General features: G+C 47.1%; 67 protein-coding genes, 1 rRNA gene and 2 other annotated features (1 of these 70 cut by a window edge). All 68 genes read left to right on the forward strand.

Features of this window, described 5'->3' with window-relative positions; all coding sequences use genetic code 11:
- A 5S ribosomal RNA gene (gene rrf, locus AY633_RS15710) occupies positions 1 to 81 on the forward strand; the annotation flags it as partial.
- 115 nt (positions 82 to 196) lie between these two features.
- Positions 197 to 442 (forward strand): hypothetical protein, encoded by a 246-nt coding sequence (locus AY633_RS15715; protein WP_068489138.1) that lies wholly within the window; start codon positions 197 to 199, stop codon positions 440 to 442.
- A 139-nt stretch (positions 443 to 581) separates the two neighbouring features.
- Positions 582 to 1067, forward strand: a complete 486-nt coding sequence (locus AY633_RS15720; RefSeq protein WP_068459627.1) for a CtsR family transcriptional regulator — start codon at positions 582 to 584, stop codon at positions 1065 to 1067.
- Complete coding sequence (locus AY633_RS15725) at positions 1064 to 1597, forward strand: UvrB/UvrC motif-containing protein (protein WP_068489139.1); 534 nt, start codon at positions 1064 to 1066, stop codon at positions 1595 to 1597. The genes AY633_RS15720 and AY633_RS15725 overlap by 4 nt, the downstream gene beginning before the upstream one ends.
- Positions 1587 to 2678: a protein arginine kinase gene (locus tag AY633_RS15730; RefSeq protein WP_068489140.1), complete on the forward strand. Its 1092-nt coding sequence runs from the start codon at positions 1587 to 1589 to the stop codon at positions 2676 to 2678. Before AY633_RS15725 ends, AY633_RS15730 begins: the two co-directional genes overlap by 11 nt.
- Entirely contained in the window at positions 2675 to 5119 is a 2445-nt protein-coding gene (locus AY633_RS15735) for an ATP-dependent Clp protease ATP-binding subunit (protein WP_068489141.1), read from the forward strand. Before AY633_RS15730 ends, AY633_RS15735 begins: the two co-directional genes overlap by 4 nt.
- Positions 5120 to 5178: 59 nt before the next feature.
- Positions 5179 to 6561, forward strand: coding sequence for a DNA repair protein RadA (gene radA / locus AY633_RS15740; protein WP_058382198.1), 1383 nt, complete (start codon positions 5179 to 5181; stop codon positions 6559 to 6561).
- Positions 6562 to 6663: 102 nt separating this feature from the next.
- Positions 6664 to 7764: a PIN/TRAM domain-containing protein gene (locus tag AY633_RS15745; RefSeq protein ID WP_068489142.1), complete on the forward strand. Its 1101-nt coding sequence runs from the start codon at positions 6664 to 6666 to the stop codon at positions 7762 to 7764.
- 12 nt (positions 7765 to 7776) lie between these two features.
- On the forward strand, positions 7777 to 8472 hold the full coding sequence (ispD, locus tag AY633_RS15750) for a 2-C-methyl-D-erythritol 4-phosphate cytidylyltransferase (RefSeq protein WP_068489143.1): 696 nt from the start codon (positions 7777 to 7779) through the stop codon (positions 8470 to 8472).
- Positions 8469 to 8969 carry a 2-C-methyl-D-erythritol 2,4-cyclodiphosphate synthase gene (gene ispF / locus AY633_RS15755; protein WP_058382195.1) on the forward strand — a complete coding sequence of 167 codons (501 nt, stop codon included), beginning with the start codon at positions 8469 to 8471 and terminating at the stop codon, positions 8967 to 8969. The genes ispD and ispF overlap by 4 nt, the downstream gene beginning before the upstream one ends.
- A gap of 42 nt (positions 8970 to 9011) precedes the next feature.
- Entirely contained in the window at positions 9012 to 10475 is a 1464-nt protein-coding gene (gltX, locus tag AY633_RS15760) for a glutamate--tRNA ligase (protein ID WP_068489144.1), read from the forward strand.
- Positions 10476 to 10520: 45 nt separating this feature from the next.
- Positions 10521 to 10733 (forward strand) — a binding site (T-box leader).
- 51 nt (positions 10734 to 10784) lie between these two features.
- The gene (gene cysE / locus AY633_RS15765; protein WP_068489145.1) at positions 10785 to 11459 is read left to right on the forward strand and encodes a serine O-acetyltransferase; all 675 of its coding nucleotides are present in this window, start codon (positions 10785 to 10787) and stop codon (positions 11457 to 11459) included.
- Positions 11456 to 12853 (forward strand): cysteine--tRNA ligase, encoded by a 1398-nt coding sequence (cysS, locus tag AY633_RS15770; RefSeq protein ID WP_068489146.1) that lies wholly within the window; start codon positions 11456 to 11458, stop codon positions 12851 to 12853. The genes cysE and cysS overlap by 4 nt, the downstream gene beginning before the upstream one ends.
- 3 nt (positions 12854 to 12856) lie before the next feature.
- Positions 12857 to 13273 carry a Mini-ribonuclease 3 gene (locus AY633_RS15775; protein ID WP_068489147.1) on the forward strand — a complete coding sequence of 139 codons (417 nt, stop codon included), beginning with the start codon at positions 12857 to 12859 and terminating at the stop codon, positions 13271 to 13273.
- Positions 13270 to 14019: a 23S rRNA (guanosine(2251)-2'-O)-methyltransferase RlmB gene (gene rlmB, locus AY633_RS15780; RefSeq protein WP_068459649.1), complete on the forward strand. Its 750-nt coding sequence runs from the start codon at positions 13270 to 13272 to the stop codon at positions 14017 to 14019. Before AY633_RS15775 ends, rlmB begins: the two co-directional genes overlap by 4 nt.
- 4 nt (positions 14020 to 14023) lie before the next feature.
- The gene (locus tag AY633_RS15785) at positions 14024 to 14533 is read left to right on the forward strand and encodes an NYN domain-containing protein (RefSeq protein ID WP_068489148.1); all 510 of its coding nucleotides are present in this window, start codon (positions 14024 to 14026) and stop codon (positions 14531 to 14533) included.
- Between the two features lie 71 nt (positions 14534 to 14604).
- The gene (gene sigH / locus AY633_RS15790; RefSeq protein WP_068459653.1) at positions 14605 to 15255 is read left to right on the forward strand and encodes an RNA polymerase sporulation sigma factor SigH; all 651 of its coding nucleotides are present in this window, start codon (positions 14605 to 14607) and stop codon (positions 15253 to 15255) included.
- Positions 15256 to 15323: 68 nt separating this feature from the next.
- Positions 15324 to 15470, forward strand: coding sequence for a 50S ribosomal protein L33 (gene rpmG / locus AY633_RS16435; RefSeq protein ID WP_082799265.1), 147 nt, complete (start codon positions 15324 to 15326; stop codon positions 15468 to 15470).
- A 59-nt stretch (positions 15471 to 15529) separates the two neighbouring features.
- Positions 15530 to 15715 (forward strand): preprotein translocase subunit SecE, encoded by a 186-nt coding sequence (gene secE, locus AY633_RS15795; RefSeq protein WP_068459656.1) that lies wholly within the window; start codon positions 15530 to 15532, stop codon positions 15713 to 15715.
- A 96-nt stretch (positions 15716 to 15811) separates the two neighbouring features.
- Positions 15812 to 16345 (forward strand): transcription termination/antitermination protein NusG, encoded by a 534-nt coding sequence (gene nusG / locus AY633_RS15800; protein WP_058382185.1) that lies wholly within the window; start codon positions 15812 to 15814, stop codon positions 16343 to 16345.
- Between the two features lie 173 nt (positions 16346 to 16518).
- On the forward strand, positions 16519 to 16944 hold the full coding sequence (rplK, locus tag AY633_RS15805; protein ID WP_058382184.1) for a 50S ribosomal protein L11: 426 nt from the start codon (positions 16519 to 16521) through the stop codon (positions 16942 to 16944).
- Positions 16945 to 17050: 106 nt separating this feature from the next.
- Positions 17051 to 17749 (forward strand): 50S ribosomal protein L1, encoded by a 699-nt coding sequence (gene rplA / locus AY633_RS15810; RefSeq protein ID WP_068459658.1) that lies wholly within the window; start codon positions 17051 to 17053, stop codon positions 17747 to 17749.
- Positions 17750 to 17791: 42 nt separating this feature from the next.
- Positions 17792 to 17942, forward strand: a sequence feature (ribosomal protein L10 leader region).
- A 35-nt stretch (positions 17943 to 17977) separates the two neighbouring features.
- A complete protein-coding gene (gene rplJ / locus AY633_RS15815) occupies positions 17978 to 18478 on the forward strand; it encodes a 50S ribosomal protein L10 (RefSeq protein WP_068459660.1) in 501 nt (166 codons plus the stop codon).
- A gap of 54 nt (positions 18479 to 18532) precedes the next feature.
- Complete coding sequence (gene rplL, locus AY633_RS15820) at positions 18533 to 18892, forward strand: 50S ribosomal protein L7/L12 (RefSeq protein ID WP_068489149.1); 360 nt, start codon at positions 18533 to 18535, stop codon at positions 18890 to 18892.
- 113 nt (positions 18893 to 19005) lie between these two features.
- On the forward strand, positions 19006 to 19608 hold the full coding sequence (locus tag AY633_RS15825; RefSeq protein ID WP_068459664.1) for a class I SAM-dependent methyltransferase: 603 nt from the start codon (positions 19006 to 19008) through the stop codon (positions 19606 to 19608).
- A 216-nt stretch (positions 19609 to 19824) separates the two neighbouring features.
- Positions 19825 to 23379: a DNA-directed RNA polymerase subunit beta gene (gene rpoB / locus AY633_RS15830; RefSeq protein WP_068459667.1), complete on the forward strand. Its 3555-nt coding sequence runs from the start codon at positions 19825 to 19827 to the stop codon at positions 23377 to 23379.
- 110 nt (positions 23380 to 23489) lie between these two features.
- Positions 23490 to 27095, forward strand: a complete 3606-nt coding sequence (rpoC, locus tag AY633_RS15835; RefSeq protein ID WP_068489150.1) for a DNA-directed RNA polymerase subunit beta' — start codon at positions 23490 to 23492, stop codon at positions 27093 to 27095.
- 304 nt (positions 27096 to 27399) lie between these two features.
- Entirely contained in the window at positions 27400 to 27819 is a 420-nt protein-coding gene (gene rpsL, locus AY633_RS15840) for a 30S ribosomal protein S12 (protein WP_068459672.1), read from the forward strand.
- 44 nt (positions 27820 to 27863) lie between these two features.
- Positions 27864 to 28334 carry a 30S ribosomal protein S7 gene (gene rpsG, locus AY633_RS15845; protein ID WP_068489151.1) on the forward strand — a complete coding sequence of 157 codons (471 nt, stop codon included), beginning with the start codon at positions 27864 to 27866 and terminating at the stop codon, positions 28332 to 28334.
- A gap of 50 nt (positions 28335 to 28384) precedes the next feature.
- Positions 28385 to 30463 carry an elongation factor G gene (fusA, locus tag AY633_RS15850; protein ID WP_068489152.1) on the forward strand — a complete coding sequence of 693 codons (2079 nt, stop codon included), beginning with the start codon at positions 28385 to 28387 and terminating at the stop codon, positions 30461 to 30463.
- Between the two features lie 115 nt (positions 30464 to 30578).
- Positions 30579 to 31766 carry an elongation factor Tu gene (gene tuf, locus AY633_RS15855; protein ID WP_068489153.1) on the forward strand — a complete coding sequence of 396 codons (1188 nt, stop codon included), beginning with the start codon at positions 30579 to 30581 and terminating at the stop codon, positions 31764 to 31766.
- A 404-nt stretch (positions 31767 to 32170) separates the two neighbouring features.
- Positions 32171 to 33073 carry a branched-chain-amino-acid transaminase gene (gene ilvE, locus AY633_RS15860; protein WP_068489154.1) on the forward strand — a complete coding sequence of 301 codons (903 nt, stop codon included), beginning with the start codon at positions 32171 to 32173 and terminating at the stop codon, positions 33071 to 33073.
- A 340-nt stretch (positions 33074 to 33413) separates the two neighbouring features.
- Entirely contained in the window at positions 33414 to 35147 is a 1734-nt protein-coding gene (gene ilvB, locus AY633_RS15865; RefSeq protein WP_068489155.1) for a biosynthetic-type acetolactate synthase large subunit, read from the forward strand.
- Complete coding sequence (ilvN, locus tag AY633_RS15870; RefSeq protein ID WP_058382171.1) at positions 35144 to 35656, forward strand: acetolactate synthase small subunit; 513 nt, start codon at positions 35144 to 35146, stop codon at positions 35654 to 35656. Before ilvB ends, ilvN begins: the two co-directional genes overlap by 4 nt.
- A gap of 34 nt (positions 35657 to 35690) precedes the next feature.
- Positions 35691 to 36719: a ketol-acid reductoisomerase gene (gene ilvC, locus AY633_RS15875; RefSeq protein WP_068489156.1), complete on the forward strand. Its 1029-nt coding sequence runs from the start codon at positions 35691 to 35693 to the stop codon at positions 36717 to 36719.
- Positions 36706 to 38247: a 2-isopropylmalate synthase gene (locus AY633_RS15880; RefSeq protein WP_068489157.1), complete on the forward strand. Its 1542-nt coding sequence runs from the start codon at positions 36706 to 36708 to the stop codon at positions 38245 to 38247. Before ilvC ends, AY633_RS15880 begins: the two co-directional genes overlap by 14 nt.
- 28 nt (positions 38248 to 38275) lie before the next feature.
- On the forward strand, positions 38276 to 39376 hold the full coding sequence (gene leuB / locus AY633_RS15885) for a 3-isopropylmalate dehydrogenase (protein WP_068489158.1): 1101 nt from the start codon (positions 38276 to 38278) through the stop codon (positions 39374 to 39376).
- 19 nt (positions 39377 to 39395) lie between these two features.
- Positions 39396 to 40814 carry a 3-isopropylmalate dehydratase large subunit gene (gene leuC, locus AY633_RS15890; protein WP_068489159.1) on the forward strand — a complete coding sequence of 473 codons (1419 nt, stop codon included), beginning with the start codon at positions 39396 to 39398 and terminating at the stop codon, positions 40812 to 40814.
- A gap of 18 nt (positions 40815 to 40832) precedes the next feature.
- The gene (leuD, locus tag AY633_RS15895) at positions 40833 to 41426 is read left to right on the forward strand and encodes a 3-isopropylmalate dehydratase small subunit (protein ID WP_068489160.1); all 594 of its coding nucleotides are present in this window, start codon (positions 40833 to 40835) and stop codon (positions 41424 to 41426) included.
- A gap of 148 nt (positions 41427 to 41574) precedes the next feature.
- Positions 41575 to 42900, forward strand: coding sequence for a Na+/H+ antiporter family protein (locus AY633_RS15900; protein ID WP_068489162.1), 1326 nt, complete (start codon positions 41575 to 41577; stop codon positions 42898 to 42900).
- Between the two features lie 256 nt (positions 42901 to 43156).
- Positions 43157 to 43465 carry a 30S ribosomal protein S10 gene (gene rpsJ / locus AY633_RS15905; protein WP_068459695.1) on the forward strand — a complete coding sequence of 103 codons (309 nt, stop codon included), beginning with the start codon at positions 43157 to 43159 and terminating at the stop codon, positions 43463 to 43465.
- 49 nt (positions 43466 to 43514) lie between these two features.
- Positions 43515 to 44144 carry a 50S ribosomal protein L3 gene (gene rplC / locus AY633_RS15910; protein ID WP_058382164.1) on the forward strand — a complete coding sequence of 210 codons (630 nt, stop codon included), beginning with the start codon at positions 43515 to 43517 and terminating at the stop codon, positions 44142 to 44144.
- A 28-nt stretch (positions 44145 to 44172) separates the two neighbouring features.
- Complete coding sequence (gene rplD / locus AY633_RS15915) at positions 44173 to 44796, forward strand: 50S ribosomal protein L4 (protein ID WP_068459697.1); 624 nt, start codon at positions 44173 to 44175, stop codon at positions 44794 to 44796.
- A complete protein-coding gene (rplW, locus tag AY633_RS15920; protein ID WP_058382162.1) occupies positions 44796 to 45080 on the forward strand; it encodes a 50S ribosomal protein L23 in 285 nt (94 codons plus the stop codon). Before rplD ends, rplW begins: the two co-directional genes overlap by 1 nt.
- Before the next feature lie 47 nt (positions 45081 to 45127).
- On the forward strand, positions 45128 to 45958 hold the full coding sequence (rplB, locus tag AY633_RS15925; RefSeq protein WP_068459700.1) for a 50S ribosomal protein L2: 831 nt from the start codon (positions 45128 to 45130) through the stop codon (positions 45956 to 45958).
- Between the two features lie 60 nt (positions 45959 to 46018).
- Entirely contained in the window at positions 46019 to 46297 is a 279-nt protein-coding gene (gene rpsS / locus AY633_RS15930; RefSeq protein WP_068459701.1) for a 30S ribosomal protein S19, read from the forward strand.
- Positions 46298 to 46316: 19 nt separating this feature from the next.
- Positions 46317 to 46658, forward strand: coding sequence for a 50S ribosomal protein L22 (rplV, locus tag AY633_RS15935; RefSeq protein WP_058382159.1), 342 nt, complete (start codon positions 46317 to 46319; stop codon positions 46656 to 46658).
- A gap of 3 nt (positions 46659 to 46661) precedes the next feature.
- A complete protein-coding gene (gene rpsC, locus AY633_RS15940; RefSeq protein WP_068459703.1) occupies positions 46662 to 47318 on the forward strand; it encodes a 30S ribosomal protein S3 in 657 nt (218 codons plus the stop codon).
- Position 47319: 1 nt separating this feature from the next.
- Positions 47320 to 47754 (forward strand): 50S ribosomal protein L16, encoded by a 435-nt coding sequence (gene rplP / locus AY633_RS15945; RefSeq protein WP_058382157.1) that lies wholly within the window; start codon positions 47320 to 47322, stop codon positions 47752 to 47754.
- The gene (rpmC, locus tag AY633_RS15950; RefSeq protein WP_058382156.1) at positions 47744 to 47944 is read left to right on the forward strand and encodes a 50S ribosomal protein L29; all 201 of its coding nucleotides are present in this window, start codon (positions 47744 to 47746) and stop codon (positions 47942 to 47944) included. Before rplP ends, rpmC begins: the two co-directional genes overlap by 11 nt.
- A 23-nt stretch (positions 47945 to 47967) precedes the next feature.
- Positions 47968 to 48231, forward strand: coding sequence for a 30S ribosomal protein S17 (rpsQ, locus tag AY633_RS15955; RefSeq protein ID WP_068459705.1), 264 nt, complete (start codon positions 47968 to 47970; stop codon positions 48229 to 48231).
- Between the two features lie 47 nt (positions 48232 to 48278).
- On the forward strand, positions 48279 to 48647 hold the full coding sequence (rplN, locus tag AY633_RS15960) for a 50S ribosomal protein L14 (RefSeq protein WP_033542790.1): 369 nt from the start codon (positions 48279 to 48281) through the stop codon (positions 48645 to 48647).
- Between the two features lie 36 nt (positions 48648 to 48683).
- Positions 48684 to 48995, forward strand: coding sequence for a 50S ribosomal protein L24 (gene rplX / locus AY633_RS15965; protein ID WP_058382154.1), 312 nt, complete (start codon positions 48684 to 48686; stop codon positions 48993 to 48995).
- A 27-nt stretch (positions 48996 to 49022) separates the two neighbouring features.
- Positions 49023 to 49562 carry a 50S ribosomal protein L5 gene (gene rplE / locus AY633_RS15970; RefSeq protein ID WP_058382153.1) on the forward strand — a complete coding sequence of 180 codons (540 nt, stop codon included), beginning with the start codon at positions 49023 to 49025 and terminating at the stop codon, positions 49560 to 49562.
- A 19-nt stretch (positions 49563 to 49581) separates the two neighbouring features.
- Positions 49582 to 49767, forward strand: a complete 186-nt coding sequence (locus AY633_RS15975; RefSeq protein ID WP_068489164.1) for a type Z 30S ribosomal protein S14 — start codon at positions 49582 to 49584, stop codon at positions 49765 to 49767.
- A gap of 29 nt (positions 49768 to 49796) precedes the next feature.
- Positions 49797 to 50195, forward strand: a complete 399-nt coding sequence (gene rpsH, locus AY633_RS15980; RefSeq protein ID WP_068459709.1) for a 30S ribosomal protein S8 — start codon at positions 49797 to 49799, stop codon at positions 50193 to 50195.
- 30 nt (positions 50196 to 50225) lie between these two features.
- Positions 50226 to 50765: a 50S ribosomal protein L6 gene (rplF, locus tag AY633_RS15985; protein WP_068489166.1), complete on the forward strand. Its 540-nt coding sequence runs from the start codon at positions 50226 to 50228 to the stop codon at positions 50763 to 50765.
- A gap of 33 nt (positions 50766 to 50798) precedes the next feature.
- Entirely contained in the window at positions 50799 to 51161 is a 363-nt protein-coding gene (gene rplR, locus AY633_RS15990; protein ID WP_058382150.1) for a 50S ribosomal protein L18, read from the forward strand.
- A gap of 20 nt (positions 51162 to 51181) precedes the next feature.
- Positions 51182 to 51682, forward strand: coding sequence for a 30S ribosomal protein S5 (gene rpsE / locus AY633_RS15995; protein ID WP_058382149.1), 501 nt, complete (start codon positions 51182 to 51184; stop codon positions 51680 to 51682).
- 14 nt (positions 51683 to 51696) lie between these two features.
- Positions 51697 to 51879 carry a 50S ribosomal protein L30 gene (gene rpmD / locus AY633_RS16000; protein WP_068459713.1) on the forward strand — a complete coding sequence of 61 codons (183 nt, stop codon included), beginning with the start codon at positions 51697 to 51699 and terminating at the stop codon, positions 51877 to 51879.
- 33 nt (positions 51880 to 51912) lie between these two features.
- Positions 51913 to 52353 carry a 50S ribosomal protein L15 gene (gene rplO / locus AY633_RS16005; protein ID WP_058382147.1) on the forward strand — a complete coding sequence of 147 codons (441 nt, stop codon included), beginning with the start codon at positions 51913 to 51915 and terminating at the stop codon, positions 52351 to 52353.
- Positions 52353 to 53648 carry a preprotein translocase subunit SecY gene (gene secY / locus AY633_RS16010; protein WP_068489168.1) on the forward strand — a complete coding sequence of 432 codons (1296 nt, stop codon included), beginning with the start codon at positions 52353 to 52355 and terminating at the stop codon, positions 53646 to 53648. The genes rplO and secY overlap by 1 nt, the downstream gene beginning before the upstream one ends.
- Positions 53649 to 53705: 57 nt before the next feature.
- Complete coding sequence (locus AY633_RS16015; protein ID WP_068489170.1) at positions 53706 to 54359, forward strand: adenylate kinase; 654 nt, start codon at positions 53706 to 53708, stop codon at positions 54357 to 54359.
- 402 nt (positions 54360 to 54761) lie between these two features.
- Complete coding sequence (gene infA / locus AY633_RS16020; RefSeq protein ID WP_006828950.1) at positions 54762 to 54980, forward strand: translation initiation factor IF-1; 219 nt, start codon at positions 54762 to 54764, stop codon at positions 54978 to 54980.
- A gap of 37 nt (positions 54981 to 55017) precedes the next feature.
- Positions 55018 to 55131, forward strand: a complete 114-nt coding sequence (rpmJ, locus tag AY633_RS16025; RefSeq protein ID WP_006828951.1) for a 50S ribosomal protein L36 — start codon at positions 55018 to 55020, stop codon at positions 55129 to 55131.
- 24 nt (positions 55132 to 55155) lie between these two features.
- Complete coding sequence (gene rpsM / locus AY633_RS16030) at positions 55156 to 55521, forward strand: 30S ribosomal protein S13 (protein WP_058382144.1); 366 nt, start codon at positions 55156 to 55158, stop codon at positions 55519 to 55521.
- 25 nt (positions 55522 to 55546) lie between these two features.
- The gene (rpsK, locus tag AY633_RS16035) at positions 55547 to 55936 is read left to right on the forward strand and encodes a 30S ribosomal protein S11 (protein WP_058382143.1); all 390 of its coding nucleotides are present in this window, start codon (positions 55547 to 55549) and stop codon (positions 55934 to 55936) included.
- A gap of 127 nt (positions 55937 to 56063) precedes the next feature.
- Positions 56064 to 56965, forward strand: partial view of a DNA-directed RNA polymerase subunit alpha gene (locus tag AY633_RS16040; RefSeq protein WP_058382142.1) — the 5' portion only. Its footprint extends 43 nt past the window's final position; the window shows 902 of its 945 coding nt (coding positions 1-902); its start codon is at positions 56064 to 56066; the stop codon falls past the right edge of the window.

The raw sequence follows: 56965 nt of genomic DNA on the forward strand, positions 1-56965 counted from the left end.
CATCCCGAACACGGAAGTTAAGCTCTTTTGCGCCGATGGTAGTTGGGGGTTTCCCCCTGTGAGAGTAGGACGTCGCTGGGCATCTAATAGAAAGGCCGTTACCGGGAAACCTGGTAACGGCCTTTTTTTATTTTACAATTCAAAAAAAGGGTTGAAAATATCAAATAAAGGGAAAAAAGAAATGAGGTGAAGACTTATGGAAGCTGGTTTTTACGAGGTAAAAAAAGTCGATAAAAGAACGGCATTATTAGTCTCATTAAAAGGTTCTAGTGAACAATATACTTACCCCACCGAATATTTCACTCACAACGTAAATGAGGGGGATGTAGTGGAGGTATGGCAAGAGGGGACGCGTTGGAGAACTAAGTATATTGAAGAAAAAACCCATTCTCTATCCAGCCATACGAAAGACTTCATGAAACGAATGTTGGACCAAGAGTAAAAAGTCTCGGGATAATCAGCCCGAGACTTTTTCTATCTCAAACTAAGTATTTGATATCCGCAAAATGCTTATGTATAATTAAGTCAAATATAGTCAAAGTCAATTATTAGCGCATTTACACGTTAAAGAGGTGAAAGCGATGCGGAATATTTCAGACATAATTGAAGGTTATTTAAAAGAGATTATAGAAATAAGCGGTAAGGATCATATTGAAATTAAAAGAAGTGAGGTAGCTGAAAAATTTCAATGTGTTCCATCTCAGATTAATTATGTAATCAATACTAGATTTACCTCAGATCGTGGGTACTTAGTTGAAAGCAAGCGAGGTGGGGGCGGATATATTCGTATCCGGAAAGTACGTCTTCATAAAAAGTCAGATTTAATTGCTCAAATTATTAGTCGTCTTGAAGCTGGTGCTTCACAAACGATGGCTGAAGATATTGTGTGGAGGCTTTTGGGTGAAGAAGTCATATCTAAACGTGAAGCTAAATTGATTTTGAGTGCCGTTGATCGTTCTACTCTGGGACTGCCTCTTCCTGTACGAGATGAAGTACGAGCACGAATTTTAGTGGCGATGCTGTTTACTATTCAATATGAGTCGAACGGGCAAGGAGTGATCAAGTGATTTGTGAGCAATGTGGAGAACGGCCAGCTACAGTCATCGTGAAAGAAAATCAGCAGGGCCATTTAATTGAAAAACACTTCTGCCATGTCTGTGCAGCGGAAAATCATAATATCAACTTTTCTTTTGACCAGGATCCGATGGCGATTCATAATTTATTAGCTAATTGGTTTCCAAAACAGAAATCTGCTATGAGTCCTGTACGAAAAGAAGTTCCGACTTGCCCTTCATGTGGGTTTACTTTCCAAAAGTTCTTGAGTCTTGGTAAATTTGGCTGTGCAGAGTGTTACAGTACTTTTTCGCTCCAGCTAACTGAGATTTTGAAACGCGTACAAAATGGAAATACAGAACACACGGGCAAAATTCCGGCTTCGTATGGAACGACATTAAAAATTAAAAAAGAAATCGAAGAATTGAGAAAGCAAATGCAGGGTGCGATACAAGAAGAGAATTTTGAGGAAGCTGCAAGTTTACGCGACCAGGTGAAAATCTTGAATGAAAAGCTTGAAGGAGGTGGGGACATTGGCAATTGACCGTTTCCTTCAGCCCCGTGCAAGCAGTTGGATGGCTAATAATGGCGAACATGTGGATATAGCCATGAGTACGAGAATCCGTCTTGCGCGAAATTTAGAAGAGTTTAAATTTCCATATGCATTTTCTGAAGATGAAGCGTTGAAAGTCGATAAAGCCATTTCTTCAGTCCTATTAGATAAAGGAAAAGAATGCGGGTATGATTTTACCCACATCAGTGTCGAAGAGTTAAATGAGCTGCAGCGTGAAGTATTGGTGGAAAAGCATTTAATCAGCCCATATTTAGCGAATAGCCAGCATTCCAGTGCAGTATTATTATCAGATGAAGAAGAGCTCAGCGTCATGATTAATGAAGAGGATCATATGCGAATCCAAAGTTTGCAATCGGGTTTTCATCTACAGGAAGCATACGATATAGCGAATAAAATGGATTCACTTTTAGAAGAACACCTTTCTTATGCTTTTCATGAAAAATTTGGTTATTTGACCAGTTGCCCGACCAATACAGGTACAGGCATGCGCGCTTCTGTTATGCTTCACTTGCCTGCCTTGACTATGTCTCATCAAATCAATCGGATCATCCCGGCTATATCCCGTCTGGGGATGGTTGTAAGAGGGATTTATGGTGAAGGAAGTGAAGCACTTGGGAATGTGTACCAGATTTCTAATCAGGTAACGCTGGGGAAATCGGAGTATGAAATTTTGCAGGATTTGCAAAACATGACCGAGCAGATTATCGAACAGGAAAGAAGAGCAAGAGAAGCGTTAAATGCGAATTCTTCGCTGCTTTTGGAAGATAGGATTTATCGGTCGTTAGGTGTGTTGACTCATGCCCGGCTGTTAAATACAGAAGAGGCAGCCACTTGTTTATCGGATGTTAGGCTTGGCATTGACCTTGATCTGATTACAAATGTTGATATGTCCATATTAAATGAACTGATGGTCTTTATGCAGCCTGCCTTTTTACAGCAGTATGCAGGGCGTCCATTGGAAGCGAAGGAACGGGACCTTGCCCGAGCGGAATTGTTCCGAGAGAGGTTAGCTGATAACGGGATAAATACAAAAGGAGAGGATTTTGCATGATGTTTAACCGATTCACACAACGCGCACAAAAAGTTCTTCAATTAGCCCAAGAAGAGGCAATCCGCATGAAGCACGAATCGATCGGAACTGAGCATATTCTGCTTGGTTTGATCCGAGAAGGTGGCGGAATCGCTGCAAAAGCTCTTGAAGCGATTGAAGTGAATACACAATTGATCGAAGATGGTGTTAAAGAATTAGTGGGAGTCGGAGAAAAAGATGTCGGCCCGATTGTGCACTATACGCCACGGGCTAAAAAAGTAATCGAGCTGTCTGTTGATGAATCTCGTAAGCTTGGCCATTCTTATATCGGAACTGAGCATTTATTGCTTGCGCTTATCCGTGAAGGGGAAGGTGTCGCTGCACGTGTACTCGGCAATGCCGGTGTCAGCTTGAACAAAGCCCGCCAGCAAGTACTGCAGTTGCTTGGCAGCAACGAGCAAGCATCAACTGGCACAAGCCCAAATGCTTCGGCTAACACACCAACTTTGGATGGCCTAGCACGCGATTTGACACAAGTCGCGCGTGAAGGCAGCTTGGATCCGGTGATCGGGCGCAGCGATGAAATTACGCGTGTGATTGAAGTATTGAGCCGCAGAACGAAAAACAATCCGGTATTAATCGGGGAGCCTGGTGTTGGTAAAACAGCCATCGCAGAAGGGCTTGCACAACAGATTGTGAACAACGAAATTCCAGAAACATTGCGTGATAAACGCGTCATGGTACTGGATATGGGAACGGTCGTTGCCGGTACAAAATACCGCGGTGAATTTGAAGACCGCTTGAAAAAAGTGATGGATGAAATTCGCCAAGCGGGAAATGTCATTCTCTTCATTGATGAGCTTCATACCTTAATCGGTGCTGGTGGGGCTGAAGGCGCAATTGATGCTTCGAATATCTTGAAGCCTTCCCTTGCACGTGGCGAGTTGCAGTGCATTGGTGCGACCACGCTTGATGAATACCGCAAATACATCGAAAAAGATGCAGCGCTTGAGCGTCGCTTCCAGCCTATCCAAGTGGATGAGCCATCGGTTGAGGAATCCATTGAAATCATCAAAGGGTTGCGTGACCGTTATGAGGCGCATCACCGTGTGAAAATTACCGATGAAGCGATTGTTGCGGCAGCTAAAATGTCTGACCGTTATATTTCCGACCGCTTCTTGCCGGATAAAGCGATTGATTTGATCGATGAGGCCGGTTCAAAAGTGCGTTTGCGTTCGTATACGACTCCACCTGATTTGAAAGAGCTTGAAGCCCGTCTCGAAGCTGCGCGTTCTGAAAAGAATGAAGCGGTACAGAGCCAGGAGTTTGAAAAAGCGGCTTCTCTTCGCGATGCCGAGCAGAAACTGAAAGATGAGCTCGATCAGACGAAGAAAGAATGGAAAGAAAAACAAGGCAAAGAAGAGTCTGAAGTGACAGTCGAAGATATCGCAAAAGTTGTCTCTATGTGGACAGGCGTGCCGGTATCGAGATTAGCACAGACAGAATCCGATAAATTGCTGAATCTAGAGCAGATTCTCCATAGCCGTGTCATCGGCCAAGATGAAGCAGTGACGTCGATTTCGAAAGCGATCCGCCGTGCGCGTGCCGGGTTGAAAGATCCAAAACGCCCGATCGGCTCATTCATTTTCCTAGGGCCTACGGGTGTCGGGAAAACGGAACTTGCGAAAGCTTTGGCCGAGTCAATGTTCGGAGATGAAGATGCCATGATCCGCATCGATATGTCCGAATACATGGAACGCCATACGACTTCACGCCTTGTGGGTTCACCTCCGGGTTACGTTGGATATGAAGAAGGCGGCCAATTGACGGAGAAAGTCCGCAGAAAGCCGTATTCAGTAGTCTTGCTAGACGAAATTGAGAAAGCCCACCCTGAAGTCTTCAATATCCTGTTGCAAGTGCTTGAAGATGGCCATTTGACCGATTCGAAAGGACGCCGCGTTGATTTCCGCAATACGGTGATCATTATGACATCGAACGTCGGTGCACAAGAACTGAAATACAATAAATATGTTGGTTTCAACTTGGAAGATTCGAAAACGGATTATAAAGACATGAAGGGCAAGATGCTTGCGGAACTGAAGAAAGCGTTCCGTCCGGAATTCTTGAACCGTGTCGATGATATGATTGTCTTCCATTCACTTGAAAAGAACGACTTGCGCAAAATTGTCGAGCTGATGACGCAGCAATTGACGACCCGTTTGAAAGAACAGGACATCGATTTGGAGCTGACAGAAGCAGCGCTTGATAAAATTGCTAAAGAGGGGTATGATCCGGAATACGGAGCACGTCCTTTGCGCCGCTCACTTCAAAAATATGTCGAAGACCGCTTGTCTGAAGAGTTGCTGAAAGGTACAGCGATTGCCGGGCAAAAAATTATCTTCGATGTAAAAGACGAAGAGTTTTTCGTCCGTACGAATGAAGAGGCCGTAAAGAAATCGTAACGATATCCCGCCCGCCGGATACGTCTCCGGCGGGCTTTTTCTATATATAGGAGGTAATTATGGCGAAGAAGAAAATAAAGTTCATCTGCCAATCCTGCGGTTATGAGTCTGCAAAATGGATGGGGAAATGCCCAGGCTGTGCAGCATGGAATACAATGACGGAAGAAACGGAAGTCGCAGCACCAAAAGGCACGAGAGGCGCATTCCAGCACAGCGCGCCACAAATTGCCCAAAAAGCGACACCGATCAATTCGATTGAAACAAAAGAAGAGCCGCGAACAAAAACGGAGATGGAAGAGCTCAACCGTGTACTTGGCGGTGGAATCGTTTCCGGGTCGCTCGTGCTAATTGGCGGCGATCCAGGGATCGGGAAGTCCACTTTACTCTTGCAAGTGTCCGCATTGCTTGCGAAAGCGGGCAAGAAAGTGCTGTATATTTCAGGTGAGGAATCCATCCGTCAGACGAAGATGCGGGCAGAGAGGTTAGATGCGGTGTCTGGAGATTTATTGATTTTTGCGGAAACCAATTTGGAGCTGATTCATCATACGATTGAAGAAGTAGAGCCAGATTTTGTGATTGTCGATTCGATTCAGACAGTCTATCATCCGGAAGTGACGTCTGCGCCAGGTAGTGTGACGCAAGTGCGCGAGAGTACAGCGGAGTTGATGAGGGTGGCGAAAACCAAAAACATCGCGATTTTCCTTGTCGGCCACGTGACGAAAGAAGGCCAAATTGCGGGACCGCGTATTTTGGAACACATGGTGGATACGGTGTTGTATTTTGAAGGAGAACGTCATCACACGTACCGGATCTTGCGCAGCGTCAAAAACCGTTTTGGCTCGACGAACGAAATCGCGATTTTTGAAATGCTGCAAGGCGGGTTAAAGGAAGTGTTGAACCCATCCGAGCTATTTCTACAGGAACGTTCGAGCGGAACGGCAGGATCGACAGTGGTCGCTTCGATGGAAGGGACAAGGCCAATCCTGGTGGAGATTCAGGCATTGGTTACACCATCAAGCTTTAATTACCCGAAACGGATGGCGACAGGAATTGATCAGAACCGGGTGTCGTTATTGATGGCGGTGCTGGAGAAGCGCGTCGGGTTGATGTTGCAGTCACAAGATGCATATATCAAAGTAGCAGGCGGCGTCAAACTGGATGAGCCAGCGATCGATTTAGCAGTGCTCGCGAGCATTGTTTCGAGTTTCCGGGATATTGCGCCGAAAGTAGATGATTGCATTATCGGTGAAGTCGGATTGACTGGCGAAGTGCGGCGGGTATCGCGCATCGAGCAACGCGTGCAGGAAGCGGCGAAACTTGGGTTTAAACGCGCTATTATTCCAAAATCAAATATGGGTGGCTGGGATTTTCCGGAAGGAATACGCGTCGTAGGTGTGGAAACTATAAACGAGGCGCTGAAGGAATTATTCCCACAACAATGAGGGGCAGCAATGCCTCTTTTTTTCTATTCCTGGCAGCGTAGGGCTATACAGAGAGTTTCACATGTAAAACGTGTATAATATCAGGAGAAGGAGGTGCAATGGATGCTTCGAAAAATTATTCAGCTGTTGTTTTTATTAATCGGCGCTACGGTTGGAATTTTGTTTTTGCCATATGCTTTTGAACTTATTTCTATCTCTAATAATTTTTGGATTAACAACCCGTATGTAGCTGCAATTATCGGTGCTGCGATTTTTTATGTATTGTCATTGCTGTTCGTCGATTCGATTGTCCATTTTATGAAATGGATGGAAGGCAAATTGCTCCACGCCCCGACGGCGGATCTATTGTTTGGAACGATTGGGTTGATTATCGGCTTGGTAGTCGCTTTTTTGGTCGGCTTCGCTTTGAATACGATTGATGTGCCGTTAATCGCTACAATTGCGCCCATCATTTTATCGGTGGTTTTAGGTTATTTAGGCTTTCAGGTCGGCTTTCAAAAAAGGGACGAGTTGATGGGGATGCTCACGCCTTCCAAATTGCCAAGTGTGAAAAAGGCGGAAGACGATACAGTGGAACAATCCGTCTATAAATTGCTCGACACGAGTGTTATCATCGACGGCCGCATTGCGGATATTTCTGAGACCGGATTTATGGAAGGGACGTTTGTCGTTCCGCAATTCGTGATCGCTGAGCTTCAGCACATTGCCGATTCATCGGATACATTGAAGCGTACGCGCGGCAGGCGAGGGCTTGATATTTTGAAACGCCTGCAAACAGAGCGCGTCGGTGCGATCATGATCACGGAAGAGGATTTTGGCGACGCGGCTGAAGTCGATATGAAATTGATGCGCGCAGCCCAGAAAATGGGCGGGAAAGTCGTGACGAACGATTTTAATTTAAACAAAGTGTGCGAACTGCATAATGTGCCGGTGTTGAATATTAATGACCTCGCTAACGCGGTAAAGCCGGTGGTCATTCCGGGTGAGGAAATGCATGTGGTTGTCATTAAAGACGGCAAAGAGCAAAACCAAGGCGTCGCGTACTTGGATGATGGCACGATGATTGTCATCGAAGAAGGCAAAGGCCATATCGGCGAGGCGATCGACGTCGTAGTAACAAGTGTGCTTCAGACTTCTGCCGGGCGAATGATTTTTGCCAAACCTAAGGGACTTGCCGTAAAGAAAAATGGATCAAAAAAATAAAGGATGTCTATCATGAAATATACAGTCGTACTGCCTGCTGCCGGCAGCGGAAAAAGAATGAAAGCTGAACGCAATAAATTATTGCTCGAGCTTTCGGGTAAGCCGATCTTCATCTATACATTGGAAGTGTTCGATAAAGACCCTCACTGCGAAGGCATGTGGCTTGCGGTCAAAGAAGAGGAACGTCAGCTGATTGAGGATTATGTGAAGCGCTTTGGCATCCGGAAAGTTAAAGGATATGCAACCGGGGGAGCCGAGCGCCAAGACAGCGTGCGTGCGGGCCTTGAGTTGGCCGGGCAATCCGAAATCGTGCTTGTGCATGATGCAGCACGCCCGTTTATTAGCCCAGTGGTCATTAGCGAATTGGTGGAGCGGGCAAGTGAATCGGGTGCGGCGATTGCCGGCGTGCCGGTAAAAGACACCATTAAGAAAGTGCGCGAGGCCGTCATCACAGAAACGGTGGACCGTGCCGCGTTATGGATGATCCAGACGCCACAAGCGTTCCGTTATGAGTTGTTGTTGGAAGCAGCGCACTTGGCACAAGCCGATGGGTTCCTCGGGACTGATGAGGCAATGCTTGTCGAACGTATGGGGCATCCGGTGCAAGTTGTAGAAAGTACGTATGACAACGTCAAGATGACGACACCCGATGATTTGATTTATGGAAAAGCGATTCTTGCGAGTCGATTACAGGAGGAACAGTCATGATACGAATTGGACAAGGATACGATGTGCATCAATTGGCAGAAGGGCGCCCGTTTATTCTAGGTGGCGTGGAAATTGAACACGACCGGGGGCTTCTCGGCCATTCGGATGCAGATGTGTTATTGCACACCATTACGGACGCCGCACTCGGCGCAATCGGAGGCGGGGATATCGGCAAACATTTCCCGGATACCGATCCGGAGTTTAAAGATGCCGATTCCAAGAAATTGCTGACACATATTTGGGAATACGTAAAAGAACAAGGCTATGAGCTTGGCAATGTCGATTGCACCGTCATTGCGCAAAAACCGAAACTTGCGCCATATATCGAGCAAATGCGAGCGTCGATTGCCGAGCTATTGGAAGCTGATATTTCACAAGTGAACGTCAAAGCGACGACGTCTGAACATCTTGGATTTACAGGTCGCGAAGAAGGCATCGCTGCGCTTGCGGTTATTTTGTTGAACCAACGCCCGCTTTCGCTGGACGTTCCGGAGTGATAAAATAACTAAAGAATTAAGGGAATTTTAGGAGGAAATCAAATGACACAAGAAACACGCGTACGCTATGCACCAAGCCCGACCGGACACTTACATATCGGCGGAGCCCGCACAGCGCTATTTAACTATTTATATGCACGCCACATGGATGGCAAATTCATCGTTCGCATCGAAGACACGGATACTGCACGCAATATCGAAACGGGCATCATGTCCCAAATCGATAATTTGAAATGGCTCGGCATCGAGCACGATGAGTCGATCGATATCGGTGGCGAGTACGGCCCGTATCGCCAGATGGAGCGTTTGGACATCTACAAAAAATACGCGGATGAGCTATTGGCAAAAGGCGATATTTACAAATGTTTCTGTACACCGGATACACTGGAGAAAGAACGCGAAGCCCAGCGCGCCTCTGGAGTAGCAGCTCCTCAGTATAGCGGAACTTGCCGCAATTTGACGGCAGAAGAAGTCGCGGCAAAAGAAGCGGCTGGCGAGACGTATTCGCTTCGCATGAAAGTGCCAGCTGACGTTACGTATAAATTCGATGACATGGTGCGTGGCGAAATTTCATTTGAATCTAAAGATGTTGGCGACTGGGTCGTTGTGAAAACAAACGGCATCCCGACATATAACTTCGCAGTGGTCATCGATGACCACTTGATGAAGATCACTCACGTGTTCCGTGGCGAAGAGCATTTGTCGAATACGCCGAAACAGCAAATGGTTTACGATTCGTTTGACTGGGATCATCCAACTTACGGACACATGACGTTGATCGTCAATGAAGACCGTAAGAAGCTATCGAAACGTGACGAGTCGATCATCCAGTTCATTTCCCAGTACAGAGACCTTGGCTATATTCCAGAAGCGCTGTTTAACTTCTTTGCGCTGCTTGGCTGGTCCCCTGAAGGTGAGGAAGAGATCTTCTCGAAAGACGAATTGATCCGCATTTTCGATACCGAGCGTTTATCGAAATCGCCATCGATGTTCGATAAGCAAAAATTGACGTGGATGAACAACCAATACATTAAGCAAATGTCGCTTGAGGAAGTCGTTGGCTTGGCATTGCCGCATCTGCAAAAGGCTGGGAAATTGCCACAAGAATTGTCCGAAGAGCAAGCGGAGTGGGCGGAGAAATTGATCGCTTTGTACCATGAGCAATTGAGCTTCGGCGCAGAAATCGTCGAGTTGTCCGATTTGTTCTTCACTGATGATCTTCATTACGGCGAAGCCGAAAAAGAAGTCTTGAGCGGCGAACAGGTGCCGGAAGTCATGGCTGCTTTCAAAGAGCAATTGGCATCTTTAGAAGCATTCGAGCCGGCTGAAATCAAATCCGCGATCAAAGCGGTGCAAAAAGCGACCGGTCATAAAGGGAAAAACCTCTTCATGCCGATCCGCGTCGTAACGACAGGGCAGACACATGGTCCGGAATTGCCGGATGCGATTTCGCTTCTTGGCAAGGAAAAAGCGATTGCACGTGTCGGCCAATACGCCGGGGCATAAAGTTTTGACTTATGCGCATAAGCGTGTACAATGAATTTACCAATTATCAAAACGTTGACGGGAAGAAGTAAGGAAGACATGCTCCAAAGAGAGGGTCATCACCGGCTGTAAGTGACCCGGGCCGCTGTGTTTCTGAAATGCCTCCCCGAGTGCTGAGTCGAATCAAGTAGACCAGACGTTTGCCTGCGTTAAAGGCTTCGAGAGAAAAGGGCAACCCCTTTTAATCAGAGTGGAACCGCGCGGGAAAGCGTCTCTGTCAAGCAATTGACAGGGGCGCTTTTTATATTGGAACAGAAAGGAGCAAGCCGCATGTGGAAGTTATTGAAAGAAGATATTGATGTTATTTTTGAACAGGATCCCGCTGCCCGCAGTTACATTGAAGTGATGTTGACGTATGCCGGGCTGCACGCCATCTGGGCCCACCGGCTGGCGCATTTCTTCTTCAAGAAGAAACTATTTTTCATCGCGCGGGCGATTTCCCAGGTCAGCCGCTTTTTCACCGGTATTGAAATCCACCCGGGCGCTGTTATCGGCCGTCGGTTGTTTATCGACCATGGCATGGGTGTGGTTGTCGGGGAAACCTGTGAAATTGGCAACGATGTGACACTGTACCAAGGCGTCACACTCGGTGGAACTGGCAAAGAGCGCGGCAAACGCCACCCGACACTCGCAGATAACGTACTCGTCGCGACAGGTGCTAAAGTGCTTGGGTCGATTACGGTCGGCGAAAACTCCAAAGTTGGAGCGGGCTCGGTCGTCTTAAAAGACGTGCCTGCGAATTCCACGGTCGTCGGCATTCCAGGAAAAGTCGTCATTCAGGACGGTGTTAAAGTGAAAAATCGTGACTTGAATCATCAGAATATGCCGGATCCTGTAATGGACAAATGCGATGGCATGGAAATGAAAATTGCTGCTTTGCAGCGTGAAGTGGAACAATTGAAACAGCAAAATAATCAGCAGCAGGAAGAAGGGAAGATGTTATGACTATCCAAATTTTTAATTCATTGACGCGCCAAAAAGAAGTATTTGTGCCGCTCGAAGAAGGCAAAGTGAAAATGTATGTGTGCGGACCGACCGTCTACAACTACATCCACATCGGCAACGCACGCCCGGTCATCGTGTATGACACAGTGCGCCGCCACTTGGAATACCGCGGCTTCGATGTAAAATACGTATCAAACTTCACCGATGTCGACGATAAATTGATCAAAGCCGCAAATGAACTGGGCGAGGAAGTGCCAGAAATTGCAGAACGCTTCATCACTGCCTATTTTGATAACACGAAAGCGCTCGGCTGCGCAGAAGCGGATGTTCACCCACGCGTGACGGGCCATATGCCGCAAATCGTCGATTTCATCGAAGCACTTATCGAAAAAGGCTATGCCTATGAATCACAAGGCGATGTCTATTACCATACGCGGAAATTCGATGGCTATGGGAAGCTGTCCCATCAATCGGTAGATGAGCTGAAGATCGGGGCGCGCATTGAAGCAGGGGATAAAAAACAAGATGCACTTGATTTTGTTTTGTGGAAAGCGGCCAAACCCGGTGAGATTTCTTGGGAAAGTCCATGGGGCAAAGGGCGCCCTGGCTGGCATATCGAATGCTCGGTCATGGCAAGAGAGCACCTCGGCGACACGATTGATATCCATGCTGGCGGACAAGATTTGACGTTCCCACACCACGAAAACGAAATCGCCCAGTCAGAAGCTTATACGGGCAAGCCATTTGCGCGTTATTGGATGCATAACGGGTATATTAATATTGAAAACGAAAAAATGTCTAAGTCACTGAACAACTTTGTATTAGTCAATGACATCTTGAAAGAACTCGATCCGCAAGTGCTGCGGTTGTTTATGTTGTCGGTTCATTACCGCCATCCGATCAATTATTCAAGAAGTTTGGTGGAAGATGCCGAAGTGGGAATGGAACGAATCCGTACGGCCTATAACAATTTGAAGCATCGTTTGGAGAATTCGGCAGGCCTTGGCGACCATAACGACATTTGGTTGGCAAAAATCGAAACGATCAAGCAGGAATTCATCGAGACGATGGACGACGATTTCAATACGGCAAATGCCATTTCGAAATTATTTGACTTGGCGAAACTGGCGAATACCTACCTGCTCGAGAAACAGACAGCGGAAGCGGTTTTGAAAACCTTCCTAGAAGTATTTGATGAATTGGCGGGAGTGCTCGGCTTGCCATTTGCGCAAGCGGAATTACTGGATGCGGAAATCGAAGCCTTGCTAGAAGAACGCATCGAAGCACGCAAAAACCGCGATTTCGCACGCTCAGACGAAATTCGCGATCAATTGAAAGAACAAAACATCATCCTAGAAGATACAGCGCAAGGCACGCGTTGGAAGAGAGGCTAAGGCATGGTGTTGAGAAAGCAAGATGTCGACCAATTGAATGCCCTAGCGCTCGCTTATATGGGCGATGCGGTGTATGAGACGGCCGTTCGCGCCCACTTGCTCCACGCGGGACGCGTCAAGCCGAACATTCTCCACCGGTCATCGACTGCATTCGTCTCGGCAAAGTCGCAGGCACTCATTTTGAAACGTTTTGTCGATGAAGGGATCTTGACTGAAACAGAGCTTGCCATTATGCGGCGGGGCCGCAATGCCAAATCCGGTTCGGTGCCGAAAAACACCGACGTCCAGACCTATAATTTCAGCACCGCTTTTGAAGCGGTGCTCGGCTGGTTGTATTTAAAAGAAGAACAGGAACGGCTGGATGAACTGATCAATTATGCAATCATCATTGCCGAAGAGCCGAGAGGAGTGATCAAATGACAGAAGAAACACCTGAAATCATCGGAGGCAAAAATCCGGTGCTAGAAGCATTGCGCGCGAAGCGTGACATCAATAAAATCTGGATCGCAGAAGGGGTCCAGAAAAAAGGCATCGCTGAGCTCCTGCAATTGGCAAAAGAGCAAAAGGTATTGGTGCAGTTTGTCCCGAAAAAGAAAATCGACGGGCTGACCGATACGAATCATCAAGGAATCGCGGCAGCTGTCGCGGCTTATCGCTATGCAGAACTGGAAGAGTTGTTCGCTAAAGCTGAGGACAAGCAAGAAGATCCGTTTTTCCTGATCCTCGATGAATTGGAAGACCCCCATAATCTGGGTTCGATTATGCGAACAGCGGATGCGGTTGGGGTTCATGGCTTGATCATTCCACAACGCCGTGCAGTCGGTTTGACCGGCGTCGTCGCAAAATCGTCCACAGGAGCGATTGAACACGTGCCGGTTGTGCGCGTCAATAATCTATCGCAGACGGTCGACGAATTGAAAAAGCGCGGCGTATGGATCGCGGGAACGGATGCTAAAGAATCAGCAGACTACCGGCGCATGGATGCGACCTTGCCGCTTGCTGTCATTATCGGTAGCGAGGGCAAAGGCATGAGCCGCATCCTGCGCGACAAATGCGACTTCCTTTATCAATTGCCGATGGTTGGCCATGTGACCTCTTTGAATGCTTCGGTGGCGGCGAGCCTGTTGATGTATGAAGTCTATCGCAATCGCCATCCACTCGGGTGATGCGATGAATATTCTGCTGGTGGATGGCTATAATATCATTGGCGATTGGGCGGAGCTGCAGGCGCTGAAGAATGAACGATTGGCCGATGCGCGCGACCGCCTCATTGAACGGATGGCTGAGTACCAAGGCTTTAAGGGCTGGCGCGTCATTGTCGTGTTTGATGCCCACTTGGTACCGGGAATCGAAGCGAAAAATCTTCGGAGCGAAGTGGAAGTTATCTTCACACGATCGAGCGAAACGGCGGATGAGCGGATTGAGAAACTGGCGATCAGCCTAAATAGCCGGCGTGACCAAATTTATGTTGCCACTTCTGATTCGACCGAGCAATGGGTCATTTTTGCAAAAGGTGCCTTGCGCATTTCTGCACGCGAACTGGAAATCGAAATGGAAGAAATCGATAAACGCATTGCCAAAAAAATTCGGGAAATTCAAGAGCAGCGCGGCATCTCGAAGATTCCACTTGAAGGCGAAGTGGCAGAAATTTTTGAAAAATGGCGCCGTGGCCTCAAATGAGTTGTTGACGCTCAATTTTTTCTTCCTGTATACTGGAAATATCGAGGCTCACCCAATCGGAGGGATCACCCGTGGAAAAATTTGAGCAAGTTCGCAACCGTAACTTTACTGAATTGGCAGATGAAGAACTTGTCGGTCTGGTCCACAACGGCAACACGGAAGCCTTGGATTTTCTGATTACCAAGTTCCGTCCGTTTGTGCGGATGAAAGCGCGTTCGTATTTTCTGATCGGCGCAGATAAAGAAGACATTATCCAAGAAGGAATGATTGGCTTGTATAAAGCCATCCGTGATTTCAAGAGCGATAAATTGTCTTCCTTCCGCGCATTTGCCGAACTGTGCATCATCCGCCAGATTATCACGGCGATCAAAACAGCGACCCGCCAGAAACATATTCCGTTGAATTCCTACGTCTCTCTCGACAAGCCGATTTATGACGAAGAGTCAGACCGGACCTTGATGGATGTCCTTGCCGGAAGCGGTGCGGACGATCCGGAAGAGCTGATGATCCATAACGAGGAATTCCGCTATATGGAAGGCAAAATGGATGAAGTGCTGAGCGAGTTGGAGCGCGAAGTGTTAACGCTTTATCTCGATGGACAGTCTTACCAGGAAATCTCTGAAAAGCTCGAACGGCATGTGAAATCGATTGATAATGCCTTGCAGCGAGTCAAGCGAAAATTAGAACGGCATCTGCAGGCCAGTGAAAGCCGGACCTCGTAGTACTATTGACAGCAAGTTTTTATGATGATACTCTTGAAAAAGCTGTAAAATAGAGCAAGGTGATAAAAATGGCTAAAAAAATCGTGTTGAGCTGCTCGAAATGTGCTTCCCGAAATTATTCGGTACCTGCGAAAGCGGATTCAAGCACACGTTTGGAACTCAAAAAATTCTGTGCTCATTGCAACGAGCACACCGTGCATAAACAAACGAAATAATCTTGCTGTGAATGCCGGACGATATAGAGTGATTTTGAAATTCGGAGGTTTTTACGATAATGGGTAACATTGGCGATTTCTTTAAAAATGTCATTTCGGAAATGAGAAAAGTCAGCTGGCCAAAACGCAAGGAATTGACGCGCTACACAATCGTCGTCTTGTCCACGGTCATCTTCATGGCTCTTTTCTTCGCATTGATCGATACCGGCATATCGGAATTATTCCGTTGGTTCCTGGCCCTGTAACACAGTCATAAGAATAACGAAAAATAGCCCGTCATTCCATGGAACGGGTTTTTTCATTTGTAAAAAAGGAGGGATGGACGCTTAGTCCGCTCGAATATGGAGAAAAATTGGTATGTAGTCCATACGTATTCCGGTTACGAAAACAAGGTAAAAGCAAACCTGGAAAAGCGCGTAGAAACAATGGGAATGGAAGATTTGATTTTCCGCGTCATCATCCCTGAAGAACAGGAAACAGATTTCAAAGACGGTAAAAAACGCACTGTGATGCGCAAAACCTTCCCCGGTTATGTGCTCGTTGAATTGGTCATGACCGATGAATCTTGGTATGTTGTCCGCAATACGCCGGGAGTCACTGGCTTTATCGGCTCATCAGGCGGAGGCGCGAAACCGACGCCGCTCTTAGAAGAGGAAGTAGATTTCATCCTCAAGCAAATGGGTATGACCGAGCGCAAAGTAGATATCGACTTTGCCGTAGCGGATACTGTCGAAGTCATGGAAGGGCCATTCGCCAACTTCCAAGGGAAGGTCGAAGAAATCGACGATACGAAAGGCAAAGTCAAAGTGTCGATCGACATCTTCGGACGCGAAACAAAAATGGAGCTCGATTTCGAGCAGGTCCAAAAAGTATAACAAGCCCCCTTGCTATTTTTTTGCAATGGTGGTATCATTTCATAGGTCAGACTGCCAAAGGGCAGCATCTGTACTAACCAATTAATTCTATCAACGAAAATCAAGTTGACGGACAGATATGAGTGGGAGGGGCAACCCTATTACCACATCACGGACTTAAGGAGGTGTGTTTCGTGGCTAAAAAAGTAGTTAAAGTCGTAAAATTGCAGATTCCTGCAGCAAAAGCTAACCCAGCGCCGCCAGTAGGACCAGCACTAGGTCAAGCAGGCGTCAACATCATGGGCTTCTGTAAAGAATTTAACGCGCGTACTGCTGAACAAGCAGGACTTATTATTCCGGTTGAGATTTCGGTATTTGAAGACCGTTCATTTACTTTCATTACGAAAACTCCGCCAGCTGCAGTTCTATTGAAGAAAGCAGCAGGTATTGAATCAGGTTCAGGTGAACCAAACCGCAATAAAGTAGCGACTGTGAAACGCGACCAAGTTCGCGAAATCGCAGAAACTAAAATGCCAGATCTAAATGCCGCTTCAGTTGAAGCTGCTATGTTGATGGTTGAAGGTACTGCTCGCAGCATGGGCATTACAATCGAAGACTAATTTCAAGAAGTTGTTTTTGGATGGGTTGCGCAGTTCAACGCGAACAGCGCAGCCCTTAATCGTGGGAGGTTCAATCCGTTAGACCACAACAAGGAGGACGTTTAAAATGGCTAAAACAGGCAAAAAGCTGCAAGAAGCAGCAAAACTGATCGACCGTTCTAAGCTCTACGAAGCAAAAGAAGCGATTGAACTTGCTAAAAAAGCAAGCACAGTCAACTTTGATGCTACTGTAGAAGTCGCTTTCCGCCTAGGAATCGACACGCGTAAAAATGACCAGCAAATCCGTGGGGCAGTCGTGCTTCCAAACGGTACTGGTAAAACTCAGAGCGTTTTGGTTTTCGCTAAAGGCGACAAACTTAAAGAAGCTCAAGAAGCAGGCGCTGACTATGTTGGCGATGCTGAGTACATCCAAAAAATCCAACAAGGCTGGTTCGAATTCGACGTTATCGTCGCTACTCCGGACATGATGGGCGAAGTTGGTAAACTTGGACGCGTTCTTGGACCAAAAGGCTTGATGCCAAACCCGAAAACAGGCACAGTTACATTTGATGTAGCGAAAGCTGTTCAGGAAATCAAGGCTGGTAAAGTGGAATACCGCGCAGAAAAATCTGGTATCATTCACGCACCAATCGGCAAAGTGTCTTTCGAAGACGACAAACTTGCTGAAAACTTGCAAGCAATCTATGACGTGATCTTGAAAGCTAAGCCATCTGCTGCTAAAGGCACGTACATGAAATCCCTAAACGTAACGACTACAATGGGACCTGCTGTTAAAGTAGACCCTGCAAAAGTAGTAGTTAAATAAAATATTGACATTCTTTCGCAACTTCGCTATAATGGCGAAGTTGTGAAATAACCATTTGTACCGCAGACAGTAGGGGCGGCTTGCCGCTTAATGAATCCCTGCCGAGGACATGATGAATTCAGATTCCATCTTAATTGATGCTGATTTTATGCCTCTGCGTCTGTACTGGACCAGAGGCTTTTCTTATGGACGAACGGTATGAATGACAAATCTATAGGAGGTGCCCACATGAGCAAAGCAATTGAAACGAAAAAAGTTGTTGTGCAAACAATCGCTGACAAATTCGACGCTGCTGCATCAGTTGTCGTTGTTGACTACCGCGGTTTGAATGTTGCCCAACTTACAGAACTTCGTAAACAGCTTCGTGAGGAAGGCATCGAGTTTAAAGTTTACAAAAACTCTATGACTCGCCGCGCGACAGAAGTTCACGGCCTAGAAGCGATCAACGAACACTTCACAGGACCGAACGCTATCGCATTCTCAAACGAAGATGTAGTTGCTCCGGCGCGAATCATCAACGAATTCGCAAAAGGCAACGAAGCACTAGAAATTAAAGCGGGTATCATTGAAGGCAATGTTGCATCTGCAGATGAAATGAAAGCTCTTGCTGAACTTCCATCACGCGATGGCCTATTGTCTATGCTACTCAGCGTACTACAAGCTCCAGTCCGCAACTTCGCTGCTACTACTAAAGCTGTTGCAGACCAAAAAGAAGAACAGGGCGCATAATCTTTTAGCATCCTGAGCACGACAAAAAATCACCTATCATAGGAGGAAATTATAATGACACAAGAACAAATTCTAGACGCAATCAAAGAAATGACAATTCTTCAACTAAACGACCTAGTTAAAGCAATCGAAGACGAGTTCGGCGTAACTGCTGCTGCTCCAGTTGCTGCAGCTGCTGCTGGTGGCGCTGCTGAAGAAGAGCAAACTGAGTTCGACGTAATCCTTAACTCTGCTGGCGACCAAAAAATCAAAGTCATCAAAGTTGTTCGCGAAGTTACAGGTCTTGGCCTGAAAGAAGCGAAAGGTCTTGTTGACGAAGCTCCTAAAGCTCTTAAAGAAGGCGCTTCTAAAGAAGAAGCTGAAGAAATCAAAGCTAAACTTGAAGAAGTTGGCGCATCTGTAGAATTCAAATAATATCACTGCTCTATAAGAAAGAAAGCTCGTCAGTATTTACCGACGGGCTTTTTCTTCTTTTTAAATCCAATCCAAGGGAAACTTGAGATTGTATGATGGAAGGAGGGCTCCGTATGTCCCAACATTATTATTCCAAAAATCCTCAAACTAAGAGCAAACCCCAAGAGTGGACCTACACATTGCGGGGCGAGACGTTCCGGTTTCAAACGGATTCAGGCGTTTTCAGTAAAAATGAGATCGACTTCGGTTCAAGGCTATTGATTGAGGCCTTTGATGAACCAGCTATAGAGGGTCCCATTCTTGATGTCGGGTGCGGCTATGGACCGATCGGAATGGCTATCGCCAACGCATTTCCACAAAGACATGTGCATATGGTAGACATTAATGCTAGAGCCATTGAACTCGCACAAAAAAACACCGTATTAAACGGTGTTGAAAATGTTTCAGTCTATGAAAGTGACGGCTTGTCTAGTGTTGAACAGCAGGGCTTCGGTGCTATTTTAACCAATCCGCCGATACGTGCGGGAAAAGAGACGATTTTTCGGTTTTACGAAGAAGCCTACACGAAACTCGCAGCTGCTGGATCGCTGTGGGTGGTCATACAGAAAAAGCAGGGAGCCGCTTCGACTCAGGAGAAATTGCAGGAGTTGTTCGGTGACGTTCGAGTCGCTGATAAGAAGAAGGGGTACTTTATTTTCGAGGCCAGAAAAGTTTGACTTGACAAAACGCCTGTGATATTATAATAAAATGCAAAAAATATTATTTTGAGGTCGTTTGCCCTTTTTCGGGCAGAGCATGGCGGCCAGTTTTAACATGTGTAAACCGAAAATGAGCTCATATGCGGTCTCGTTTTCTTTTTGTCTTTTCGATATCATACACTATTTTACAGATATCGCAAAGTCCTATAATCGTTTTATTGAGGGGTGAATAAGTTGACAGGTCAACTAGTTCAGTACGGTCAGCATCGTCAACGCAGAAGTTTTTCGAGAATCAGTGAAGTTCTAGATCTCCCGAATCTGATTGAGATCCAATCGTCATCTTACGAATGGTTCTTAGAAGAGGGGCTACGTGAAATGTTCCGCGACATTTCACCAATCGAAGATTTCACAGGAAACCTTTCCTTGGAATTCGTCGACTACAGCTTAGCAGATCCTAAGTACCCGGTGGATGAATCGAAAGAACGGGACGTCACTTACGCTGCACCACTACGCGTAAAAGTGCGTCTTCACAACAAAGAAACGGATGAAGTGAAAGAACAAGATGTCTTCATGGGTGATTTCCCATTGATGACAGAAACTGGTACTTTCGTCATCAACGGCGCAGAACGCGTCATCGTTTCACAATTAGTCCGCTCGCCAAGTGTCTATTTCCATGACAAGACTGACAAAAATGGCAAACGAGGTTTTGGTGCTACTGTTATTCCAAACCGTGGTGCATGGCTTGAGTATGAAACCGACGCAAAAGATGTCGTCTATGTACGCATCGATCGCACACGTAAATTGCCAGTAACGGTTCTATTGCGTGCGCTAGGCTTTGGTTCCGATCAGGAAATCATTGAATTACTCGGAGATAACGAGTATTTGCAGAACACTTTGGAAAAAGATAACACCGAAAACACGGAAAAAGCGCTTCTTGAAATTTACGAGCGTCTTCGCCCGGGAGAGCCGCCGACAGTAGAGAGCGCTAAGAGCTTACTTTACTCGCGTTTCTTCGACCCAAAACGCTATGACTTGGCAAATGTCGGCCGTTACAAGATGAACAAAAAGCTTCATATTAAAAACCGCTTGTTCAATCAGACGATTGCAGAAACACTCGTCGATCCTGAAACGGGCGAGATTTTAGTAGAAGCTGGCACTGTTATCGACCGCCGCGTTCTTGACCGCCTGATCCCTAATTTGGAGAACGGCGTTGGGTTCCATACCGTTTCCCAAGCAGGAGGCGTGCTAGAAGACGACGTCACCCTACAGTCCATTAAAATTTATGCGCCGAATGACGATGAGCAAAAAGAAATCACCGTCATCAGCAATGCATATATCGAAGATAAAATTAAAAACGTAACACCTGCAGATATCATTTCGTCTATCAGCTATTTCTTCAACTTGCTGCATGGCGTCGGCAATACAGATGATATTGACCACTTGGGTAACCGTCGTCTGCGCTCAGTCGGCGAACTTCTGCAGAACCAATTCCGTATCGGTTTGTCCCGTATGGAACGTGTGGTACGCGAACGTATGTCGATCAATGATACCCAATCGATCGTACCGCAGCAATTGATCAATATCCGTCCGGTTATTGCATCGATTAAAGAGTTCTTCGGCAGTTCTCAATTGTCTCAGTTCATGGACCAAACGAATCCGCTTGCAGAGTTGACGCACAAACGCCGTCTATCTGCACTTGGACCCGGTGGTTTGACGCGTGAGCGCGCTGGCTTTGAAGTCCGTGACGTTCACTACTCCCACTATGGCCGTATGTGCCCGATCGAAACGCCTGAGGGCCCGAACATTGGCTTGATCAATACGCTTTCGACATTTGCGAAAGTGAATAAATTCGGCTTTATCGAAACACCTTATCGCCGCGTCGACCCGGAGACGAATAAAGTCACCGACCAAATCGATTACTTAACGGCTGATGAAGAAGATAACTATGTAGTCGCTCAGGCGAATTCCCGTTTGAATGATGACGGCTCGTTTGTAGAAGAAGAAGTCGTTGCACGCTTCCGCGGTGAAAACACTGTGTATAGCCGTTCGAGCATCGATTACATGGACGTCTCTCCTAAGCAAGTCGTGTCCGTTGCAACTGCATGTATTCCTTTCCTTGAAAACGATGACTCCAACCGAGCATTGATGGGAGCGAACATGCAGCGTCAAGCTGTGCCTCTATTAAATCCAGAAGCACCGTTTGTCGGAACAGGCATGGAGCATTTGGCTGCGCGTGATTCAGGCGCTGCTGTTATTGCTAAGCATGGCGGAATTGTTGAATTCGTTGAAGCGAAAGAGATTCGTGTTCGCCGCATCGAAAACGTAGAAGGCAATGAAGTCAAAGGCGACGTGGATACGTACCGTCTGCAAAAATTCATTCGTTCTAACCAAGGGACCAGCTACAACCAGCGTCCGATTGTCAAAGTCGGCGACCGCGTCGAAAAACGCGATATCTTAGCTGATGGACCTTCAATGGAGCGCGGTGAAATGGCGCTTGGCCGTAACGTGCTTGTCGGCTTCATGACTTGGGATGGCTTTAACTATGAGGATGCGATCATCATGAGTGAGCGCCTTGTTAAAGATGATGTCTATACATCTGTTCATATCGAAGAATACGAATCAGACTCTCGTGATACAAAGCTCGGGCCTGAAGAAATCACGCGTGATATTCCTAACGTCGGTGAAGATGCATTGCGCAACTTAGACGACCGCGGCATTATCCGTGTCGGTGCTGAAGTAAAAGACGGTGATATCCTCGTGGGTAAAGTAACGCCAAAAGGGGTTACGGAATTGACTGCAGAAGAACGTCTGCTTCATGCAATCTTCGGTGAAAAAGCACGTGAAGTACGTGATACGTCCTTGCGTGTGCCTCACGGTGCAGGCGGAATCGTACTTGATGTGAAGATCTTCAATCGTGAAGACGGAGATGAATTGCCACCGGGTGTTAACCAATTGGTCCGTGCTTATATTGTCCAAAAACGGAAAATCTCCGTTGGGGATAAGATGGCCGGACGCCATGGTAACAAAGGTGTTATCTCCCGCATTTTGCCTGAAGAAGATATGCCGTTCATGCCTGATGGCACACCAATCGACATCATGTTGAACCCGCTTGGTGTACCGTCCCGTATGAATATCGGACAGGTACTTGAGCTTCACCTGGGTATGGCTTCCCGTTCTCTAGGCCTTCACATGGCATCATCCGTATTTGATGGCGCTAATGAAGAAGATGTTTGGGAGACGATGGAAGAAGCTGGAATGCCGCGCGACGGTAAAACCATCCTTTATGATGGCCGTTCAGGTGAACCATTTGACAACCGTGTTTCTGTCGGAATCATGTATATGATCAAACTGGCACACATGGTTGACGATAAACTCCATGCACGTTCTACTGGCCCTTACTCGCTTGTAACGCAACAGCCACTTGGCGGTAAAGCACAGTTTGGCGGTCAGCGTTTCGGGGAGATGGAAGTTTGGGCACTAGAAGCATATGGTGCCGCTCATACACTCCAAGAAATCTTGACTGTTAAATCGGATGATGTTGTCGGCCGTGTGAAAACGTACGAAGCGATTGTCAAAGGTGAAAGTGTTCCAGAACCGAGCGTTCCGGAATCATTCAAAGTATTGATCAAAGAGCTTCAAAGCTTGGGCATGGACGTTAAAATGCTCACAATCGACGACGAAGAAATCGAATTGCGCGATTTGGATGAAGAAGACGATCTTCAGCCGGCGGATTCGCTGAATATCTTGCCGATTGCGGACGAAGAATCACCAGTAGGCACGATTGAATAAAGTATATATAGAAGAAACCGCCCAGCATTTTGCCGGGCGGAAACTTATCGATTCAGCCATAAACGAGGAAGAGCCGTACAGAAACTCGAGACAAAAGGGAGGTAGGCTCCTTGATAGATGTAAATAATTTTGAGTATATGAAAATCGGATTAGCATCACCCGATAAAATTCGCTCATGGTCCTATGGGGAAGTCAAAAAGCCAGAAACAATCAACTACCGTACGTTAAAGCCTGAAAAAGATGGTTTGTTCTGTGAACGTATTTTCGGTCCTACTAAAGACTGGGAATGCCATTGCGGAAAATACAAACGCGTCCGTTATAAAGGTGTCGTCTGTGACCGCTGTGGCGTCGAAGTAACCCGCTCAAAAGTGCGCCGTGAGCGCATGGGCCATATCGAGCTTGCAGCACCGGTTTCCCATATTTGGTATTTCAAAGGAATCCCAAGCCGTATGGGCCTTATCTTAGATATGTCCCCGCGTTCTTTGGAAGAAGTGATCTACTTTGCTTCTTACGTAGTCATTGATCCAGCGGATACGCCGCTCGAGAAAAAACAATTGCTTTCCGAAAAAGAATATCGTGCATATCGCGATAAATTCGGCAAGAAATTCCAAGCAGCGATGGGTGCTGAAGCAATCAAACGCCTGCTTCAGGAAATCGACTTGGAACGTGAAACAGATGCGTTGAAAGAAGAACTTAAATCTGCTCAAGGCCAGCGCCGTACGCGTGCGATCAAACGCCTTGAAGTAGTAGAATCTTTCCGTAACTCTGGAAACAACCCGGATTGGATGATCTTGGATGTACTTCCTGTCATCCCGCCAGAATTGCGTCCGATGGTCCAACTTGACGGTGGCCGTTTTGCGACTTCCGACTTGAACGACCTTTACCGCCGTGTCATTAACCGCAACAACCGCCTCAAGCGTTTGCTTGACCTTGGTGCACCAAGCATCATCGTCCAAAACGAAAAACGCATGCTTCAAGAAGCTGTTGATGCATTGATCGACAACGGTCGTCGCGGCCGTCCAGTTACAGGTCCTGGTAACCGTCCGTTGAAATCTCTTTCTCATATGTTGAAAGGGAAACAAGGACGTTTCCGTCAAAACTTGCTCGGAAAACGTGTCGATTATTCTGGACGTTCTGTAATCGTTGTAGGACCAAACTTGAAGATGTATCAATGCGGATTGCCTAAAGGCATGGCAATTGAACTCTTTAAGCCGTTCGTTATGAAAGAATTGGTGGAACGCGGACTCGCGCACAACATCAAGAGCGCGAAACGCAAAATCGAACGTCTCCATTCGGAAGTTTGGGACGTGCTGGAAGATGTCATCAAGGAGCATCCGGTTCTCTTGAACCGCGCACCGACACTTCACAGACTTGGGATCCAAGCATTTGAACCGACACTTGTTGAAGGTAAGGCTATTCGCCTTCACCCACTCGTATGTACGGCTTATAACGCCGACTTTGATGGTGACCAAATGGCTGTTCACGTACCGCTGTCGTCTGAAGCGCAAGCGGAAGCTCGTCTTCTCATGCTCGCAGCACAGAACATCTTGAACCCGAAAGATGGAAAACCGGTCGTTACACCTTCTCAGGATATGGTTCTTGGGAACTACTACCTAACGCTCGAGCGCAAAGGCGCGACAGGCGAAGGAGCAACGTTCTCTGGACCTGAAGAAGTATTGATTGCTTATCAAACGGGTCACGTTCACTTGCATACGCGTATTGCGATTCAAGCTGGATCAGTGAGCAACCCAACATTTACGGAAGAACAAAATAAAATGCTTCTTCTGACGACAGTCGGAAAAGTGATTTTCAACGAAATTCTTCCGAAATCGTTCCCTTATATCAACGAACCAACGGATTACAACCTGCAAGTGGAAACGCCAGCGAAATACTTCGTCCCAACGACGACAGATGTTCGTAAGCATATTCAGGAATCAGAGCTTGTAACACCGTTTAAGAAGAAAATTCTTGGGGAAATCATCGCAGAAGTGTTCAAGCGTTTCCATATTACGGAAACTTCACGGATGCTTGACCGCATGAAGAGCCTTGGATTTAAATATTCTACACAAGCCGGCATCACGGTTGGTGTGGCGGATATCGTCGTTTTGCCTGATAAAGGTGAAATTCTAGTAGAAGCCCAAAGCAATGTAGATAAAGTGATGAAGCAATTCCGCCGTGGTTTGATCACGGAAGAAGAGCGCTACACACGCGTTATCTCTTATTGGAGCACTGCGAAAGATATCATTCAGGAAAAACTGATGGCATCCCTTGATACGCTGAACCCGATTTACATGATGAGTGACTCTGGAGCGCGTGGTAACGCGTCCAACTTCACGCAGCTTGCGGGTATGCGCGGACTCATGGCCAACCCGGCCGGCCGCATTATCGAACTTCCAATCAAATCTTCCTTCCGTGAAGGTTTGACAGTACTCGAATACTTCATCTCGACTCACGGTGCACGTAAAGGTCTTGCCGATACAGCACTGAAAACAGCTGACTCCGGTTACTTGACTCGTCGTCTCGTGGACGTTGCACAAGATGCAATCGTACGCGAAAATGATTGCGGAACGGACCGTGGCTTGCTTGTAGGAGCGCTTATGGAAGGTACGGAAGTTATCGAAGAGCTAGAAGAACGGATCGTTGGCCGTCATGCTAAGAAGACGGTACGTCATCCAGAAACAAAAGCAGTGATTGTAGAGAGAGACGCACTCATCACACAAGATTTGGCTCGCCTCGTAATCGAAGCCGGCATCAAAGAAGTGACGATCCGCTCTGCCTTCACGTGTAATACTAAACACGGCATTTGCAAAAAGTGCTATGGTACAAACCTTGCAACAGGCGACGAAGTGGAAGTTGGCGAAGCAGTCGGAATCATCGCTGCCCAGTCTATCGGAGAGCCGGGTACACAGCTTACGATGCGTACATTCCACACAGGCGGTGTAGCAGGAGACGATATCACACAAGGTCTGCCGCGTATCCAAGAAATCTTCGAATCCAGAAATCCAAAAGGGCAAGCGGTTATCTCTGAAATCACGGGTACGATTACCGAGGTTGATGAAATTCGCGAAGGCCAGAAGGAAATCACGATTCAAGGCGATGTGGAAACACGCAAATACTTGGCACCTTACAATGCCCGTTTGAAAGTTCAAGTAGATGATACAATCCAGCGCGGTGAAGTGCTGACAGACGGTTCTATTGATCCGAAGCAATTGCTTCAGGTTAAAGAAGTCCAATCTGTTCAATTGTATCTATTGAAAGAAGTTCAAAAAGTTTACCGCATGCAAGGGGTAGAAATCGGCGATAAACACGTTGAAGTTATGGTCCGTCAAATGTTCCGTAAAGTCCGCGTCATTGAAGCCGGAGATACCGACTTGCTGCCAGGTTCTCTTCTTGATATTCACCAGTTCACAGAAGCAAATGAAAAAGCAGTGCTTGCTGGCAATATGCCAGCAACTAGCCGACCTGTCATTCTCGGGATCACGAAAGCTTCCCTAGAAACAGAATCGTTCTTGTCTGCTGCGTCCTTCCAAGAGACGACTCGTGTCCTTACCGATGCGGCGATTAAGGGAAAACGCGATGAGCTTCTCGGATTGAAAGAGAATGTCATTATCGGGAAATTGGTTCCTGCGGGGACTGGTATGCAACGTTACCGTCAGATCGAAATCGAGCAAAGCGAAAAAGCCCAGCAAGAAGAGATCGTCGGAAGCGAATCATAAGCTAGTAAAACTATTCCTAGAGAGCAATGCGCTCTCTGGGATTTTTTTTGATTTTTGGTTGACAGTAACGCATAGTGAATGATAGTATATTAAGGGTTGATGATTATCGATCTTTGCATGTCAGGAACATGATCGTCAGGTACGAAGCAAAAACAGTAAAAGCGTTCAGCTTTGCTGGATGTAGCCGCCATGGCATTACTGGATACCGGTTTTTGTGTGAAATCACAAAGACTTTGTTTTTTACCCAAAAATGAACCACCTGGATATGTGGTATTAGAACACCTTTTGAGAGGAGGAAAAATCGATGCCTACAATTAACCAATTGGTTAACAAGCCTCGTAAACCAAAAAGCACTAAATCAGACTCACCAGCGTTGAACAAGGGGTATAACAGCTTCAAGAAAGCACAGACTAACTTGAGCGCTCCACAAAAACGCGGCGTCTGCACACGTGTTGGAACGATGACACCGAAAAAACCAAACTCCGCATTGCGTAAATATGCGCGTGTACGTTTGACAAACCAAATTGAGGTCAATGCATACATCGGCGGCGAAGGTCACAACCTTCAAGAGCACAGTGTTGTTCTTATCCGCGGAGGTCGCGTAAAAGACCTTCCGGGTGTACGTTACCACGTTGTACGCGGAGCACTTGATACTGCTGGAGTAAACGGCCGTATGCAAGGACGCTCTAAATACGGAACAAAACGCCCTAAAGCTAAAAAATAACAACAATGAATTAACGAAAGTTTTCGTTGAAAGGAGGAACATACATGCCTCGTAAAGGTCCTGTAGCTAAACGTGACGTGTTGCCAGATCCGATTTATAGTTCGAAATTGGTAACTCGTTTGATTAACAAAATGATGGTTGACGGAAAAAGAGGTACTTCACAAAAGATCCTCTACGGTGCGTTCGAACTAATTAAAGAACGCAGCGGGAAAGATCCAATCGAAGTATTCGAACAAGCTTTGGAAAACATCATGCCAGTTCTTGAAGTTCGCGCTCGCCGTGTTGGTGGAGCTAACTATCAAGTACCAGTTGAAGTTCGTCCAGAACGCCGTACGACTCTTGGACTTCGCTACCTAGTGAACTACTCACGTCTACGTGGGGAAAAAACTATGGAAGAGCGTCTAGCCAACGAAATCCTAGATGCTGCCAACAACACTGGTGCTTCCGTCAAAAAACGTGAAGATATCCACAAAATGGCAGAAGCCAACAAAGCATTTGCTCATTACCGCTGGTAAATTCTTGCGAAACTTAAAATCTTATTTCGAGACGGAAGGAGAAAGACCATATGCCTAGAGAGTTCTCCTTAGACCATACACGTAATATCGGAATCATGGCTCACATCGATGCCGGTAAAACGACTACTACGGAGCGTATTTTGTATTACACAGGCCGTATCCACAAAATCGGCGAAACGCACGAAGGTGCTTCACAAATGGACTGGATGGAGCAGGAGCAAGAGCGTGGAATCACGATCACATCTGCTGCGACAACAGCTTCATGGGAAGGCCACCGTGTTAACATCATCGATACTCCAGGACACGTAGACTTTACAGTTGAAGTTGAACGTTCACTGCGCGTACTTGATGGTGCTGTAACGGTTCTTGATGCCCAATCAGGCGTTGAGCCGCAAACAGAAACAGTATGGCGTCAAGCGACAACATACGGAGTACCGCGTCTTGTATTCATCAACAAAATGGATAAAATCGGCGCAGACTTCTTGTATTCAGTAGGCACTCTTCACGATCGCCTGCAAGCTAACGCACACCCAATTCAATTGCCAATCGGCGCAGAAGACGAGTTCTCAGGGATCATTGACCTTGTAAACATGAACGCGCGCTTCTATGCGAACGATTTGGGAACTGAAATCACTGAAGGCGAAATTCCTGAAGAGTACAAGGAGCTTGCTGACGAGTGGCACACGAAACTACTCGAAGGCGTTGCTGAGCTTGATGAAGACTTGATGGAAAAATACCTTGGTGGCGAAGAAATTACTGTCGATGAACTTAAAGCTGCAATCCGTAAAGGAACGCTTGACGTTGAGTTCTATCCAGTAGTTTGCGGAACTGCTTTCAAAAACAAAGGGGTTCAATTGATGCTTGATGCAGTAATTGATTACCTCCCATCACCACTAGATGTACCGCCAATGACAGCACTTCGTCCGGATTCAGACGAAGAAGTATTGCGTAAAGCATCTGAAGACGAGCCTTTCTCTGCTCTGGCATTTAAAGTAATGACAGACCCATATGTAGGGAAATTGACGTTCTTCCGTGTTTACTCTGGTACGTTGAAATCTGGTTCGTACGTACAAAACTCTTCAAAAGGCAAGCGTGAGCGCGTAGGACGTATCCTGCAAATGCACGCTAACTCCCGCGAAGAAATCGCTGAAGTATATTGCGGGGATATCGCTGCTGCGATCGGCCTAAAAGATACTTCTACAGGCGATACATTGTGCGACGAAAAAGATCAAGTAATCCTTGAGCGCATGGTCTTCCCGGAACCGGTTATCTCACTTTCAGTAGAGCCGAAATCCAAAGCGGACCAAGACAAGATGGGCCAAGCCCTTGCGAAATTGCAAGAAGAAGACCCAACTTTCCGTGCGCACACAGACCAGGAAACTGGTCAAACAATCATCGCGGGTATGGGTGAGCTTCACCTTGATATCCTAGTTGACCGTATGAGACGCGAATTCAACGTTGACGCAAACGTCGGAGCTCCTCAGGTATCTTACCGTGAGACATTCCGCCAGTCTGCGAAAGTTGAAGGGAAGTTCGTACGTCAATCCGGTGGTCGCGGTCAGTTCGGACACGTTTGGATCGAGTTCTCTCCAAACGAAGAAGGCGCTGGCTTTGAGTTCGAAAATGGAATTGTCGGTGGTGTTGTTCCACGTGAATACATCCCAGCAGTTGAAGCGGGTCTTCGTGACTCACTTGATAACGGTGTAGTTGCCGGTTATCCATTGGTCGACATTAAAGCACGTTTGTTCGACGGATCTTACCACGATGTTGACTCCAACGAGATGGCATTTAAAGTAGCTGCTTCTATGGCACTGAAAAACGCTGTATCGAAAGTTAACCCGGTAATCCTTGAGCCGATCATGAAAGTTGAAGTTGTAATCCCTGAGGAATACCTCGGTGATATCATGGGTGACGTTACGTCACGCCGTGGACGCGTAGAAGGTATGGACGCTCGCGGAAACGCACAAGTTGTCCGTGCAATGGTTCCACTTTCTGAAATGTTCGGTTACGCAACAAACTTGCGTTCAAACACGCAAGGACGCGGTGTGTTCTCGATGCACTTTGACCACTACGAAGAAGTGCCGAAATCTATCGCTGAAGACATTATCAAAAAAAATAAAGGCCAATAATTGAATTTTGGCCTTTAATCAAGTATAAATAGTTTGTATGCTCAAACTGCTGTTTTCGGCAGCTTGAGCCATCAAACTACTACTATTAACTTACATTCTGAGGAGGATTTTTCTAATGGGTAAAGCTAAATTTGACCGTTCTAAAACACACGCTAACATTGGTACAATCGGACACGTTGACCATGGTAAAACAACTTTGACTGCAGCAATCGCTACAGTTCTTGCAAGAGCATCAGGCGGGGAAGCTCGTTCTTACGACCAAATCGATAACGCACCTGAAGAAAAAGAGCGCGGTATCACAATCAACACTTCTCACGTTGAGTACGAAACTGAAACACGCCACTATGCACACGTTGACTGCCCAGGTCACGCTGACTATGTTAAAAACATGATCACTGGCGCTGCACAAATGGACGGCGGGATCCTAGTAGTATCTGCTGCTGACGGCCCAATGCCACAAACTCGTGAGCACATCTTGCTTTCACGTCAAGTAGGCGTACCTTACCTTGTAGTATTCATGAACAAATGCGACATGGTAGACGACGAAGAGCTTCTTGAACTAGTTGAAATGGAAGTTCGCGACCTATTGTCTGAATATGACTTCCCTGGCGATGACATCCCAGTCATCAAAGGTTCTGCTCTTAAAGCTCTTGAAGGAGAGTCTGAGTGGGAAGAAAAAATTCTTGAGTTGATGGCTGCTGTTGATGAGTACATCCCAACTCCAGAACGCGACACTGACAAGCCATTCATGATGCCAGTTGAGGACGTATTCTCAATCACTGGCCGTGGTACAGTTGCAACTGGCCGTGTTGAGCGTGGACAAATCAAAGTTGGCGACAACGTTGACATCATCGGTATCAACGAAGAAGCTAAATCTACAACTGTTACAGGCGTAGAAATGTTCCGCAAATTGCTTGACTATGCTGAAGCTGGCGACAACATTGGCGCACTTCTTCGCGGTGTTTCCCGTGACGATATCCAACGTGGACAAGTTCTTGCTAAACCAGGCTCAATCACTCCACATACAACTTTCAAAGCGGAAGTTTATGTTCTTTCAAAAGAAGAGGGTGGACGTCACACTCCATTCTTCACAAACTACCGTCCGCAGTTCTACTTCCGTACAACTGACGTAACTGGCGTTTGTAACCTTCCTGAAGGAGTAGAAATGGTTATGCCTGGCGACAACATCGAAATGGATGTTGAGCTTATCTCACCAATCGCTCTTGAAGAAGGTACTAAGTTCTCTATCCGTGAGGGTGGACGTACTGTAGGCGCTGGCGTTGTAGCTTCTATCCAGAAGTAATTCGCTATTGCCGAAATCCCCTAACTCGTAATGAGTTAGGGGATTTTTTTGCGTTCATTTCCAAATGAAGAGTGAACATTTCGTGACATCAGAACTGTGGAGATCTCACTTTGTTGCTACCGGAATTCTGCTACATAGACAGGAAACGGGAGAAAGTTGTTTATTTTCATACGCAATATATCGCATTCCTATAAAATATTCAAACTTTTTTAAAAACATTTCAAACCGCGCGGTGACAACAATGTAAACGGATACAAAAGATTTCAATCTTTAGAATTAGTAGAAAAATCGCATTTTGTTTGTTGACACCCTGTAGAATAGGCGATATGATAGCAACAATTTAACAGAGCAAAGCATTCGGAACGCAAATCCCCTAAAAAATTTCGGAGAAAGAAGTGGACATCATGACTGAACAAGTAATCTATATGAATGGTGAATTTGTAAAAAAAGAAGATGCCAAGATTTCAGTTTATGATCATGGCTTTCTATATGGCGATGGAGTCTTCGAAGGCATTCGTTCTTACAACGGAAATGTCTTTAGGTTAGAAGAGCATCTAGAACGCCTTTACGATTCGGCTAAATCAGTGATGCTTGAAATTCCGCACACTTTCGACGAAATGACTCAGTTGGTCGTAGAAACGCTCCGGCAGAATAAATTGAAGGATGCGTATATCCGCTTAGTCGTCTCACGCGGAGTCGGGAATTTAGGGCTTGACCCATTCAGCTGTGCAGAGCCGAACGTCATCGTCATCGCAGAGCCGCTTTCTTTATTCCCGAAAGCTTTGTACGACAGCGGCATTGAAATCGTCTCGGTCGCTTCAAGAAGAAGCCGCTCAGACGTCCTTAGCCCGAAAGTCAAATCGCTGAACTATATGAACAACATCCTGGTGAAGATCGAAGCAAGCCTTGCTGGTGTCTCTGAAGCACTCATGCTGAACGATCAGGGCTATGTAGCTGAAGGATCGGCCGACAACATCTTCATCGTCCGCAAAAACAAATTGCTGACGCCTCCCGGTTATGTAGGGGCGCTCGAAGGCATTACCCGCAACGCCATCATGGAAGTGGCGGCGGAAAAGGGCTACCAAATGGAAGAGGGCGTCTTCACAAGGCACGATGTTTATGTGGCAGATGAAGTATTCCTGACAGGGACAGCAGCAGAAGTCATTGCTGTCATCAAAGTGGACGGGCGCGTAATTGGTGACGGAAAACCAGGGCCAGTCACTAACGACCTTCTCGAAGCATTCCGTGAGCTGGTCCAGCAAGACGGCGTTAAAGTGTATAACGAAGAACATCTAAACGTAGTATAAGTTCATATGATCAATTCAATGACGAGGTTAAAGCAAATGGAACACAGCATTCACAGAGAGCCGGGGCGGTGGAAGCCGGTAATGCTACCAGATGCGACATCCCCTCTGAGTGGAATGCTGAAAGGCCAAGGCCCTTTAGGTGTTCCCGGTGACTGCAAGCGACGGGTTATCGTTATCAGCGGATAAGAAATTATCCAAGAGGCTGCAAATCGCAGTGAAATAGGGTGGTACCATGAAGCTTTTTCATCCCTATGCAAAGAAGATGTCTTCTTTGCGTAGGGATGGAAAAGCTTTTTCATTTTGGTACTTCCAAAGGCTTAAGTAAAAGGAGGCGGAAAGATTGGGAGTAAACGTAAAAGTCAGAGAAGAACTCAAACAGGAATTGGCCGGCAGCGGGGCGGATGTATTAATTCAATCATTGAAACAGCAAGGTGTTGAGATCATTTTTGGCTACCCAGGAGGTGCGGTTTTGCCAATCTACGATGCATTGCATCGAAACCCCATCCGCCACATACTAGCAAGACATGAACAAGGTGCTATCCATGCAGCGGAAGGCTACGCTAGAGTGTCCGGGAAAACAGGAGTGGTCATTGCTACCTCTGGACCAGGGGCGACAAACCTTGTCACCGGCATAGCGGATGCCATGCTCGATTCCTTGCCGCTTGTCATCTTCACTGGACAAGTTGCTACTTCAGTCATCGGGACCGATGCTTTCCAGGAAGCGGATATTGTCAGCATTACTCAGCCAATCACCAAACATAATTACCAAGTAAAGAAAACGGAAGATTTGCCGCGTATCATTAAGGAGGCATTTTTCATCGCATCGACAGGACGCCCGGGACCGGTCCTTGTCGACATCCCAAAAGACGTCGCCACTACTTTATTCGCAGGAAAAGAAGAACAGGCAGATGCAGATGTCTACTTGCCAGGGTACCAACCGACGATTTCGCCGAATTACTTGCAGATCCAAAAAGCTGTGCAATTGCTGTCTAAGGCGACAAAGCCGGTGATCCTTGCCGGTGCCGGAGTACTAGCTGCGAAAGCTTCTGAAGAGCTTCACACCTTTGCAGAACAGCATCAAATTCCGATCGTCAATACGCTCCTCGGACTCGGGACAGTCGGTGGCGATCATGAATTGTTCCTAGGAATGGGTGGAATGCACGGAACTTATGCTGCGAATACAGCCATTTGTGAATGCGACGTGCTAATGAACATCGGGGCCCGCTTCGACGACAGGCTCACCGGCAATTTGGCATCATTCGCGCCGAATGCAGAAGTCATTCACGTCGATATCGACCCGGCGGAAATCGGGAAAAATGTCCCGACGGCCATCCCGATCGTATCGGATGCCAAAGCCGCTTTAGTGGAACTATTGAAAAGTAATTTCGAAAGCCCGAATACAACAGAATGGCGAAACAAGCTTCATGCTTACAAAGAAGCTTATCCGCTTCAGTATCACCAGAAAGAGCGCGTTGGCATCATGCCTCAGCAAGCCGTCGAATTAATCCACCGGTTGACAGGGGGAGATGCGATCGTTACGACGGATGTCGGCCAACACCAAATGTGGACGGCTCAGTATTACCGCTTCAACAACCCGCATAACTGGGTGACATCCGGCGGGCTTGGGACGATGGGCTTTGGCTTTCCCGCAGCGATTGGGGCGAAGTTCGCAAGGCCGGAAGAAACGGTTGTAGCGGTAGTCGGCGATGCCGGATTCCAAATGACTTTGCAGGAATTGTCGCTATTGCAGGAATACCGGTTGCCGGTAAAAATCGTCATCTTGAACAACCAAAGTCTTGGCATGGTTCGCCAGTGGCAAGAAACCTTCTACGAAGAACGTTATTCCCAATCGATGATGCCAGTACAGCCAGATTTTGTGAAACTGGCAGCCGCTTATGATATTGACGGCTATAAAGTCGAAACGATGGAAGAAGCGGAAGCAGTATTTAAAGAAGCGTTTGAATCGGATGGCCCAGCGCTCATCGATTGCCGGGTAATCCAGCTCGAATGCGTCTATCCGATGGTGGCGCCAGGCAAAGGGCTCAACGAAATGATCGGGGTGAAAGGCGAATGAAGCGAGTAATCACAACAACGGTCATCAATCAAAGCGGTGTTTTGAACCGGGTCACCGGATTGTTGATGAAGCGTCAATTTAATATTGAAAGCATTTCGGTCGGACATACCGAGCAAGCAGGCATTTCCAAAATGACTTTTGTCGTCAACGTTGAGGATAAAGGCAAGCTCGAGCAATTGCTCAAGCAGCTGCAAAAGCAGATTGATGTGCTAAAAGTCAATGACATTACCGATAAGGCGATGGTCATGAGGGAACTCGCGCTGATCAAGGTGGTCGCACCACCCGCAGCGCGCAGCGAAATTTACAGCATTGTCGAACCCTTCCGTGCGACGGTGGTCGATATGAGTAAAAACGTCACCACGTTCCAAGTGACAGGCGACCCTGAAAAAATTGAAGCCTTCATCGATTTGATGAAGCCATACGGCATCAAAGAATTAACAAGAACCGGGGTATCCGCTTTCGTCAGAGAAACACAAAAAGCCCATACACCGCAATTGAACATCCTTTAAACCAAAACCCCAAAACTCGAGGAGGAAATTAAAAATGGCAAAAATGTATTATAACCAAGACGTAAACGACCAGGCTCTAAAAGGACAGACAATCGCGGTGATCGGTTACGGTTCACAAGGGCACGCACACGCGCAAAACTTAAATGATTCAGGTTTTAAAGTGGTAGTTGGCGTTAGACCCGGCAAATCATTCGACCAGGCAAAAGCAGACGGCCTGGAAGTAGCGACAGTCGCAGAAGCCGCACAGGCAGGCGACGTCATCATGGTGCTTGTTCCGGATGAACGCCAAACACAAATCTACGAAGAGTCGATCAAGCCGCATCTAACGGCTGGAAAGTCACTCGTCTTTGCACATGGCTTCAATGTTCATTTCAACCAAATCGTGCCACCAAAAGATGTGGACGTCTTCCTGGTCGCTCCTAAAGGCCCGGGGCATCTTGTCCGCAGAACATTCGAAGCAGGAGCGGGCGTACCGGCATTGTTCGCCGTACACCAAGATGTATCTGGCCATGCGAAAGATACGGCTCTGGCGTACGCGAAAGGCGTCGGCGCTGCTCGTGCAGGGATTCTGGAGACAACGTTTAAAGAAGAAACGGAAACCGACCTATTCGGTGAACAAGCGGTCCTTTGCGGCGGGGTGACTTCACTCGTCAAAGCCGGATTCGAGACATTGGTGGAAGCAGGCTATCAGCCGGAACTGGCATACTTTGAATGCTTGCATGAACTGAAGTTGATTGTTGACCTAATGTACGAAGGAGGCATGTCCGGCATGCGCTACTCGATCTCCGACACAGCGCAATGGGGTGACTTCGTATCCGGCCCACGTATTGTCGATGCCGATACAAAAGCCCGCATGAAAGACGTGCTAACGGATATCCAAACCGGTAAATTCGCCAAAGGCTGGTTGCTGGAGAATCAATTGAACCGTCCGGAATTCACGGCGATCGAAAACGCCGAAGCGGACCATCAAATCGAACAAGTCGGACGCGAATTGCGCGCCATGATGCCATTCGTCAATGAAAACAAAAAACCAAAAGAGGTGGCTACGAATGTCTCAAATTGATATTTTCGATACAACACTACGGGACGGAGAACAGTCGGCCGGGATCAACTTGAATACAGCTGAGAAAATCGAAATCGCCCGCCAGCTCGAACGTCTAGGGGTGACGATTATCGAATCGGGGTTCCCGGCTTCATCGCCAGGAGACTTCGACGCAGTGCAGCGGATCGCAGGTACCGTGAAGAACTCGATCGTAACGGGACTGTCCCGCTCCATGAAAGCGGATATCGACCGGACATGGGATGCCTTGAAGGGTGCGGAACAACCGCATATCCACATCTTCTTGGCGACCTCTCCTATCCATATGGAACATAAATTGATGAAAACACCGGAGCAGGTCGTCGACATTGCTGTTGAATCTGTCCGGTATGCGAAAAAGTTCTTCCCGCTTGTCCAGTGGTCGGCGGAAGATGCTTCAAGGTCCGACCCTGAATTCTTGGCACACATCATCAAGAAAGTCATCGAAGCAGGCGCGACGACAGTCAATTTGCCGGATACAGTCGGCTATGCGACACCGGAAGAGTACGGGGCGATGTTCCGTTATATGACGGAAAACGTGCCGGGCATTGAGAACGTTAAGTTGTCGGCACACTGCCATAACGATTTGGGGATGGCAACGGCGAATACGCTCGCAGCAATCGAAAACGGCGCGACACAAGTCGAAGGCACGATTAACGGCATCGGCGAACGGGCAGGCAATGTCGCATTGGAAGAAATTGCGGTAGCGCTCCATATCCGCAAGCAATTTTACAATATCGAAACCGGCATTAATTTGAATGAAATCAAGCGCTCGAGCCAATTGGTCAGCCAATTGACCGGCAGCATCATCCAACCGAATAAAGCGGTTGTCGGAAAGAATGCTTTTGCGCATGAATCAGGCATCCACCAGGACGGCATGCTGAAAAACCCGTTAACGTATGAAATCATCACACCGGAATTGATTGGCGATGCGGCAACCGAACTAGTGCTAGGGAAACATTCCGGCAGGCACGCATTCCGCGACCGTGCGGTGAAGATGGGCTTTGAATTGCCTGACGCTAAATTGAACGAAGCGTTCATCGAATTCAAGAAACTCGCCGACCGCAAAAAACAGATCACCGAAGACGATTTGTTCGTGCTATTGACCGACCAGCAAATCCACGATAGCGAAACGCCGGTCTACGAGCTTGAAAGCGTGCAGGTACAGTACGGCACAGCGAATATCCCGACAGCGACCGCATCAGCGATCGGCCCAGACGGCAATCAAATCCACGAAGCGGCCACTGGTTCAGGGTCGGTCGAAGCGATATTCAACACACTTGAACGTATTGTCGACGGCAAAGTGCATATCCTGGACTACCGCGTGACATCGATCGGCAAAGGCCGTGATGCTCTCGGGGAAGCAGTCATCAATATGAGCTATGACGGCGAGACCGTTACAGGGCGCGATGTCGCACAAGACGTACTAGAAGCAACCGCAAAAGCTTATTTCAACGCAGTGAACCGCCAGCTCGTGAAACAGGGAAATAAAACAAAAATCCAAGCAGTATAAAAAGCAAACCCACAGAGGAGGAATTACTATGGAAAAGACAATCGCAGTATTGCCAGGAGATGGCATCGGACCAGAAGTAACAGAGGCGGCAGTAAAGGTGCTAAAATCCATTGCGATGCGCTACGGCCACACATTCCATTGGAAATTCGCAGCCATCGGGGGAGCGGCAGTCGATCAATTCGGCAGCCCGCTACCGAAAGAAACCGTTGAAGCGTGCGAAGCGAGCGATGCGATCCTCCTCGGTGCGGTAGGCGGCCCGAAATGGGACCAAAACCCCGCAGAACAACGCCCGGAAAAGGGGCTATTGAGTATCCGCAAACACTTCGATTTGTTTGCCAACGTCCGCCCTGTCAAGGCGGTACCGGCACTTCTCGGATCTTCCCCATTAAAAGAAGACATCGCGCGTGAAGTGGACATGGTCATCGTCCGTGAATTGACTGGCGGCTTGTATTTCGGTGAACCAAAACGCCATAACGAAAATTCCGCGGTCGATACACTTGTCTACACGCGGGCGGAAATCGAACGCATCGTCGACCAAGCATTTGAAATGGCCCGTTCGCGCCGCGGCAAATTGGCTTCCGTCGACAAAGCGAATGTCCTTGAGTCCAGCAAGCTTTGGAGAAAAGTCGTTGAAGAACGAAAGGCAGGCTATCCGGATGTGGAAGTTGAACACATGTTAGTCGATTCGGCGGCCATGAAATTAATCACCAATCCACGAGCGTTCGACGTTGTCGTGACGGAGAATATGTTCGGCGATATCTTGAGCGACGAAGCATCGGTCATCACCGGTTCACTCGGCATGCTGCCGTCTGCGAGCATCCGTTCAGACGGCTTCGGCTTGTACGAACCCGTACACGGCTCGGCACCGGACATCGCCGGACAAAACAAAGCAAACCCGTCAGCAGCGATTTTGTCGGCAGCGATGATGGTGCGCCAATCATTCGGCATGGATTCAGAAGCATCGGCAATTGAAGATGCGGTCATGAGCGTATTGGAAGATGGCTACTGCACTGGCGATTTGTCGGCTTGCGGCAATAAAGTCATCTCGACGGAACGCTTCGTAGAGAAAGTCATCGAGGAATTGGAACGGGAATTCGTGTCGGAACACATCATGTTTTCCTACGTGTAAATGGAAGGGGCACTCTGCAATGGCAAAAACGATTATTGAAAAAATCTGGGAACAGCATATTGTATTCGAAGAACCGGGAAAACCCGACTTGTTGTATATCGATCTTCATCTCCTGCATGAAGTCACCTCGCCACAGGCATTTGAAGGCTTGCGCTTGAATGGCCGGAAAGTGCGGCGCCCGGATCTGTGCTTTGCGACGATGGATCATAACGTGCCGACGCGCAACCGCTCGGTCATCAAGGACCCGATTTCCCGCAAGCAAATCAAGACGCTTCAGGAAAACTGCGATGAGTTCGGCGTGCCGCTGGCGGGGATCAATCACCCCGACCAAGGCATCGTCCACGTCATCGGCCCGGAACTCGGCCTCACGCAGCCCGGCAAGACGATTGTCTGCGGCGATAGCCATACCTCTACCCACGGCGCATTCGGCGCTTTGGCTTTTGGCATCGGGACGAGTGAAGTGGAACATGTCTTGTCGACACAGACGCTTTGGCAGTCCAAGCCGAAAACGATGGAAATCCGCATCGACGGGGAACTGGGCTTTGGCGTATCGGCCAAGGACATCATCCTTGCGATCATTTCAACTTATGGTGTCGACATGGGGACGGGGCATATCATTGAATATACCGGGGAAGCGATCCGCAACTTATCGATGGAAGAACGCATGACCATCTGCAATATGTCCATCGAAGCGGGTGCACGCGCCGGCCTTGTAAGCCCAGACGAAACAACGGTCGAATATTTGCGCGGCAGAAGAAATGTCCCGGAAGGCGAAGCGTTCGAGCGCGAAGCGAAACGTTGGCTGGCGCTTGCGACAGACGAAGGCGCAAGCTATGACGTGTCGCATACTATTCATGCGGACGACATCTCCCCGTTTGTCACATGGGGAACCAACCCATCGATGGGCTCAGGCATCGCTGAACGCGTGCCGACAGCGGCGGATTACGATAAGCAGGAAGACCGTGACGCGTTGCGCCAGGCGCTTGCTTATATGCAATTGGAAGAAGGCGCTCCGCTGTCATCGATCGCTATCCAGCACGTCTTTATCGGATCGTGTACGAATGCGCGCCTTAGTGATTTGCGGGCAGCGGGTGAAATCGTTAAAGGCAGAACCGTGCATCCGGCGGTCACGGCGATTGTCGTACCGGGCTCTGAGACCGTTAAGCGCGCTGCCGAAGCGGAAGGGCTTGATGCAGTGTTTTTGCAGGCGGGCTTTGAGTGGCGTGAAACGGGCTGCAGCATGTGCCTAGCGATGAACGAGGATGCCGTGCCGGCAGGAGAGCGCTGTGCCTCCACATCGAACCGCAATTTTGAAGGGCGACAAGGCGCCGGTTCCATGACGCATTTGGTATCCCCTGTGATGGCAGCGGCCGCTGCGATTGAAGGTCATTTAACGGATGTCCGTAATTATATGAAAGAACCTGTGCCGCAGGCTTAATGGAAGGAGGAATTGAATTTGAAACCTATCAATGAAATTTCGAGTGTCTTAACGCCGCTCGACCGCAAAAACGTCGATACCGACCAGATCATTTCAAAGGAATTCCTTAAGCGTATCGAGCGCACAGGATTCGGGAAATACCTGTTCTACCATTGGCGTTTCCACCCAGACGGCACACCGAACGAAGAGTTTGTCTTAAACGATCCCCGTTTCCAACAATCCGAAATACTGGTGGCTCAGGAAAACTTCGGTTGTGGCTCCTCCCGTGAACACGCACCGTGGGCGATTTTGGATTACGGTTTCCGGGTAGTTATTGCCCCGAGCTATGCGGATATCTTCTATAATAACTGCGTCAAAAACGGCATCTTGCCGATTCGCCTGCAAGAAGCGGAAGTGACCGCCTTGCTGGAAAAAGGCAAACAAGCGCCATACCGCCTGGATGTGGACTTGAGGCAGCAGACCGTCACGGCAGAAGACGGCGCAAGTTATTCCTTCGATATCGACCCGTATTGGAAAGAGATGCTGTTGAACGGCTGGGATGAGATTTCCTTGACGATCCAGTACGATTCCTATATTCAGGCGTACGAAGAAAAAATGCAGCAAGCCCAATAAAAGTATCGCCGCTCTTTGCCCTTTCTAAGGCAGGGAGCGGTTTTTTTAATGCCATTGAAAGCCATTTCGCTGTGTTGACATCATTGTAGAGATTTGTTACTTTAGTAGAGGACTTTAACGCTTTAGCAAACTAAAGGAGAAATGAACAATGAATGCAGTTATTATCGCTGTGTTAGTAATGCTGGTTCTGAGCTTGCTTCGGGTCAATGTGGTGTTTGCCTTATTGATCGGCGCACTGGCTGGAGGACTTAGTGGAGGGCTTAGCTTCACTGACACGCTGACATCTTATACAGACGGACTTGGGGCGGGAGCGACCATTGCACTCAGCTACGCCATGCTCGGTGGATTCGCCGTCGCGATTTCACGTACCGGCATTCCGGAGCTGCTCGTTGCGGGCGTATTGAAACTGGTCAATAAAGACGGGGAGGCAACACGCCAGAATTTGGCGAAAGCGCTCATCATCTTTGCGCTGTTTGCGATGGCCATCTTCTCGCAAAACTTGATCCCGATTCACATCGCCTTTATCCCGCTTCTTGTGCCGCCGATTCTGCACATCTTGAACGAACTGCGCATCGACCGCCGGCTCATCGCTTCGGTGCTGACCTTTGGTTTGACAGCGCCGTATATTTTATTGCCGTATGGCTTCGGCTTGATCTTCCACGAGATCCTTGCCACCCAGATGGAACTGGCGGGCATGCCGATTGATATGGCGGATATTCCAAAAGCGATGGCACTGCCAGTCGCAGGATTATTCCTTGGTTTAGTGGTCGCGGTGTTTATCTCTTACCGCAAGCCACGGGAATATCGTGAAGCAGCAACTACTACTATAGAAGAAACTCCAGCCCGTACTGCTTCCACCAAGGACGTAATCGTGACGGTCGTCGCTTTAATCGCTGCGCTATTCGCACAGATTCAGAGCGATTCGATGATCATCGGCGCACTCGCTGGCATTCTCATCCTCTACGTCTTCGGGGCGATGAAATGGAAAGAGGCAGATGACGTTCTGACGGCAGGCATGCGCATGATGGCGTTTATCGGCTTTGTCATGATCTCGGCGAATGGTTTCGCTTCGGTCATTCAAGCGACCGGCGCGATCGATACATTGGTCGAGAATGCAGCGGCCATCTTCGGAGACAATAAAGGGCTAGCGGCACTTGCTATGCTGATTGTCGGTTTGTTCGTCACGATGGGCATCGGTTCCTCGTTTTCGACCATTCCGATCATCGCAGCGATCTTCGTGCCACTCAGTGTCGAGTTCGGATTCTCGACGCTGGCCATCATCGCTTTGATCGGCACAGCAGGGGCACTCGGGGACGCCGGGTCGCCTGCATCTGACTCAACGCTTGGGCCGACCGCCGGACTCAATGTCGATGGGCAGCATAATCATATCTGGGATACAGTCGTTCCGACGTTCCTCCACTACAATATCCCGCTCGTATTATTCGGTTGGATAGCGGTTATGTTGCTCGGTTGAGTCCGAAAGATTTCGACTATTACCGTATTGGTTGAAACTGAAAAGAATCCTGCTATACTAGTTAAAGCGAATGAAAAAGAATTTCGTGCAAAGACTTGCGGAATTCTTTTTTATTTTGTATAATGGTGAATGTTGGTCTTTGACTGCGTAGAAGCGAGAGGTTACCGACACACCCGGCCGCTTTGCCATGGCGAGTGTGAGGAAAATTTTCGTGGAGAAGTCTATCCCAAAAATAGGCGAAAAGGGAGGGAAAATAATGGCAAAACAAAAAATTCGTATCCGTTTAAAAGCATATGATCATAGAATCTTGGATCAGTCTGCTGAAAAGATTGTTGAAACTGCTAAACGTTCAGGTGCTAGCGTATCAGGTCCGATACCGTTGCCGACTGAGAAGTCTGTTTACACAATCTTGCGAGCTGTCCACAAATACAAAGATGCTCGCGAACAATTCGAAATGCGCACACACAAACGTCTGATTGATATCGTTAACCCGACACCACAGACAGTTGACGCGCTAATGAAACTGGATCTACCATCCGGCGTTGATATTGAAATCAAACTATAATTGGTAAACGAAAATAATAAACATAAAATTTTGCAGGAGGTGTGACGACATGACCAAAGGAATCTTAGGTAGAAAAATCGGTATGACGCAAGTTTTTGCTGAGAACGGTGATTTGATCCCTGTAACTGTAATCGAAGCTGCTCCAAACGTAGTGCTTCAGAAAAAAACAGTTGAAGTGGATGGCTACGAATCGGTACAACTTGGTTTTGATGACAAGCGCGAGAAGCTTTCGAACAAACCAGAGAAAGGCCACGTAGCAAAAGCAAACACTGCTCCTAAGCGCTTCATTCGCGAACTTCGCAATGTAAACTTAGCTGATTACGAGATTGGTCAGGAAGTCAAAGTAGATGTATTCGCAGAAGGCGATGTAGTAGATGTAACAGGAACTACGAAAGGTAAAGGTTTCCAAGGTGTTATTAAACGCCACGGACAATCACGCGGACCAATGACTCACGGTTCACGTTACCACCGTCGTCCTGGTTCAATGGGGCCTGTTGCTCCGAACCGCGTATTCAAACAGAAGAAATTGCCTGGTCAAATGGGCGGCAACACGGTCACTATCCAAAACCTTCACATCGTGAAAGTGGATGCTGAGCGCAACTTGCTTCTTATTAAAGGGAATGTTCCTGGCGCACGTAAATCATTAATCCGTGTTAAGTCGGCTATCAAAGCTAACTAATCACATTTAAGGGAAGGAGGAAACAAGAATGCCTAAAGTAGCGTTACTAAACCAAACTGGTTCACAAGTTGGCGATATCGAATTGAACGATCTTGTCTTCGGCATTGAACCAAATGAATCTGTACTTTTCGATGCAGTCGTTGCACAACGTGCTTCATTGCGTCAAGGTAACCATAAAGTTAAAAACCGTTCTGAAGTAGCTGGTGGCGGAAGAAAGCCATGGAAGCAAAAAGGAACTGGACGTGCTCGTCAAGGTTCGATCCGTTCACCACAATGGCGCGGAGGCGGTGTCGTATTCGGCCCAACACCACGCAGCTATAGCTACAAACTTCCGAAAAAAGTCCGTCGCTTGGCTCTTCGTTCTGCATTGTCTTCGGCTCTAGCAAACGAAAACCTGATGGTACTTGAAGGATTGGCTTTCGACGCACCGAAAACTAAGGAATTCACGAAACTCGTGACTGACTTGTCTGTCGGCAAGAAAGCATTATTCGTAACAGCTGACCTTGATGAGAACGTGGCACTATCTGCACGCAACATCAAAGGCATGACAGTTGTACCGGCAAACGGTATCAACGTATTGGACTTGCTTGGCCATGACAAAGTTGTCATGACTAAAGGAGCCGTAGAGAAAATCGAGGAGGTGCTAGGTTAATGGAAGCACGTGACATTCTAAAGCGTCCAGTCATTACCGAGCGTTCTTCTGAGGTAATGGCGGAGAAGAAGTACACTTTTGAAGTGGACGTTCGCGCTAACAAAACTCAAGTTAAACATGCAGTTCAAGAAGTCTTCGGCGTTCAAGTTGAGAAAGTCAACATCATGAACTACAAAGGCAAATTCAAACGCATGGGCAAACACGCAGGCTATACAAACAAACGCCGCAAAGCGATTGTAAAATTGACTGCTGATTCAAAAGACATCGAACTATTCGAAATGTAATTGTATAAGTTCTGAACAAGAACTAATCAAAGAAGGAGGGAAACAACGTGGGGATTAGAAAATACAAACCTACCACTAACGGTCGTCGTAACATGACGAGTTCGGATTTCGCTGAAATCACAACGAACAAGCCTGAAAAGTCGCTTTTGCAACCAACAAAGCGTAAAGGCGGCCGTAATAACCAAGGTAAAATCACTGTACGCCACCACGGGGGCGGACATAAGCGCCAATACCGCGTGATTGATTTCAAACGTAACAAAGACGGCATTCCAGGTCGCGTTGCTACGATCGAATACGATCCGAACCGCTCTGCGAATATCGCACTTATCCATTACGCTGACGGAGAAAAACGTTACATCCTTGCACCAAAAGGTGTTCAGGTTGATACGCAAATCATGTCAGGACCGGAAGCAGACATCAAAGCAGGTAACGCTTTGCCATTGATCAACATCCCAATGGGTTCTACTATCCACAACATCGAGTTGAAACCAGGCGGAGGCGGCCAATTGGTACGTTCTGCAGGAGCTTCAGCACAAGTACTTGGTAAAGAAGGAAAATACGTAACAGTTCGCTTGCAATCAGGCGAAGTTCGCATGATCCTTGCTACTTGCCGCGCAACAATCGGCGCTGTCGGAAACGAACAGCACGAATTGATCAACATCGGTAAAGCAGGACGTAACCGCTGGAAGGGCAATCGCCCAACAGTCCGCGGATCTGTTATGAACCCGAACGATCACCCACACGGTGGTGGTGAAGGACGTTCGCCAATCGGACGTAAATCTCCAATGTCTCCATGGGGCAAACCAACTCTTGGATACAAAACACGTAAGAAAACGAACAAATCCGATAAATTCATCGTGCGTCGCCGCAAAAAATAATTTGATTTCGCTGCGGTTCACCAAAAGAACCGTGGTGCAATCACGAAGGGAGGATCCCAAATGGGTCGCAGCTTGAAAAAAGGACCTTTTGTAGACGATCATCTTATGAAGAAAGTCGAAGCGCAAAAGGAATCTGAGAAAAAACAAGTGATCAAAACTTGGTCTCGCCGTTCTACAATTTTCCCGACATTCATCGGGCAAACAATTGCAGTATACGATGGCCACAAACACATCCCTGTATACGTGACTGAAGATATGGTAGGCCATAAACTTGGTGAATTTGCTCCAACACGCAAATACGCAAGCCATGGTGCAGACGATAAGAAAACAAGACGTTAATTGAGAGGAGGATTTCCCCATGCAAGCAAAAGCTGTTGCTAGAACAGTACGTATTGCTCCTCGTAAAGTCCGTTTAGTAGTAGATTTAATCCGAGGCAAGCAAATCGGTGAAGCGGTCGCGATTTTGAACCACACTCCTAAAGCAGCATCCATTGTTGTTGAGAAGTTGTTGAAATCTGCAGCTGCTAACGCTGAACACAATTACGAAATGAACATCGAGAACCTTGTCATCAGCGAAGTATTCGTTGACGAAGGGCCGACTTTGAAGCGTTTCCGTCCACGTGCAATGGGACGCGCGAGCGCGATCAACAAACGCACAAGCCACATCACACTAGTGGTATCTGAGAAGAAGGAGGGATAATTCGTGGGACAAAAAATTCATCCAATTGGAATGCGAATCGGAATCATCCGTGATTGGGAGTCAAAATGGTACGCTGAAAAAGACTACGCGACACTCCTTCACGAAGATTTGAAGATCCGTGAATATATCGAAACACGTTTGAAAGAAGCTTCAGTTTCGAAAATCGAAATCGAACGCGCTGCAAACCGTGTGAACGTTACAATCCACACTGCTAAGCCAGGTATGGTAATCGGTAAAGGTGGCTCTGAAGTAGAAGTACTTCGTACGCAACTGAACTCGATGACTGGCAAGCGTGTACACATCAACATCGTAGAAATCAAACGAGCTGACCTTGATGCGAAATTGGTCGCTGAAGGAATCGCACGTCAACTAGAAAACCGTGCATCTTTCCGTCGTGCTCAAAAACAAACGATCCAACGTACAATGCGTTCAGGCGCTAAAGGGATCAAAACTCAAGTATCTGGACGTCTAGGCGGAGCTGACATTGCCCGTGCTGAGTCCTACAGCGAAGGAACTGTTCCGCTCCATACATTGCGCGCAGACATCGACTACGCACACGCTGAAGCAGACACTACTTATGGTAAGCTTGGCGTAAAAGTATGGATCTATCGCGGTGAAGTCCTTCCAACCAAGAAGAAATCTGAGGAAGGAGGCAAATAATATGTTATTGCCAAAACGCGTAAAATATCGTCGTGAACACCGTGGCAAGATGCGCGGAGAAGCGAAAGGCGGCAAAGAAGTCGCATTCGGCGAATATGGCCTGCAGGCTCTTGAGTCTTCATGGATCACTAACCGCCAAATCGAATCTGCCCGTATCGCTATGACTCGTTACATGAAACGTGGCGGTAAAGTGTGGATCAAGATTTTCCCTCACAAGCCATACACGAAAAAGCCTCTTGAAGTACGGATGGGTTCCGGTAAAGGTTCACCTGAAGGCTGGGTAGCGGTAGTAAAAACCGGTAAAATTATGTTCGAAATCGCTGGAGTATCTGAAGAAGTTGCACGCGAAGCATTGCGTCTTGCCTCTCACAAATTGCCAGTGAAAACGAAATTCGTAAAACGCGAAGAAATTGGTGGTGAATCGAATGAAAGCTAATGAAATCCGTGACCTAACCACTGCTGAAATCGAACAAAAAGTGAAATCACTGAAAGAAGAGCTTTTCAACCTTCGCTTCCAATTGGCTACTGGTCAATTAGAAAACACTGCTCGCATCCGCGAAGTACGTAAAGCGATTGCCCGTATGAAAACTGTGATTCATGAAAGAGAACTCAGTGGCAACAACTGATAATTCGAGAGGAGGTTGCAAGTATGTCTGAGCGTAACCAACGCAAAGTATACACAGGCCGCGTCGTGTCTGACAAAATGGATAAAACCGTTACAGTAATGGTTGAAACTCAAAAAAAGCACGCGCTTTATGGCAAACGTGTAAAATACTCTAAGAAATTCAAGACTCATGATGAGAACAACGAAGCGAAAATGGGCGACATCGTTCGCATCATGGAAACTCGTCCACTATCAGCTACAAAACGTTTCCGTTTAGTGGAAGTCGTCGAAAAAGCTGTCATCATCTAATTTAAATAAGTTCGGAATCCTAAAAGTTCCGGAGGGAGGTTACCTAAGTGATCCAACAGGAAAGTCGTTTAAAAGTTGCAGACAACTCGGGTGCTCGTGAAGTACTTACGATTAAAGTGCTTGGTGGTTCTGGTCGCAAGACAGCAAACATCGGTGACGTAATCGTTTGTACCGTGAAAAAAGCAACACCAGGTGGCGTTGTTAAGAAGGGTGAAGTCGTTAAGGCTGTCATCGTTCGCACGAAAAGCGGAGCTCGCCGTAAAGACGGTACTTACATCAAATTTGATGAAAATGCATGTGTGATTATCCGCGACGATAAAGGTCCACGCGGAACACGTATCTTCGGACCAGTTGCACGTGAACTTCGTGACAACAACTTCATGAAGATCGTTTCACTTGCTCCTGAAGTTTTATAAAACATCCAACGTGCGATACCAAGGAGGTGCGACAGAATGCATGTAAAAAAAGGCGATACAGTTAAGGTCATCTCTGGGAAAGACAAAGGCAAAACAGGAGTTGTTTTGACTGCTCTACCTAAGAAAGACCGTGTGCTCGTTGAAGGTGTTAACATCGTCAAAAAGCATACAAAACCGAACCAGGCAAGCCCGCAAGGCGGAATTGTCAGCCAAGAAGCTGCGATCCACGTTTCTAACGTGATGGTAGTGGACCCTAAATCCGGCGAGCCGACTCGCGTAGGATACAAAATGGAAGACGGCAAAAAAGTTCGTGTTGCAAAAAAATCCGGTGAAAAATTAGATAAATAAAATTCCTGAATGAGGGGAGGTACAAACATGAACCGCCTACAAGAAAAATATGTGAACGAAATCACACCTGCTCTAGTGAGCAAGTTTGAATATTCCTCAGTAATGCAGGCACCAAAAGTTGATAAGATCGTTATCAACATGGGTGTCGGTGAAGCTGTACAAAACACAAAATCACTTGATTCTGCTGTTGAAGAATTGCAGACGATCACTGGTCAAAAGCCGGTCATCACAAAAGCTAAGAAATCTATCGCTGGCTTCCGTCTTCGTGAAGGTATGCCAATCGGATGTAAAGTTACACTACGCGGTGAGCGTATGTATGACTTCCTGGATAAATTGATTGCTATCTCACTTCCACGTGTGCGTGACTTCCGTGGCGTATCGAAAAAATCTTTCGACGGACGCGGCAACTACACACTTGGTGTGAAAGAACAATTGATCTTCCCTGAAATCGATTATGATAAAGTTTCTAAAGTACGCGGTATGGATATCGTAATTGTGACAACTGCGAACTCTGATGAAGAAGCTCGTGAGTTATTGACACAATTCGGTATGCCGTTCCAAAAGTAAAGATGAGGGAGGCGTAAACGTGGCTAAAAAATCAATGATTGCTAAACAAAAACGCACGCCAAAGTATAAAGTACAAGAGTACACACGCTGTGAACGATGCGGACGTCCGCATTCAGTACTGCGCAAATTCAAACTTTGCCGTATTTGTTTCCGTGAACTTGCATATGTGGGACAAATTCCTGGCGTCAAAAAAGCCAGCTGGTAATCCCCTAAATTGGGAAGGAGGTAAATGTAATGACAATGACAGATCCGATTGCAGATATGCTGACACGCATTCGTAATGCAAACATGGTTCGTCACGAGAAATTGGAGCTTCCGGCTTCCAACGTGAAAAAAGACATCGCTGAAATCCTAAAGCGCGAAGGTTTCGTTCGTGACGTAGAATATGTTGAAGATGATAAACAAGGCATGATCCGCATTTTCCTTAAATACGGTGCCAACAACGAGCGCGTCATCACTGGCTTGAAACGCATTTCAAAACCAGGACTACGTGTTTACGCTAAAACTGACGAGGTGCCACGCGTACTAAACGGTCTTGGGATCGCTCTAGTATCGACATCACAAGGTTTGGTAACTGATAAAGAAGCCCGCGCGAAAAAAATCGGCGGCGAAATCATAGCTTACGTTTGGTAAGAAGCAACAAACGAATGGAGGTGCAACAGAATGTCACGTGTAGGTAAAAAACCAATCGAGGTTCCTGCTAGCGTTACCGTTACTGTCGACAACGACAATAACGTAACTGTAAAAGGGCCTAAAGGCGAGCTTGCTCGCTCGTTTAACTCAGATATCACGATCACGCAGGAAGACAATGTTTTGACATTGTCACGCCCATCAGATTCCAAAGATCACCGCACAATCCACGGTACAACTCGTGCATTGCTCGCGAACATGGTTACTGGAGTATCTGAAGGCTTCTCCCGCTCACTTGAACTAGTCGGTGTAGGTTACCGTGCCCAGCTACAAGGCAAGAAATTGGTCTTGAACGTTGGATACTCTCATCCGGTGGAATTCACTCCGGAAGAAGGAATCGAAATCGAAGTACAAGGCAACACGAAAGTCGTTATCAAAGGGATCAACAAAGAGATGGTCGGAGCACTTGCTTCAAACATCCGCGCTACGCGTCCACCAGAGCCGTATAAAGGCAAAGGGATCCGTTATGAAGACGAAAAAGTTCGCCGCAAAGAAGGTAAAACAGGTAAATAATGCTGCTTAGGCAGGCTGAAAGGAGTGACCTCAGTGATTACGAAACTCGATAAAAATGCATCTCGTAAAAAACGTCACGCTCGCGTACGTTCTAAAATCACGGGAACAGCTGAACGTCCACGTTTGAACGTTTTCCGTTCTAACAAATACATCTACGCTCAATTGATCGATGATGTAAACGGCGTAACGCTTGCTAGCGCATCATCTGCAGATAAAGATTTTTCTCTTGAAACAAAAGGCAACGTCGAAGCGGCTGCACAAGTCGGCGAAACGATTGCAAAACGCGCAGTAGAAAACGGCTTGAAATCAGTTGTTTTTGACCGCGGTGGTTATCTATATCACGGCCGTGTGAAAGCTTTGGCTGAATCTGCTCGTGAAAACGGCTTAGAATTCTAAAAGAAGGAGGGACCCATATAATGCGTCGTATTGATCCAAACAAACTTGAACTTGAAGAACGCGTAGTTACGATTAACCGCGTAGCGAAAGTTGTAAAAGGTGGACGTCGTTTCCGTTTCTCCGCATTGGTTGTTGTAGGCGACAAAAATGGTAAAGTCGGTTTTGGTACTGGGAAAGCACAAGAAGTTCCAGAAGCAATCCGTAAAGCTATTGAAGATGCGAAGAAGAACTTAATCGAAGTACCTATGGTTAAAGGTACTACTCCACATCTAGTAACTGGGCGCTTCGGTGCCGGCTCGATTCTTATCAAACCTGCTTCACCAGGTACTGGTGTTATTGCTGGTGGTCCTGTTCGTGCGGTACTAGAGCTTGCAGGAGTACAAGACATCTTGTCTAAATCTCTTGGTTCTAACACACCGATCAACATGGTCCGTGCTACTATCAACGGTTTGACTCAACTGAAGAGCGCTGATGAAGTTGCAAAACTTCGCGGCAAAACTACAGAAGAGTTATTCCAATAAGGGAGGGAAATTACATGGCTACTAAACTAGAAATTACCCTCACTAAGTCAGTGATCGGTGCTAAACCGACACAACGTAAAACAGTCCAGTCACTAGGCCTGCGCAAAATGCATCAAACAGTTGAGCACCAAGACAACGCGGCAGTTCGCGGAATGCTTGATAAAGTCGCTCACTTAGTTACTATTAAAGAAGTTTAATCCCTGATTTCTATAGAAGGAGGTGCCAACCACATGAAACTTCACGAATTAAAACCAGCAGAAGGTTCACGCAGCTCACGCAAGCGTATCGGACGCGGAATCGGTTCAGGTACTGGTAAAACAGCCGGTAAAGGTCACAAAGGTCAAAAAGCCCGTTCAGGCGGCGGTGTCCGTCCAGGATTCGAGGGTGGTCAAAACCCATTGTTCCGTCGTTTGCCGAAGCGTGGATTCACGAACATCAACCGTAAAGACTACACTGTTGTAAACCTTGACGTGTTGAACCGTTTTGAAGAAGGCACAGAAATTACACCTGCATTGTTGATCGAAACAGGTGTTGTGAGCAAAGAGCGTTCTGGTATCAAGATTCTTGGTAACGGAAGCTTGGACAAGAAATTGTCTGTACAAGCCCACAAATTCTCTGCATCAGCTAAAGAAGCTATTGAAGCTGCCGGCGGTCAAACCGAGGTGCTTTAATGTTTCAGACAATCTCTAATCTTATGCGCGTATCTGATATTCGAAATAAAATTTTCTTTACTTTAGCAATGCTCATCATCTTCCGTATCGGGACATTCGTTCCGGTGCCGAACGTTGATGCGTCAGTACTCCAAGCTACGGACCAGATGGGTCTGGTCGGTTTCTTGAATACTTTCGGTGGAGGCGCCCTAGCCAATTTCTCGATTTTGGCCATGGGAATCATGCCTTATATCACAGCATCGATCATCGTGCAGCTCCTGCAAATGGATGTTGTGCCGAAATTTGCTGAGTGGGCGAAACAAGGCGAAGTCGGAAGACGGAAACTTGCTCAATTCACTCGTTACTTTACAATCGTTCTTGCCTTTATTCAGGCGATTGGCATGTCTTATGGGTTCAACCAAATGTACGGAGGTACATTGATCCAAGATGACTCGATTGCAACGTATGTCGTAATCGCCATCGTACTGACAGCAGGAACAGCATTTTTATTGTGGCTTGGTGAGCAGATCACGGCAAAAGGCGTGGGGAACGGTATTTCGATTATCATCTTCGCAGGGATTGTCGCTGCAGTACCAGGAGCAATTAACCAACTTTATGCGCAGCAGATTCAAGGAGCTGGCGATCAGCTTCCAATCAATATTGCCATTATGGCATTGCTCGCACTCGCAGTTGTTGCGATTACTGTATTGGTCATCTACGTTCAACAAGCGTTGCGTAAAATTCCGATCCAGTATGCCAAACGTGTCGCTGGCCGTGGCCAGAGCTCGACTGGGCAACAAACGCATTTACCTTTGAAAGTAAACGCGGCCGGAGTTATCCCGGTAATCTTTGCAGTGGCGTTCATCATCACGCCGCAAACTATCGCTTCTTTCTTTGGTGCCAACGCGTTTACGGAGGCAATTCAGAATACGTTTGATTACACGCGTCCGGTCGGCATGATTATTTATGTCGCCTTGATCATTGCATTCACGTATTTCTATGCATTCATTCAGGTTAATCCTGAAAACGTGGCGGACAACTTGAAAAAGCAAGGTGCATACATTCCGGGAATCCGTCCGGGTAAAAATACGCAAGATTATTTAACAAGTGTGCTTTACCGCTTAACGTTTGTGGGAGCTATCTTCCTTTCCGTTATCGCGGTCATGCCGATTTTCTTCATTAATATCGCAAACTTGCCTCAATCTGCACAGATTGGCGGTACGAGCTTGCTGATTGTCGTCGGGGTAGCCCTCGAGACGATGAAGCAATTGGAATCACAACTTGTGAAACGTCATTACAAAGGCTTTATGAAATAATCAATGGGGAGGAACGTGAAAACGTTCCTTATCCACTTGTCTGAGGGGGCAAAACGTATGAACATTGTGTTGATGGGTCTACCAGGTGCCGGAAAAGGCACGCAAGCAGACGAAATAGTCAAGAAATACGACATCCCTCATATTTCGACAGGCGACATGTTCCGCGCAGCTATTAAAGGCGGCACGGAACTGGGCTTGGAAGCAAAGTCGTTCATGGATCAAGGTGCCTTGGTGCCTGATGAAGTAACAATCGGTATCGTCCGAGAGCGACTCAGCCAAGCGGATTGTGAGAAAGGCTTCCTATTGGATGGCTTTCCACGCACAGTCCCTCAGGCTGGGGCGCTGGAATCTCTTCTGGCTGATCTTGGCAAACGAATCGAGCATGTCGTAAACATCCAAGTTGAACAAGACGAATTGATTGCACGTTTAACAGGCCGTTGGATTTGCAAAGATTGTGGAACTGCTTACCATACTGTCTTCAATCCTCCAGCTACAGCTGGTGTGTGCGATAAAGATGGCGGAGAGCTCTACCAACGCGAAGACGACAAGCCTGAAACCGTCACGAAGCGTTTAGAAGTTAACATGCAACAAACTCAGCCGCTTCTCGACTTCTATGAAGACAAGAACGTGCTGACCAATATAGATGGACAGCAGGACATTGATAAAGTATTTGCTGACATTGATGCTCTTCTAAAGGGCGACCGAGGCTAAGTCCCCGGCGCCGGGCGCAGTTAGTTGCCTCCATGTGGCTTTAAGGAGCACCGGAGATATGAATTTTCGTGAGCTGCAAAAGCAAACAAGGCCTGATTATATGAAACCGGTGAGGCTCGTTGCTCCGTGCAATTCCGCACCGGAGGTAGTATAATGGGTTTCGTGGAAGCATCTGTGTAACGGGTTTGGAACTCATCCAAGGCAGTCCGGGCAGTCGAGGATACGTGGGTCAGACTGATTCAACCGGATCCCCCGAACTTCGCTGTCATAAGTGGAGCGAGGAACCCGGAGAAGGTCTTCAAATGTCACTCATGCATTCCTTGTGAATGGATAAGAATTATTCAAAGCAAATACTGTTTGAAGATGAGAACCTGATTTGTATACAGAAGGGAGACTGGGTCGATGGCGAAAGACGATGTAATTGAAATCGAAGGAACAGTCGTTGAGACTTTGCCTAACGCGATGTTTAAAGTGGAGCTTGAAAACGGCCATACGATTCTTGCGCACGTATCAGGCAAGATTCGCATGCATTTCATCCGCATTCTGCCAGGAGATAAAGTAACAGTAGAACTTTCTCCTTATGATTTAACACGCGGTCGCATCACATACCGTTTTAAATAATCTTTTGCACTCCGGACTACTAAGGAGGTTGGGTTAGATGAAAGTGAGACCATCTGTTAAGCCGATCTGCGAAAAATGTAAAGTTATTCGCAGAAACGGTAAAGTAATGGTAATCTGTGAAAATCCGAAACACAAACAAAGACAAGGTTAATAAAGAAGGAGGTGCATCGCACACATGGCACGTATTTCTGGTGTTGACATTCCGCGCGACAAACGCGTTGTAATTTCATTGACTTATATCTACGGTGTTGGGAAAACAACTGCTCAGAAAGTTCTTTCTGGTGCTGGTGTTTCTGAAGAGACTCGCGTTCGCGATCTTACAGAAGACGAGTTGAACAATATCCGTGAACAATTGGATCAGTACAAAATCGAAGGTGACCTTCGCCGTGAAGTTTCCATGAACATCAAACGTTTGATGGAAATCGCTAGCTTCCGTGGTATCCGCCACCGTCGCGGTCTTCCGGTTCGTGGTCAAAATACGAAGAACAACGCGCGTACGCGTAAAGGTCCTCGTAAAACTGTAGCTAACAAGAAAAAATAATCAGTAAAGGAGGTTGTTTCTTAACATGGCACGTAAACAACAAACTCGTAAGCGTCGTGTGAAAAAGAATATCGAATCCGGTATTGCTCACATCCGCTCAACATTCAATAACACAATTGTTACGATCACTGATATGCAAGGTAACGCAGTATCATGGTCTTCGGCTGGTGCTCTAGGATTCCGTGGTTCACGTAAATCCACTCCATTCGCTGCCCAAATGGCTGCTGAAACTGCTGCTAAAACTTCCATGGAACATGGTTTGAAAACTTTGGAAGTAACTGTTAAAGGTCCTGGTTCAGGTCGCGAAGCTGCTATCCGTGCGCTTCAAGCTGCTGGATTGGAAGTTACTGCAATTAGAGACGTAACTCCAGTTCCTCACAACGGCTGCCGCCCGCCAAAACGCCGTCGCGTATAATCGTTGGTCTGAATAGGATTTTTGAACATCACGACTTACTCAATGTGTTCTGAATCGTAGCGAAAGTCTGTGACTATCGAATTCTTATGCAACGAAAATACCGACGTTTTGAAGGAGGGTAAACTGAATGCTCGAAATAGAAAAACCAAAAATTGAAACGGTTGAGATCGACAGCAATGCCAAATATGGCAAGTTTGTTGTTGAACCTCTTGAGCGTGGATATGGTACCACTTTAGGTAACTCCTTACGTCGAATCCTACTTTCATCTTTACCTGGCGCAGCTGTTACTTCGATCCAAATTGATGGCGTTTTGCATGAATTCTCCACTGTCGAAGGTGTAGAAGAAGATGTAGCCTCTATCATTTTGAACATCAAGAAGCTCGCTTTGAAAATTTACTCTGACGAAGAAAAAGTCATTGAAATTGATGTAAAAGGTGATGGAACGGTTACGGCTGCAGATATCACTCACGATAGTGACGTGGAAATTCTGAATCCGGATCTATATATTGCTACAATCGCGAAAGACGGCCACTTGCGCATGCGCATGTATGCTAACCGCGGCCGTGGATATGCCCGTGCAGATCAGAACAAACGTGAAGATCTTCCGATCGGCGTTATCCCGATTGACTCTATTTACACGCCAGTTTCACGCGTCAATTTCCAAGTGGAAAATACCCGTGTGGGCCAACTCGCTCATTTCGATAAATTAACCCTCGATGTCTGGACAGATGGAAGCATCGGTCCCAAAGAGGCAATTGCGCTTGGCGCGAAAATTTTCACTGAACATCTGAACATCTTCGTCGGATTGACAGATGAGGCTCAAACAGCTGAAATCATGGTTGAAAAAGAAGAAGACCAAAAAGAAAAAGTGCTTGAGATGACTATCGAAGAGCTTGATCTTTCGGTCCGTTCTTATAACTGCCTAAAACGTGCTGGCATTAACACTGTCCACGAATTGGCCAACAAGTCGGAAGACGACATGATGAAAGTTCGCAACCTCGGACGCAAATCACTCGAAGAAGTGAAAGT

Source organism: Planococcus maritimus (assembly GCF_001592825.1).
GTDB classification, from domain to species: Bacteria; Bacillota; Bacilli; order Bacillales_A; family Planococcaceae; genus Planococcus; species Planococcus maritimus_C.

What these genes read in the sequence shown, in the direction of transcription:
- AY633_RS15715 (WP_068489138.1), top strand. Translation starts at nt 197, where the DNA reads ATGGAAGCTGGTTTTTACGAGGTAAAAAAAGTCGATAAAAGAACGGCA.
- AY633_RS15720 (WP_068459627.1), top strand. Translation starts at nt 582, where the DNA reads ATGCGGAATATTTCAGACATAATTGAAGGTTATTTAAAAGAGATTATA.
- AY633_RS15735 (WP_068489141.1), top strand. Translation starts at nt 2,675, where the DNA reads ATGATGTTTAACCGATTCACACAACGCGCACAAAAAGTTCTTCAATTA.
- radA (WP_058382198.1), top strand. Translation starts at nt 5,179, where the DNA reads ATGGCGAAGAAGAAAATAAAGTTCATCTGCCAATCCTGCGGTTATGAG.
- AY633_RS15745 (WP_068489142.1), top strand. Translation starts at nt 6,664, where the DNA reads ATGCTTCGAAAAATTATTCAGCTGTTGTTTTTATTAATCGGCGCTACG.
- ispD (WP_068489143.1), top strand. Translation starts at nt 7,777, where the DNA reads ATGAAATATACAGTCGTACTGCCTGCTGCCGGCAGCGGAAAAAGAATG.
- ispF (WP_058382195.1), top strand. Translation starts at nt 8,469, where the DNA reads ATGATACGAATTGGACAAGGATACGATGTGCATCAATTGGCAGAAGGG.
- gltX (WP_068489144.1), top strand. Translation starts at nt 9,012, where the DNA reads ATGACACAAGAAACACGCGTACGCTATGCACCAAGCCCGACCGGACAC.
- cysE (WP_068489145.1), top strand. Translation starts at nt 10,785, where the DNA reads ATGTGGAAGTTATTGAAAGAAGATATTGATGTTATTTTTGAACAGGAT.
- cysS (WP_068489146.1), top strand. Translation starts at nt 11,456, where the DNA reads ATGACTATCCAAATTTTTAATTCATTGACGCGCCAAAAAGAAGTATTT.
- AY633_RS15775 (WP_068489147.1), top strand. Translation starts at nt 12,857, where the DNA reads ATGGTGTTGAGAAAGCAAGATGTCGACCAATTGAATGCCCTAGCGCTC.
- rlmB (WP_068459649.1), top strand. Translation starts at nt 13,270, where the DNA reads ATGACAGAAGAAACACCTGAAATCATCGGAGGCAAAAATCCGGTGCTA.
- AY633_RS15785 (WP_068489148.1), top strand. Translation starts at nt 14,024, where the DNA reads ATGAATATTCTGCTGGTGGATGGCTATAATATCATTGGCGATTGGGCG.
- rpmG (WP_082799265.1), top strand. Translation starts at nt 15,324, where the DNA reads ATGGCTAAAAAAATCGTGTTGAGCTGCTCGAAATGTGCTTCCCGAAAT.
- secE (WP_068459656.1), top strand. Translation starts at nt 15,530, where the DNA reads ATGGGTAACATTGGCGATTTCTTTAAAAATGTCATTTCGGAAATGAGA.
- nusG (WP_058382185.1), top strand. Translation starts at nt 15,812, where the DNA reads ATGGAGAAAAATTGGTATGTAGTCCATACGTATTCCGGTTACGAAAAC.
- rplA (WP_068459658.1), top strand. Translation starts at nt 17,051, where the DNA reads ATGGCTAAAACAGGCAAAAAGCTGCAAGAAGCAGCAAAACTGATCGAC.
- rplJ (WP_068459660.1), top strand. Translation starts at nt 17,978, where the DNA reads ATGAGCAAAGCAATTGAAACGAAAAAAGTTGTTGTGCAAACAATCGCT.
- rplL (WP_068489149.1), top strand. Translation starts at nt 18,533, where the DNA reads ATGACACAAGAACAAATTCTAGACGCAATCAAAGAAATGACAATTCTT.
- AY633_RS15825 (WP_068459664.1), top strand. Translation starts at nt 19,006, where the DNA reads ATGTCCCAACATTATTATTCCAAAAATCCTCAAACTAAGAGCAAACCC.
- rpsL (WP_068459672.1), top strand. Translation starts at nt 27,400, where the DNA reads ATGCCTACAATTAACCAATTGGTTAACAAGCCTCGTAAACCAAAAAGC.
- rpsG (WP_068489151.1), top strand. Translation starts at nt 27,864, where the DNA reads ATGCCTCGTAAAGGTCCTGTAGCTAAACGTGACGTGTTGCCAGATCCG.
- fusA (WP_068489152.1), top strand. Translation starts at nt 28,385, where the DNA reads ATGCCTAGAGAGTTCTCCTTAGACCATACACGTAATATCGGAATCATG.
- tuf (WP_068489153.1), top strand. Translation starts at nt 30,579, where the DNA reads ATGGGTAAAGCTAAATTTGACCGTTCTAAAACACACGCTAACATTGGT.
- ilvE (WP_068489154.1), top strand. Translation starts at nt 32,171, where the DNA reads ATGACTGAACAAGTAATCTATATGAATGGTGAATTTGTAAAAAAAGAA.
- ilvN (WP_058382171.1), top strand. Translation starts at nt 35,144, where the DNA reads ATGAAGCGAGTAATCACAACAACGGTCATCAATCAAAGCGGTGTTTTG.
- ilvC (WP_068489156.1), top strand. Translation starts at nt 35,691, where the DNA reads ATGGCAAAAATGTATTATAACCAAGACGTAAACGACCAGGCTCTAAAA.
- AY633_RS15880 (WP_068489157.1), top strand. Translation starts at nt 36,706, where the DNA reads ATGTCTCAAATTGATATTTTCGATACAACACTACGGGACGGAGAACAG.
- leuB (WP_068489158.1), top strand. Translation starts at nt 38,276, where the DNA reads ATGGAAAAGACAATCGCAGTATTGCCAGGAGATGGCATCGGACCAGAA.
- leuC (WP_068489159.1), top strand. Translation starts at nt 39,396, where the DNA reads ATGGCAAAAACGATTATTGAAAAAATCTGGGAACAGCATATTGTATTC.
- AY633_RS15900 (WP_068489162.1), top strand. Translation starts at nt 41,575, where the DNA reads ATGAATGCAGTTATTATCGCTGTGTTAGTAATGCTGGTTCTGAGCTTG.
- rpsJ (WP_068459695.1), top strand. Translation starts at nt 43,157, where the DNA reads ATGGCAAAACAAAAAATTCGTATCCGTTTAAAAGCATATGATCATAGA.
- rplC (WP_058382164.1), top strand. Translation starts at nt 43,515, where the DNA reads ATGACCAAAGGAATCTTAGGTAGAAAAATCGGTATGACGCAAGTTTTT.
- rplD (WP_068459697.1), top strand. Translation starts at nt 44,173, where the DNA reads ATGCCTAAAGTAGCGTTACTAAACCAAACTGGTTCACAAGTTGGCGAT.
- rplW (WP_058382162.1), top strand. Translation starts at nt 44,796, where the DNA reads ATGGAAGCACGTGACATTCTAAAGCGTCCAGTCATTACCGAGCGTTCT.
- rpsS (WP_068459701.1), top strand. Translation starts at nt 46,019, where the DNA reads ATGGGTCGCAGCTTGAAAAAAGGACCTTTTGTAGACGATCATCTTATG.
- rplV (WP_058382159.1), top strand. Translation starts at nt 46,317, where the DNA reads ATGCAAGCAAAAGCTGTTGCTAGAACAGTACGTATTGCTCCTCGTAAA.
- rplP (WP_058382157.1), top strand. Translation starts at nt 47,320, where the DNA reads ATGTTATTGCCAAAACGCGTAAAATATCGTCGTGAACACCGTGGCAAG.
- rpmC (WP_058382156.1), top strand. Translation starts at nt 47,744, where the DNA reads ATGAAAGCTAATGAAATCCGTGACCTAACCACTGCTGAAATCGAACAA.
- rpsQ (WP_068459705.1), top strand. Translation starts at nt 47,968, where the DNA reads ATGTCTGAGCGTAACCAACGCAAAGTATACACAGGCCGCGTCGTGTCT.
- rplX (WP_058382154.1), top strand. Translation starts at nt 48,684, where the DNA reads ATGCATGTAAAAAAAGGCGATACAGTTAAGGTCATCTCTGGGAAAGAC.
- rplE (WP_058382153.1), top strand. Translation starts at nt 49,023, where the DNA reads ATGAACCGCCTACAAGAAAAATATGTGAACGAAATCACACCTGCTCTA.
- rpsH (WP_068459709.1), top strand. Translation starts at nt 49,797, where the DNA reads ATGACAATGACAGATCCGATTGCAGATATGCTGACACGCATTCGTAAT.
- rplF (WP_068489166.1), top strand. Translation starts at nt 50,226, where the DNA reads ATGTCACGTGTAGGTAAAAAACCAATCGAGGTTCCTGCTAGCGTTACC.
- rpsE (WP_058382149.1), top strand. Translation starts at nt 51,182, where the DNA reads ATGCGTCGTATTGATCCAAACAAACTTGAACTTGAAGAACGCGTAGTT.
- rpmD (WP_068459713.1), top strand. Translation starts at nt 51,697, where the DNA reads ATGGCTACTAAACTAGAAATTACCCTCACTAAGTCAGTGATCGGTGCT.
- rplO (WP_058382147.1), top strand. Translation starts at nt 51,913, where the DNA reads ATGAAACTTCACGAATTAAAACCAGCAGAAGGTTCACGCAGCTCACGC.
- secY (WP_068489168.1), top strand. Translation starts at nt 52,353, where the DNA reads ATGTTTCAGACAATCTCTAATCTTATGCGCGTATCTGATATTCGAAAT.
- AY633_RS16015 (WP_068489170.1), top strand. Translation starts at nt 53,706, where the DNA reads ATGAACATTGTGTTGATGGGTCTACCAGGTGCCGGAAAAGGCACGCAA.
- infA (WP_006828950.1), top strand. Translation starts at nt 54,762, where the DNA reads ATGGCGAAAGACGATGTAATTGAAATCGAAGGAACAGTCGTTGAGACT.
- rpmJ (WP_006828951.1), top strand. Translation starts at nt 55,018, where the DNA reads ATGAAAGTGAGACCATCTGTTAAGCCGATCTGCGAAAAATGTAAAGTT.
- rpsM (WP_058382144.1), top strand. Translation starts at nt 55,156, where the DNA reads ATGGCACGTATTTCTGGTGTTGACATTCCGCGCGACAAACGCGTTGTA.
- rpsK (WP_058382143.1), top strand. Translation starts at nt 55,547, where the DNA reads ATGGCACGTAAACAACAAACTCGTAAGCGTCGTGTGAAAAAGAATATC.